The organism is Paenibacillus taihuensis, assembly GCF_003386535.1.
Lineage (GTDB): Bacteria > Bacillota > Bacilli > Paenibacillales > Paenibacillaceae > Paenibacillus_Z > Paenibacillus_Z taihuensis.
In genome coordinates, this window is the sequence record NZ_QTTN01000008.1 from 57672 (window position 1) to 115342 (window position 57671).

Annotated in this window: 53 protein-coding genes and 1 pseudogene (2 of these 54 cut by a window edge); 17 read left to right on the plus strand and 37 right to left on the minus strand. The window is 51.8% G+C overall.

Annotated elements, in window-relative coordinates; genetic code table 11:
• The 12 genes and pseudogenes from A8990_RS08885 to A8990_RS08925 form a co-directional block, all read right to left on the minus strand.
• Positions 1–1072 carry the 5' portion of an MFS transporter gene (locus A8990_RS08885; RefSeq protein ID WP_116188665.1) on the minus strand. 170 nt of this gene lie to the left of the window's left edge, so the window shows 1072 of its 1242 coding nt (coding positions 1–1072); its start codon is at positions 1070–1072; the stop codon falls past the left edge of the window.
• A gap of 17 nt (positions 1073–1089) precedes the next feature.
• On the minus strand, positions 1090–1539 hold the full coding sequence (locus tag A8990_RS08890; RefSeq protein ID WP_116188666.1) for a hypothetical protein: 450 nt from the start codon (positions 1537–1539) through the stop codon (positions 1090–1092).
• Positions 1540–1579: 40 nt separating this feature from the next.
• On the minus strand, positions 1580–2233 hold the full coding sequence (locus A8990_RS08895) for a peroxiredoxin-like family protein (protein ID WP_245995913.1): 654 nt from the start codon (positions 2231–2233) through the stop codon (positions 1580–1582).
• A gap of 140 nt (positions 2234–2373) precedes the next feature.
• Entirely contained in the window at positions 2374–2649 is a 276-nt protein-coding gene (locus tag A8990_RS32045; protein ID WP_245995914.1) for a Crp/Fnr family transcriptional regulator, read from the minus strand.
• 132 nt (positions 2650–2781) lie between these two features.
• A pseudogene (locus tag A8990_RS32050) lies at positions 2782–2970 on the minus strand (cyclic nucleotide-binding domain-containing protein); the annotation flags it as partial.
• On the minus strand, positions 2952–3074 hold the full coding sequence (locus tag A8990_RS32465; protein WP_281272492.1) for a hypothetical protein: 123 nt from the start codon (positions 3072–3074) through the stop codon (positions 2952–2954). The gene A8990_RS32465 and the pseudogene A8990_RS32050, both read right to left, overlap by 19 nt.
• A 58-nt stretch (positions 3075–3132) precedes the next feature.
• Entirely contained in the window at positions 3133–3336 is a 204-nt protein-coding gene (locus A8990_RS08905) for a hypothetical protein (protein WP_116188668.1), read from the minus strand.
• On the minus strand, positions 3323–3445 hold the full coding sequence (locus A8990_RS32710; protein WP_425463892.1) for an ATP-binding protein: 123 nt from the start codon (positions 3443–3445) through the stop codon (positions 3323–3325). Before A8990_RS32710 ends, A8990_RS08905 begins: the two co-directional genes overlap by 14 nt.
• Positions 3399–3776: a hypothetical protein gene (locus tag A8990_RS32055; RefSeq protein WP_245995927.1), complete on the minus strand. Its 378-nt coding sequence runs from the start codon at positions 3774–3776 to the stop codon at positions 3399–3401. Before A8990_RS32055 ends, A8990_RS32710 begins: the two co-directional genes overlap by 47 nt.
• Positions 3773–4480: a response regulator transcription factor gene (locus tag A8990_RS08915; RefSeq protein ID WP_116188670.1), complete on the minus strand. Its 708-nt coding sequence runs from the start codon at positions 4478–4480 to the stop codon at positions 3773–3775. The genes A8990_RS32055 and A8990_RS08915 overlap by 4 nt, the downstream gene beginning before the upstream one ends.
• A gap of 217 nt (positions 4481–4697) precedes the next feature.
• A complete protein-coding gene (locus A8990_RS08920; RefSeq protein ID WP_116188671.1) occupies positions 4698–5369 on the minus strand; it encodes an NAD(P)H-dependent oxidoreductase in 672 nt (223 codons plus the stop codon).
• Positions 5370–5403: 34 nt separating this feature from the next.
• The gene (locus A8990_RS08925) at positions 5404–6054 is read right to left on the minus strand and encodes a peroxiredoxin-like family protein (protein ID WP_116188672.1); all 651 of its coding nucleotides are present in this window, start codon (positions 6052–6054) and stop codon (positions 5404–5406) included.
• Between the two features lie 265 nt (positions 6055–6319).
• On the opposite strand from A8990_RS08925, the gene A8990_RS08930 reads away from it, so the two are divergent.
• The 4 genes from A8990_RS08930 (at position 6320) to A8990_RS08945 (ending at position 8312) form a co-directional block, all read left to right on the plus strand.
• On the plus strand, positions 6320–6646 hold the full coding sequence (locus A8990_RS08930) for a PadR family transcriptional regulator (RefSeq protein WP_116188673.1): 327 nt from the start codon (positions 6320–6322) through the stop codon (positions 6644–6646).
• A 1-nt stretch (position 6647) separates the two neighbouring features.
• Positions 6648–7064, plus strand: coding sequence for a permease prefix domain 1-containing protein (locus A8990_RS08935; RefSeq protein ID WP_116188674.1), 417 nt, complete (start codon positions 6648–6650; stop codon positions 7062–7064).
• A 12-nt stretch (positions 7065–7076) separates the two neighbouring features.
• Complete coding sequence (locus A8990_RS08940; protein ID WP_116188675.1) at positions 7077–7709, plus strand: hypothetical protein; 633 nt, start codon at positions 7077–7079, stop codon at positions 7707–7709.
• Positions 7710–7778: 69 nt separating this feature from the next.
• Positions 7779–8312 (plus strand): GNAT family N-acetyltransferase, encoded by a 534-nt coding sequence (locus A8990_RS08945; RefSeq protein WP_116188676.1) that lies wholly within the window; start codon positions 7779–7781, stop codon positions 8310–8312.
• Between the two features lie 41 nt (positions 8313–8353).
• On the opposite strand, the gene A8990_RS08950 is transcribed toward A8990_RS08945, so the two are convergent.
• The 4 genes from A8990_RS08950 to A8990_RS08965 all read right to left on the minus strand — a co-directional run bounded on the left by A8990_RS08950 (position 8354) and on the right by A8990_RS08965 (position 13618).
• A complete protein-coding gene (locus A8990_RS08950) occupies positions 8354–9595 on the minus strand; it encodes an aminopeptidase (RefSeq protein WP_116188677.1) in 1242 nt (413 codons plus the stop codon).
• Positions 9596–9764: 169 nt separating this feature from the next.
• Positions 9765–11483 (minus strand): ABC transporter ATP-binding protein, encoded by a 1719-nt coding sequence (locus A8990_RS08955; RefSeq protein WP_116188678.1) that lies wholly within the window; start codon positions 11481–11483, stop codon positions 9765–9767.
• Between the two features lie 23 nt (positions 11484–11506).
• Complete coding sequence (locus tag A8990_RS08960) at positions 11507–12529, minus strand: FecCD family ABC transporter permease (protein ID WP_116188679.1); 1023 nt, start codon at positions 12527–12529, stop codon at positions 11507–11509.
• A 3-nt stretch (positions 12530–12532) separates the two neighbouring features.
• Positions 12533–13618 carry a FecCD family ABC transporter permease gene (locus tag A8990_RS08965; RefSeq protein ID WP_116188801.1) on the minus strand — a complete coding sequence of 362 codons (1086 nt, stop codon included), beginning with the start codon at positions 13616–13618 and terminating at the stop codon, positions 12533–12535.
• A gap of 241 nt (positions 13619–13859) precedes the next feature.
• On the opposite strand from A8990_RS08965, the gene A8990_RS08970 reads away from it, so the two are divergent.
• A complete protein-coding gene (locus A8990_RS08970; RefSeq protein WP_181909480.1) occupies positions 13860–15752 on the plus strand; it encodes a terpene cyclase/mutase family protein in 1893 nt (630 codons plus the stop codon).
• 142 nt (positions 15753–15894) lie between these two features.
• Here A8990_RS08970 and A8990_RS08975 read toward each other — a convergent pair whose 3' ends face one another.
• The gene (locus A8990_RS08975) at positions 15895–17070 is read right to left on the minus strand and encodes a hypothetical protein (protein WP_116188680.1); all 1176 of its coding nucleotides are present in this window, start codon (positions 17068–17070) and stop codon (positions 15895–15897) included.
• Between the two features lie 123 nt (positions 17071–17193).
• Between A8990_RS08975 and A8990_RS08980 the strand changes: the two genes are divergently transcribed.
• Positions 17194–17889 (plus strand): protein-glutamine gamma-glutamyltransferase, encoded by a 696-nt coding sequence (locus A8990_RS08980; protein WP_116188681.1) that lies wholly within the window; start codon positions 17194–17196, stop codon positions 17887–17889.
• A 46-nt stretch (positions 17890–17935) separates the two neighbouring features.
• On the opposite strand, the gene A8990_RS08985 is transcribed toward A8990_RS08980, so the two are convergent.
• Complete coding sequence (locus A8990_RS08985; RefSeq protein ID WP_116188682.1) at positions 17936–19198, minus strand: MDR family MFS transporter; 1263 nt, start codon at positions 19196–19198, stop codon at positions 17936–17938.
• Between the two features lie 203 nt (positions 19199–19401).
• Here A8990_RS08985 and A8990_RS08990 point away from each other — a divergent pair, with 203 nt between their 5' ends.
• The gene (locus A8990_RS08990) at positions 19402–19734 is read left to right on the plus strand and encodes a helix-turn-helix domain-containing protein (RefSeq protein ID WP_342772810.1); all 333 of its coding nucleotides are present in this window, start codon (positions 19402–19404) and stop codon (positions 19732–19734) included.
• On the opposite strand, the gene A8990_RS08995 is transcribed toward A8990_RS08990, so the two are convergent.
• Positions 19731–21866 (minus strand): sensor histidine kinase, encoded by a 2136-nt coding sequence (locus tag A8990_RS08995; RefSeq protein WP_116188684.1) that lies wholly within the window; start codon positions 21864–21866, stop codon positions 19731–19733. The genes A8990_RS08990 and A8990_RS08995 overlap by 4 nt on opposite strands.
• A 50-nt stretch (positions 21867–21916) precedes the next feature.
• Between A8990_RS08995 and A8990_RS09000 the strand changes: the two genes are divergently transcribed.
• The 4 genes from A8990_RS09000 to A8990_RS09015 are packed head-to-tail and all read left to right on the plus strand — an operon-like array spanning position 21917 to position 25634.
• Positions 21917–22645, plus strand: coding sequence for a response regulator transcription factor (locus tag A8990_RS09000; protein ID WP_116188685.1), 729 nt, complete (start codon positions 21917–21919; stop codon positions 22643–22645).
• Positions 22632–23498, plus strand: a complete 867-nt coding sequence (locus A8990_RS09005; RefSeq protein WP_116188686.1) for a class I SAM-dependent methyltransferase — start codon at positions 22632–22634, stop codon at positions 23496–23498. The genes A8990_RS09000 and A8990_RS09005 overlap by 14 nt, the downstream gene beginning before the upstream one ends.
• Before the next feature lie 7 nt (positions 23499–23505).
• Entirely contained in the window at positions 23506–24282 is a 777-nt protein-coding gene (locus A8990_RS09010; RefSeq protein WP_116188803.1) for an RluA family pseudouridine synthase, read from the plus strand.
• Positions 24279–25634, plus strand: coding sequence for a CapA family protein (locus A8990_RS09015; RefSeq protein WP_116188687.1), 1356 nt, complete (start codon positions 24279–24281; stop codon positions 25632–25634). The genes A8990_RS09010 and A8990_RS09015 overlap by 4 nt, the downstream gene beginning before the upstream one ends.
• 570 nt (positions 25635–26204) lie before the next feature.
• Here A8990_RS09015 and A8990_RS09020 read toward each other — a convergent pair.
• Positions 26205–26612: a MarR family winged helix-turn-helix transcriptional regulator gene (locus tag A8990_RS09020; protein ID WP_116188804.1), complete on the minus strand. Its 408-nt coding sequence runs from the start codon at positions 26610–26612 to the stop codon at positions 26205–26207.
• Between the two features lie 218 nt (positions 26613–26830).
• On the opposite strand from A8990_RS09020, the gene A8990_RS31480 reads away from it, so the two are divergent.
• Positions 26831–26998 carry a hypothetical protein gene (locus tag A8990_RS31480; protein WP_177182478.1) on the plus strand — a complete coding sequence of 56 codons (168 nt, stop codon included), beginning with the start codon at positions 26831–26833 and terminating at the stop codon, positions 26996–26998.
• A 19-nt stretch (positions 26999–27017) separates the two neighbouring features.
• On the opposite strand, the gene gyrA is transcribed toward A8990_RS31480, so the two are convergent.
• The 16 genes from gyrA to leuC form a co-directional block, all read right to left on the minus strand.
• A complete protein-coding gene (gyrA, locus tag A8990_RS09025) occupies positions 27018–29474 on the minus strand; it encodes a DNA gyrase subunit A (protein ID WP_116188688.1) in 2457 nt (818 codons plus the stop codon).
• A gap of 12 nt (positions 29475–29486) precedes the next feature.
• The gene (gene parE, locus A8990_RS09030) at positions 29487–31460 is read right to left on the minus strand and encodes a DNA topoisomerase IV subunit B (RefSeq protein ID WP_116188689.1); all 1974 of its coding nucleotides are present in this window, start codon (positions 31458–31460) and stop codon (positions 29487–29489) included.
• 71 nt (positions 31461–31531) lie between these two features.
• A complete protein-coding gene (locus A8990_RS09035) occupies positions 31532–32518 on the minus strand; it encodes an ABC transporter permease (RefSeq protein ID WP_116188690.1) in 987 nt (328 codons plus the stop codon).
• The gene (locus A8990_RS09040) at positions 32511–33476 is read right to left on the minus strand and encodes an ABC transporter ATP-binding protein (protein WP_116188805.1); all 966 of its coding nucleotides are present in this window, start codon (positions 33474–33476) and stop codon (positions 32511–32513) included. The genes A8990_RS09035 and A8990_RS09040 overlap by 8 nt, the downstream gene beginning before the upstream one ends.
• 18 nt (positions 33477–33494) lie before the next feature.
• Entirely contained in the window at positions 33495–34328 is an 834-nt protein-coding gene (locus A8990_RS09045) for a GDSL-type esterase/lipase family protein (RefSeq protein ID WP_116188691.1), read from the minus strand.
• Between the two features lie 184 nt (positions 34329–34512).
• Positions 34513–35691: a formate-dependent phosphoribosylglycinamide formyltransferase gene (gene purT / locus A8990_RS09050; RefSeq protein ID WP_116188692.1), complete on the minus strand. Its 1179-nt coding sequence runs from the start codon at positions 35689–35691 to the stop codon at positions 34513–34515.
• Positions 35692–35758: 67 nt separating this feature from the next.
• Positions 35759–37594: an ABC transporter ATP-binding protein gene (locus A8990_RS09055; protein ID WP_116188693.1), complete on the minus strand. Its 1836-nt coding sequence runs from the start codon at positions 37592–37594 to the stop codon at positions 35759–35761.
• Entirely contained in the window at positions 37591–39369 is a 1779-nt protein-coding gene (locus A8990_RS09060) for an ABC transporter ATP-binding protein (RefSeq protein WP_116188694.1), read from the minus strand. The genes A8990_RS09055 and A8990_RS09060 overlap by 4 nt, the downstream gene beginning before the upstream one ends.
• A 432-nt stretch (positions 39370–39801) precedes the next feature.
• Positions 39802–43497 (minus strand): dynamin family protein, encoded by a 3696-nt coding sequence (locus A8990_RS09065; protein WP_116188695.1) that lies wholly within the window; start codon positions 43495–43497, stop codon positions 39802–39804.
• Between the two features lie 157 nt (positions 43498–43654).
• Positions 43655–43921, minus strand: a complete 267-nt coding sequence (locus A8990_RS09070; RefSeq protein ID WP_116188696.1) for an NAD/NADP transhydrogenase alpha subunit — start codon at positions 43919–43921, stop codon at positions 43655–43657.
• A 47-nt stretch (positions 43922–43968) separates the two neighbouring features.
• Positions 43969–44616, minus strand: coding sequence for an endonuclease III (gene nth / locus A8990_RS09075; protein WP_116188806.1), 648 nt, complete (start codon positions 44614–44616; stop codon positions 43969–43971).
• A 186-nt stretch (positions 44617–44802) separates the two neighbouring features.
• On the minus strand, positions 44803–47514 hold the full coding sequence (locus A8990_RS09080) for an S-layer homology domain-containing protein (protein WP_116188697.1): 2712 nt from the start codon (positions 47512–47514) through the stop codon (positions 44803–44805).
• 15 nt (positions 47515–47529) lie between these two features.
• A complete protein-coding gene (locus tag A8990_RS09085; RefSeq protein ID WP_181909481.1) occupies positions 47530–48174 on the minus strand; it encodes a GerMN domain-containing protein in 645 nt (214 codons plus the stop codon).
• Positions 48175–48188: 14 nt separating this feature from the next.
• Positions 48189–49712: an N-acetylmuramoyl-L-alanine amidase gene (locus tag A8990_RS09090; protein WP_116188699.1), complete on the minus strand. Its 1524-nt coding sequence runs from the start codon at positions 49710–49712 to the stop codon at positions 48189–48191.
• 157 nt (positions 49713–49869) lie between these two features.
• Positions 49870–50463, minus strand: a complete 594-nt coding sequence (gene leuD, locus A8990_RS09095; protein ID WP_116188700.1) for a 3-isopropylmalate dehydratase small subunit — start codon at positions 50461–50463, stop codon at positions 49870–49872.
• 33 nt (positions 50464–50496) lie between these two features.
• Positions 50497–51918 carry a 3-isopropylmalate dehydratase large subunit gene (leuC, locus tag A8990_RS09100; RefSeq protein ID WP_116188701.1) on the minus strand — a complete coding sequence of 474 codons (1422 nt, stop codon included), beginning with the start codon at positions 51916–51918 and terminating at the stop codon, positions 50497–50499.
• Positions 51919–52092: 174 nt separating this feature from the next.
• Between leuC and A8990_RS09105 the strand changes: the two genes are divergently transcribed.
• Positions 52093–52995, plus strand: coding sequence for a LysR family transcriptional regulator (locus A8990_RS09105; protein WP_116188702.1), 903 nt, complete (start codon positions 52093–52095; stop codon positions 52993–52995).
• Positions 52996–53024: 29 nt separating this feature from the next.
• Here the strand turns inward: A8990_RS09105 and A8990_RS09110 are convergent, their stop codons facing one another.
• Complete coding sequence (locus tag A8990_RS09110) at positions 53025–53822, minus strand: carbon-nitrogen family hydrolase (RefSeq protein WP_116188703.1); 798 nt, start codon at positions 53820–53822, stop codon at positions 53025–53027.
• A gap of 137 nt (positions 53823–53959) precedes the next feature.
• On the opposite strand from A8990_RS09110, the gene A8990_RS09115 reads away from it, so the two are divergent.
• The 4 genes from A8990_RS09115 to A8990_RS09135 form a co-directional block, all read left to right on the plus strand.
• The gene (locus A8990_RS09115) at positions 53960–54418 is read left to right on the plus strand and encodes a hypothetical protein (RefSeq protein WP_116188704.1); all 459 of its coding nucleotides are present in this window, start codon (positions 53960–53962) and stop codon (positions 54416–54418) included.
• A 253-nt stretch (positions 54419–54671) separates the two neighbouring features.
• A complete protein-coding gene (locus tag A8990_RS09125; protein ID WP_116188706.1) occupies positions 54672–55859 on the plus strand; it encodes a pyridoxal phosphate-dependent aminotransferase in 1188 nt (395 codons plus the stop codon).
• 413 nt (positions 55860–56272) lie between these two features.
• Positions 56273–57388: a glutamate 5-kinase gene (proB, locus tag A8990_RS09130; protein ID WP_116188707.1), complete on the plus strand. Its 1116-nt coding sequence runs from the start codon at positions 56273–56275 to the stop codon at positions 57386–57388.
• 28 nt (positions 57389–57416) lie between these two features.
• On the plus strand, positions 57417–57671 hold the beginning of the coding sequence (locus tag A8990_RS09135) for a glutamate-5-semialdehyde dehydrogenase (RefSeq protein ID WP_116188708.1). The gene runs 993 nt beyond the window's last position; 255 of the gene's 1248 nt are visible here — the first part of the coding sequence; the start codon lies at positions 57417–57419; the stop codon falls past the right edge of the window.

A 57671-nucleotide genomic window follows, 5' to 3' on the forward strand; every position in this document is an offset into this window, starting at 1 on the left:
ACAAGCGGCTTAGGAGACCGACTCCCACGATGGGAACAATGAATCCGATGTAACCGGCAAAGTAATAAGTCGAAATCACCTTCGGCCGCTGCGATACATTCGGAAGTTCGCCGGCCAGTCGCAAGCTCATCTGGAACGTCCAACCGCTTCCTAGCGCTTGAACGAGCACCCCGATCCACATCAGGCTTATGCTTTCGGACTTCCCGGAGAGAACGACAAGCCATGCTCCGCAAGCCAGTAAGGCGATGCCGATCCGCAGGCGTACGACTGGATGTTTGAACCATGGCAGCATTTGCATCATCGTGCCGCCCCCCATAAGCAGTAGAATCAGGAGACCGGACACGGCAAGGTTTGAAGTATGAATCACGTTTTTCACGAAGGAAGGAATCAAGGAGAGAACGGTTCCGTTCAAGGTAAACAACGTGAAAACGGGCAGTGCACTGAACGACCAGAAATGAGGCTTAATGTCGTTAGACACCCCGAGCGAAATCGATGCCGGCGCTGATCGACGTCGTTCCTTCCGAGCTTGAAGTTCCTCATCCTGCAATGTTTCCAGACTGATTCCAGCGCTAAGCAACATAACGGTCAACAACCAGAAAGGCGCGCGCAGCGGCATTAGTTGCAGATACTGGATGATTAAACCGGCCAATGCGGGTCCTAGACCGAAACCAAAAGAAACGGCCATACCTGACAACAGAATCGCGTTGGCTGATTTCTCCTTGGAAGTTTGCTTCAGCAAGAATGCGACTGCGGTGCCTGTAAAGCATCCATAAGCGATTCCTTCCAGCAGTCTCGCCCCGTAAACGAGCCAGGCCTGCTGGCTTGCCATAAAGAGCAAGGTGGCGATAATCGACAACAGGATGCTGGCGCGAAGAACCCGCTTCAGCCCCCAAGCGCTCCCTCTTGAGCTTACGATGAGCAAAGAGGGAAGCAGGAAGATCGCATACATAGCGAATAAAATGGTGATTTGAAGGCTGCTTAATTGATACTGCTCCTGATACAACGGAAATATAGGCGAGGTGAAGGAAGTGCCGGTGGACATCATGAAGATGACCCATAACATTTTTTTCATAGCGTACGGGCCTCCTTTTAAATCATTGCTTGCGAATAATTGATGTGCGAAACCGGAGTTCCTGCTAATCTGCGAAGCATCGTCAATTGGCCGAGATGGCTAGTTACGTCCGTTAACGGTCCCTGAACAAGAGTTTCGATAACGCTTTGATCCGGTAAACATTGCAAGATGACTTGATCCAATTGCTCGATTTTATCAAATAAGCGCGCCGCTTCTTCATACCAGCCTTTAGATTCAAGTCGTACGTGCGGCGAGCCTGAAATTGTTGAATAGCAATTCTGTAACAATTGCGATATGTGGCATACAATCTCGATCGGTGTCCTGACGCCGTAACCTGCATCAAATGCAGCAAAATTTCGCTCTGTTTCGGAAATGGCAGTCATGAATCGGTACTTTATAGCACCTAGCCAATGACGAAGCAATATTTCGGAGTTTATGGCCTGAGGTTGAAAATTCTTTTTTTCCATGCCTCTATCCCCTCCTTCACAAATGAATGATGTAACGTCTTTACAGCTTTTTTAGTTCTCGCAAAATTTCTTCCGGGCTTTGACGCTGCATGAAATTCGGATTGACATAAGAGGAGCGAATAATGGCGCTCTCATCAATCATGAACGTAGCAGGAACCGGCAAAATCCATTTCGATGTATTGTTGTACTCCGCAAGATCAAGGGGGATGCCTTCCATAAGTTCCCTTACACCCGGTGGAACATCGAAAAGCAGATTGTACTTGGCAGTTACCAAACCATTCGAATCGCTAACGACTTGAAATTCCAATTTTTCCTTTTCCTGAAGCGACAACGAATGATCCGGCTTTTGCGGGCTAATCGCTATTAGCTTTGCTCCGATCGCCTGGATCTCCGGCAATATCCGCTGGTAAGCCCTTAATTGCATATTGCAAAAAGGACACCATCCGCCTCGATAGAAGACCAACACGACTGGCCCTTTCGAGAGCTCTTCATATAGAATCACATCCCGGCCTAGTGCGTTTGTTAATTTAAAGTCCACTGCCTTCTCACCTGTTTGCTTCCCAGAAGCTAACCCCGATTTCTGAAGTCCCTCAATCATTTGACCGAGTTTGACCTGCGCATCAATCGGTGAATTAGCCTTGAACTGCTGCGTGGCCAATTCCAGTTGTTCGGTTAAATTTTGATTGTTCATCATCCATAAACCTCCAATGTCTAAAGTGTAGCTTGATTATAAATTCAAATTATGTGGACTTCTGTAAAGTAAATTACAGTTCTCACGGTATTTGACCTTAAAGTAGAAGCAAAGACCACCGGGGATCCGGTGGTCTTTGCCTTTCAATGTGTAGCGTTCCGAATCCTATTTTCTTCAAGGATTGGAACAGCAAGTTGAACAGACAGGCGTGAAGTCTTAACAATGCCCTCCTTGGCAAGCTCGCTCATCAAGTTACTGACCGCTTCGCGGCTAGCACCGAGCATATTCGCAATCTCTTGATGCGAAAGCGGCAGATCGATCAATGCATATCCGTCTTGAATAATGCCGAATTGGGCACTCAGTGTTGAAAGGAGATGGAGCACGCGCCTTCTAAGACTATGAAGTACAAACTGTTCCAATTGATCCTCTCGCTCCTTTAAGCGATCGCTGAGTGCTTTAAGAAATTTGAGCCCAAGTCGAGGCCGATTGATCATCAGACGTTCAAACTGAGGCTCCGACATGCTGCAAAGAAGTGATGATTCCATTGTCTCAATAAAAACCCGCTTGGTCCCGAACGAGAATGAATTTAACTCTCCAAATATATTTCCTCTTGTGAGAATGCCGAGCGTGAACTGTTTTCCGCTGTCATTCAGTTTATAGAGTCTAAGCTTGCCCTCCTTGACGAAATAAAGTCCCTCGCGCGTGAAATCAGGGGTTTGGACTAATGTGTTTTTTGAGATCCAATTGTATGACGGATGGTATCTGGCTGATCAATCTCATCTATTTCTTCTCGTGACATTTCTTCAAAAATGCTGATTTCTGATAAACACCAGAGCTTGTTCATTTAATATCGATCCTCCAAATGCTTTAGCCAATGAGGTACTTTGAAACATGATTCCTCTTCACTTTCCTCGTTCTCCTTGTTTGAATTGCAGTACGAAATAAACGATAGCCGCAATAACGAGCGGAACTATCGTCCACATTAAGATACTGAAAAAGTTATGAATTGCAGAGCTTGAGCCCATCATCCACGTCGCCGCCATCGTTAAGCAGGCGATACCGATAACTACTAACGAAACAGCGACTAACCAGTCAAGAAGTCTCATTCTCCGCCCTCCGTACGTTCGCAGGGAAATCCACCTCAAACCGCGAACCTTGTCCCGTTTGACTATATACCCGTATTTCCCCGCCGAGCAGCTCCACTAGCTTTTTCACAATAGCCAGTCCCAACCCCGTACCGGGGCACAACGAAGCCAGCAGGCAAGCTTTCAGAACCCGTAGACGCGATTATTTTCCCTTCACGGTTGATCGCAAAAGAATTGATCTGTGAAAATTCAGCCATCATCATAATCATTTGGACATTCACTGTGCCGCCTGATAACGCTTCGGCATACCGATCCGATAACTGGGTCATCTTCTCTTGCGTGCTTTTGTAATAGAAGCCCTTAAAGACCTGATTGATGACAAAACCCATCGGAAGCATAACAACGAGAAAAAGCAAAATAATCATCCCGCCTAGTTTGGCTACAATTCGGTTCCATTTCATTGGCGTTCATCAATTCCTTCTAATTTGTATCCGATGCCCCATACGGTCTGAATAGGGATATGAGCGAGCCCCGCTTTGCGCAGCTTATCTCGAATGTTCTTAACATGAGTATCAACCGTGCGTATATCACCAAAATAATCTGAACCCCATATTTGGTCCAGCAGTGTTTCCCTGCTAAATACTCTTCGGGGGCGAGTGATGAGAAAATACAATAGATCGTATTCCTTCGGCGTCAGTTCGACCATTTCATGACAAACCCATACTTCTCTGCTGTCATGATGGATACTCATATTCTGATAGGAATGAATGGCTGATCTCTCATTTGAATGATTGAATAAATTAACCCTTCGCAATAGAGCGACGACACGGGCAGCCAGCTCATCCATTTCAAACGGTTTCACCAGATAATCATCGGCTCCCATTTTCAGTCCTTGCACCTTATCCTTCGTATCCGAGCGAGCCGTAAGCATTAATATGGGGATTTTCTTCGTATCTCGAATATTCCGGCATACTTCCCATCCATCCAAATCAGGCATAACGATATCCAATATGATTAAATCGAACGGTATTTTCTTCAGCAGATCTAAAGCTTCGAATCCATCCTTGGCTTCAGTAACTTCATACCCTTCTTGAGTCAAACAGAGACGAAGGAGATTCCGCATATTGGTTTCATCGTCAACAATTAAGATATGACCCTGGATCATGCAACCCCCCTATAATTTACAGAACAATTTTCCTTTCCTACTGCGCGTTTGCAGAAACCCGCTATGCTTCTATTAGGAATCGCTAACCTAGACACCTGAGCATGATATAGCATACAAGATAAATTTGTTGAAATTGTGATGGTAGTAATCCCAAGTCAAAAAGAGGAGGAGAGATGTGTTATCTCTCCTCCTTGTTTCAGCACAGATTCTAATGCAATTATCTCCACTCAACAATCTCATCGAGGGGTTGTCTAGTTTGTGGACGTTTGGGATCCTTTTGACGATATCCGAAAGCGACCATACAAGCTACTCCGAAATCGTCGCCGTTAATGATACCTTCATTTTGTAAAATAGCGGTCACCTGCTTCTTATCAAACCCTTCGATCGGGCAAGAATCAATACCGATTTGAGCCGCAGCTGTCATCATGTTTCCCAATGCGATGTAGGTTTGTCTGATTGACCACTCAAAAATGAGGCGGTCATTATCTTCGAGTTCCGTTTCGACGAAGGAATTGTAGAAATCGGACCAATCTTGCACAATTTCTTCAGGCATATGATGAATGTGTTTAAACATTTTGTTCACGTGATCTGAGCCAATCCGTAAACCTTCTTCTCTTCTGGCCAATATAACTACAAAATGGCTGGCAGTCGGCAGTTGTCCCTTGGCACCTCCAGATACAGGTATTAATTTTTCGCGAAGAGTTTCATTCTGAATCACGACGAACTTCCACGGCTCAAAGCCAAATGAACTTGGAGATAATCTTCCTGCCTCCAAAATAAAATGAAAATCTTCATCCGAAATTTTTTCGTTGGTATCAAATGCCTTGCAAGCATGTCTGAGCTGGTAAGCTTTTAGAATTTCTTGTTTTTTACTTTCCGTTCCTGTCATTTGAAATCATTCTTCCTTTCTATTTTTAAAATCGTTACAGCTTTTTTAGATCTCGCAAAATCTTCTCAGGGCTTTGACGCTGCATAAAATTCGGATTTACATAGGAAGAGCGAATAATGGCGCTCTCATCAATTATGAAAGTAACCGGAACTGGTAAAACCCATTGCGAGGTATTGTTGTACTCTGAAAGATCAACTCCGATGCCTTCCATTAGTTCCCTTACATCCTCCGGAACATCGAAGAGCAGATTGTACTGAGCTGTTACCAATCCATCCGGATCGCTAAGAACTTGAAATTCCAATCCTTCCTTTTCCTGAAGCGATAACGAATGATCCGGCTTTTGCGGACTGATCGCTATAAGCTGCGCTCCCATTGCTCGGATTTCCGGCAATATCTGCTGATAAGCATTTAATTGCATATTGCAAAATGGACACCAACCACCTCGATAAAAAGTCAGCACAATCGGCCCTTTCTGGAGCTCTTCAAATAAAATCACATCCCCGCCTAGTGCATTTGTTAATTTAAAGTTCACTGCCTTTTCGCCTGTTTGTTTCCCAGAAGCGATCCCTGATTTCTGAAGATCATCAAACATTTGACCGATTTTCATTTGTGCTTCAATTGGTGCGTTGGCTTTAAATTGTTGTGTGGCTGCTACCAGCTGTTCGGTTAATTTTTGGTTACTCATCGTCCTGATTCCTCCAATATCGAATTTGTAACCTGATTATAAATTCAAATTTAAGAGGAGTTCTGTGAAGTAGATTACAGTTCCCCCCTTCCTTCCTCCTTCCTTTAGACTTTTAAGTGAAATCTCATGATTGCTTTGACACGTAGAGTAATCTGTGTTAAATTTACTCCATCAGATAGAGCTATGTCAGATAGAGCACTATGTAACAGAGTACTCATGGTCGCACACAAGAGACATAGGATTATGATTTTCAGGAGGACCTTGCATGATTCGAAGTGACATCATTCGCGGACATCTCGATGCGATCATCCTGCGGCTCATTTACGAACAAGACCGCTATGGCTACGAGATCTCCAAGGAAATCAGCGAGCGGACGGATGATCGATTCCAAATTAAGGAAGCTACGCTGTATGCCGTCTTTCAGCGGCTGGAGCGCAAAGAGCTGATCGAGTCGTATATGGGCGATGTATCGCATGGCAGTAAGCGACGCTACTACAAGATCACGAAGCTTGGACGCGCGTATTTGAAAGAAACGGTTGAGGAATGGAACGAAATTAAAGAGATCGTCAATATTTTCATGGAGGGATTATAGGATGAAGAAGATTAGAACACATGTTGAGGAATGGTTCCGCGATATTCCGGACAGCGAGCAGAAGCAAGCGATTCAAGAGGAAATTACGCAAAATCTCGAAGAGAAAGTGTTCGACCTCATGCGTACTGGAAAAAGCGAAGAAGACGCGACGAACAAAGCGATCGTCGAATTCGGGGATATCTCCGATATTAAGCTGGAGCTTGGCGTCAATAACGGCAGCGGCATCTCAGCGAAGGATGTACGCAAGCGCTTCGGCTTGCATTTAGGCTTCTCGATCTGGGGCAGCTGCCTTATTATCGCCTTCTTCATCTTCATCAACTTTTACTACTCGCCTGACACGATTTGGTTCGTGTACCCTACCTTCGCCGTCTTATGGTGGCCGCTTGTGATGTTCTACAAGTGGCTCGGCTGGAAATGAGGAGGCGGCGATATGAATAGATACCGCGCAGGCTTCGCAGTGTCTGGCAGCCTTATGACGATCGTATTCTTTATCATCGTGAACCTGATCACATCTCCGGATTACTTATGGTTCGTTCACCCTGCCTTCGCGCTCATCCAGTGGCCGCTGGCGATGTATTTTGCTAGTACGGGACGAATTAAGCTGTACTCCGTCGTAACGACGCTGCTCCTTATTCTATATCTCATCTGGGAAAATATCGCTCACGGCTCAAGCCATCCTTGGTTCTTATACCCTTCGATCGCAATTATCTGGTGGCCGATCATTATGTACGCCGGCCGTTACGCAGCAACGCTTGGCATGGCGATTATCGGAAGCATCCTCATCATCGGATCCTATGGCTTACTCAACGTGCTCTTCTCGCCGGAGTATCCTTGGATTATTTTCGTCGCGTACGCTGTACTGTGGTGGCCAATGTCGCTCTATTTCACACGCTCACGCAGATGGTTCGATTTCTCGCTTTGCGCCTCCCTGCTCACCAGCGCACTGTTCATCACGGTGAACGCGCTTTCGACTCCGGATGAGATCTGGGCGATCTATCCGATCTTCGCCGTCATTTGGTGGCCGCTTAGCATGCATTTCTACGTCAAACGCCCGCCGGTTTGAGAGAATCCTGCCCTGAATGCTACAATAGAGCTGTCTTAACTATAATTCAACTAAACGGAGAGCTCATCTATGTTAGCATTCACTATGAAACAAGAGTACCTAAACGACCGCATTCGCGTCGTACAAGCTCAACCATCCGATTCAGATGATATCATGAACCTGCTCGTCTCCATAGCTCGTTGGCTGCAAAGCAAAGGATCTACGCAATGGAGCGGCCTGCTGCATGGCAATGACCATCATAATGTGACTGGCCATATCGAGAAAGGCGAGCTCTTCATGTTCAAGGACGGCGACACGCTCGCAGGCATCGTGCTGCTCATGCAAGTGCCTGGCGAGTGGGATCACGGTCTGTGGGGCCCAGACGGACATGAATCAATCGTTTACCTGCACCGACTCGCGATTAGCCGCGAATATGCCGGAACGGGACTCGGCGCTGACATCATTCGATGGACGGAGCAAGGCATCTCCTTCCCAGGCAAAGACCGTATCCGCCTCGACTGCATTGCGGACAACGAGTCGCTGAACAAGTTCTACAGCGGGATGGGCTACGAGTTTAAAGGCACCTCGCCAAGCGGCTTCTGCTTGTACGAGAAATATGTATAAGAAAACAAGGACCGAGAGCTAAGCTCTCGGTCCTTGTGATTTTAGAACGCCCAGTTGCCGCCGCGGAACACCGGTTCAACGGAACCGTCCTGGCGTACGCCGTCAATATCGAGATCTGCGTTGCCAATCATGAAATCGACATGCGTCAAGCTGTTGTTGAGTCCGCGCCCAGCCAGCTCTTCCTTGCTCTGGCCATTGCCGCCCTCGATGCAGAACGGGAAGGCAAAGCCAATTGCCAAGTGGCAAGCCGCATTCTCGTCGAACAACGTGTTGTAGAATGTCAAGTTCGTATCGGAGATTGGCGAGTGGAATGGAACAAGCGCGATTTCGCCAAGGAAGTGCGAGCCTTCATCGGTCTCGACCAGCCCTTTGAGGGCATCGTAGCCTTGCTCTGCTTGGTACGCTGTGATGCGGCCATTCGTGAACGTGATCGAGAATTTATCGATCAGATTGCCGTTGTAGCTGAGCGGCTTGCTGCTGTACACCGTGCCGTTAATGGTGTCTTTGTGCGGCGAAGTGAATACTTCCTCCGTCGGCATGTTCGGAATAAACACGCTGCCTTGCTTATTCTTCGCGCCTGCGCTGACCCAGATATGACCGTCCGGCAAGCCGATCGTCACGTCTGTGCCCGAAGCAGCGGAGCGGTAACGAAGCTCCTTGTATCTGCGCTCATTCAGACGTTCAGCCTTACTGTGGAGACCTTCCGCATGTTCTCGCCAAGATGCGATTGGATGGTCTGCATCCACACGAGTTGCTGCGAAGATCGCTTCCCACAGTGCTCCAACTTGCTCGCCTGATGACGCCAGGTCTGGGAATACTTTCGCCGCCCACTCCGGTGTCGGTACCGCTACGATCGACCAAGCACAATCATTGCTGAGCGTATATTTGCGGAATGGCTGAAGCGCAGTCTGCGCCGGTTTCGTCACGGCAGAGATACGCGATGCGTCGATCCCGTTCAGCAGATCAGGATTGTCGGCTGTAATCCACAGGAACGCCGCTCCTTCTTCCGCCAGCTTCACGCGACCGTCAACGATCCACTCCGGATAGAAAGTAAGACCTTCATCCGGCGATTTCTCCAGGCGTGTGCGAACGATCTGTTCGTCCGTCCACTCCACATGAACGTAGCTTGCTCCAACCTCATACGCATGTTTGACGACGAGACGCACGAATGGCGCCGCCTCTACTTGGGTCATGATGCACAGCTTCTGACCTGGCTGGATGTTAACGCCTACTTCTACGGCCAGCGCCGCATATTGTTCTAATCGATGCCCGAATGAGTTCATTATGTATCGCTCCTTTTAATTGCGGTTACTTGAAACGGCTTCCAGCAAAATATTATACCAGCGAGTTCCATCCAGATGCAAAAAAAGCGAGAAAGGTCGCTTGCCTCCGCCCGTCAGCTATTAGCATCTGGCAGTAGACAAGCCTCCTACTCGCTTCAATTAAAATCATTTATGCATGCTGGAACTGTGCGTAGTGCAGCCTGCTGTAGTGTCCGCCTGCGGCAAGCAGCTCTTCGTGCCGTCCTTGCTCCGACACTCCGTCTTCGGTTACCACAACGATGCGGTCCGCGTTCTTGATTGTCGCGAGCCGATGCGCGATAACGAGCGTCGTACGCCCCTGCGACAGCTCTGCAAGCGACTGCTGAATCGCCGACTCTGTCTCTGTGTCTAGCGCCGAAGTCGCCTCGTCTAGAATGAGGATCGGCGGGTTCTTGAGGAACATGCGCGCGATGGCAACCCGCTGCTTCTGACCGCCGGACAGCTTCACGCCCCGCTCGCCGACGATCGTATCAAGACCCTCCGGCAGTGACGAGATGAATGCCTCCAGCTGCGCTCTTCGCGCCGCTTCCATGAGTTCCTCGTCCGTTGCGTCCATTTTGCCATACTTGATATTCTCGCGGATCGTCCCCGAGAACAAGAACACATCCTGCTGCACGATACCGATGTTCTTGCGAAGCGAAGCCAATGTCATGTCTCGAACGTCGGCGCCATCTACCGTAATGCTGCCGCCGACAACATCATAGAAGCGAGGGAGCAAGCTGCACAGCGTTGTTTTGCCTGCGCCGGATGGACCGACGAACGCCACTGTCTCCCCTGCGCGGATCGACAGATTGATATGCTCCAGCACGCTTGCTTCGTTCTCATAACCGAAGGAAACATCGCGGAATTGGATATTTCCTTGCAGCTTGCTCACCTCGCGCGCATTCGGACGGTCCGCCACTTCAGGATCTGTATCAAGCAGCTCGATGTACCGTTTGAACCCGGCAATGCCTTTCGGATAGCTCTCGATAACGGCGTTGATCTTCTCGATCGGACCGATGAACACGTTCGCGAGGAGCAGGAAGCCGATGAACTCCCCGTATGTCAGCTCGCCGCGAATGACGAACCAAGTACCGCACACCATCGCGAACAAAGTAACGAGACGTTTCAACATATAGTTGATGGAAGAGTTGAACGCCATGATTTTGTAGGAGAGCAGCTTCGTTAACCGGAACTTGCCGTTGCTCACTTGGAATTGCGCCTGCTCGAACGGCTCGTTAGCGAACGCTTGAACGACGCGCATTCCGCCCACGTTGTCTTCGACGCGGGCATTGAAATCAGCAATATCGGAGAACAGCTGGTGGAACGCTTTGGTCATCTGGCGACTGAAGAAAATCGCGATATAGATCATAAACGGAACGACGACGAACGTAAGCACAGCAAGCTTCCAATTGATATAGAGCATAAGTCCAAAAGAGCCGATGAGCGTCATCACAGCAATGAACAAGTCCTCTGGTCCGTGATGCGCCATTTCGCCGATTTCCATCAAGTCGTTCGTCAGCCGCGACATGAGATGGCCGGTCTTGTTGTTGTCGAAGAAGCGGAATGAGAGCTTCTGAATATGTTCGAACAGCTTGCGCCGCATATCGGTCTCGATGTTGATGCCGAGCATGTGACCCCAGTATGTAACGATATAGTTAAGCAGCGCGATGAGTACGTACACAAGCAATAGGCCTGCGCACGCCCATGCGATAAGCGACCAATCTTTGCCCGGCAGCAGCTTATCGACAAATTGGTTGACCGCCAGCGGATAGCCGAGCTCTAGAAAGCCTGCGAAGATCGCGCAGAAGAAATCCAGGTAGAACAGCTTCTTGTACGGCTGGTAGTAGGAAAAGAATCTTGCGAGCATGATCGTAAATCCTCCCTCGAAGATTAATTTTGGCCTTTCGTCCGCATAAGCAGATAGAGAAAATATGGTGCGCCCAGCACCGCGACGACGATCCCCGTCGGGATGTTGTACAATCGCGCGAACGTGTCGGAGATGATCAGCAGCAGCGCGCCGGCAAGTGCTGAAGCCGGCAGCAAGTATGGATGCTGCGGGCCGACGAGCCTTCTCGCGACATGCGGGCCAATCAAGCCGACGAAGCCGATCGCGCCGCCAACGGCAACTGCCGCTCCTGCGAGTCCCACGGCAGAGGCGTACATGATGAGTCGCTCGCGGCTTAACGCGGCGCCAAGCCCTCGTGCAGTCAAATCGCCGAGGTTCATGACGTCGAGCACGCGCGCTTTGACGAATACGAGCGGCAGCAGCACGACGAGCCACGGCACAAGCGCGAGCACGAAGCGCCAATCGGTGCCCCAAATGCTGCCGGCGAGCCAGACCTGCACGAACTTGAACTGCTCCGGATTGAGGCGGAGCGTCAGCACGAGCATCGTGGCCGAGATCCCTGCCGCCACTGCAATGCCGACGAGCAGCATGCGGATCGTGGAGATGCCGTGATTGCGCCGGTACGAGAGCGAGAAGATAAGCGCGGCTGTACCGCCCGCGCCAAGCAATGCCAGCAGCGGCAGGAGGAAGATCGTGCCGCTGACAGGCACGACGCTGATGAACAGCACAACGACTAGCCCTGCGCCTGCGTTAATGCCGAGAATACCCGGCTCTGCGAGCACGTTGCGAGTAACCCCTTGCAGGATGCAGCCCGACACTGCAAAAGCTGCGCCAACCAGCAGCGACATGACCATGCGAGGCAGCCTGAACTGAAACAGGATAAGCTCTTGCTTGGCATCGCCTTTACCCAATAAGGTGTTCAGCACCTCATGCGGCGTCAGCTTCAACTCGCCGGTATCCATGCTAATGATAAAGACGATTACAATAAGAGCGAACAATATTGTCATTACGGAGAATGCCCGTTTACGGCGGGCAGATTCCACTGATTCAGCAATAGATGATGACATGATTTACAGCTCCCTCCTCTCGTTCATAGCGAGGTAGAGGAAGAAAGGAACACCGATCACGGCGATGAGTGCGCCAAGCGGCGTCTCTGCGAACGGATTGAACATCCTTGCGCCGATATCAGCGAGCACGACAAGGAGCGAGCCGAGTACTGCAGAACATGGAATAATCCAGCGATAGTCAACGCCAACAAGGTAGCGTGATACATGCGGGATGATCAAGCCGACGAAGCCTACCGCTCCGACAATCGATACCGATGCGCCGGCTAGAATAAGAATGAGCAATGCCCCTACTGCCTTGACCAGCCCCGTCCGTTGACCAAGTCCTGTTGCGATATCTTCGCCGAGGCTAAGCAGTGTAATTGAGCGAGAGATCAGGATCGCAATCGCGATACTGCCAAGGATCCACGGCGCAATTATTTTCACCTGGGCCCACTGGACGCCCTGCATGCCGCCTGCATACCAGAACGCGAGTTCTTGGCCTACATTGTAGTGAATCGCAATCGCTTCGCTGATCGCTAGCATGAGCGCAGATACCGCTGCACCTGCGAGCACAAGGCGAACCGGCGTCAATCCGCCCTTCACCATCGAACCGGCGCCGAACACGATACCCGCGGCTAGAGCAGCTCCGATGAACGAGAAGAATAGTAAATGAACGAACGACATGCCTGGGAAGAATGCGAAGCAAATCGCCAACAACAAGCCTGAGCCTGCATTAATGCCAAGCAAACCCGAATCTGCAATCGGATTGCGCGTCATCCCTTGCATGAGCGCGCCTGCTGTAGCGAAAGCAGCGCCTGTAAGCGCTCCAGCAATTACGCGCGGGATGCGCAGCTGATGAATGACCTGATGAGAGGTCAGATCCGGATTAAAATGGACGATCGATTCCCACACCGTGGCGAGTGAAATGTCTGCCGCACCGACGGCGATGGACAGCGCAGCGCTCAGCACGAGCAGCACGCTCCCGCCGATTAGGAGGATAACGGCGGCAATCGGACGAGATTGAATCGATTCGGCCGACTGCCCCGATTGGGAGAATGGATGAGACTGCACAATGATAAACCACCTTTGCTTATGTACCTCTGGACACATGTCAGACTTCAATTGAGAATTATTTTCATAATAAAGAGTTCCAGTGAAGTTGTCCATCCATTACGCGCATCTTTTCCTCTTTTCCTTGCAAGATGGAGCGAATTGTACTTTTTTGTCCCCATCTCTCCCCTATAAACGAATGAACGAAACCGTTAGCGTCATAGACTTATACCCGAAGGATTCTGGGCCGTAGATCCCGTTCCAACGAGCGGCTTATGCAGCCTGGGAAGGAGGTGCCGCTGTGCAGCTAGAGCTCAATCAGGTCCAAGCGGGCATCAATCTGCTCGTCAATCGTTTACTCCCAAGGCAACAACTCGATGGCAGCTGGCGGCTTGGCTTCGTCGATGCCGGAACGTCCACAGATACAGCGGCCATTATGCTGCTGCAGAGCATGCAAGTACCGAAGCCTAAGCTGATCGCGGCACTACGGGAGCGTATTGAATCGATGCAAGGCGCGGACGGCGCATGGCGCATCTACCCGAACGAAGCATCGGGGAATGCAGCGGCTACGGCCGAGGGCTATTTTGCCCTTCAGTTCGCAGGCAAATCGCCGAACGAACCGCTTATGAAGCGAGCACGCGCCGCGCTGCTTGAGCTTGGCGGCTTATCCCGCATCGACAGCTTGTTAACGAAGTTTCTGCTCGCCACTGTCGGACAATACCGCTGGCCGCGCTGGTTTCCCGTTCCGCTGACACTGATGCTGCTGCCGAAGTCGGCTCCGATTCACTTTTTCAGATTTTCCGGTTACGCACGCGTCCACATGGCACCGATGCTTATACTCGGCGACCGTAAGCCTTCGTTCACATTGCCTTCGATCGTTCCGCTCCAGACCGAGCGGAGTGCGGATGAGGAAGTCAGGGTGCAGCAAGGCAGTTGGCAGCGTCATTTCCACTACAGCCTTCGGCGGCTTGATGGAGATCGCCTTCAGCTGAATCAACAGGCGACCGATCGCGCTGTCTCCTTCATGCAAGAGCGGATTGAAGCAGACGGTACGCTGTACAGCTATGCGACAGCAACTATTCTGATGGTTCATGCGCTCCGAGCACTAGGGTTTAAAGCAGATCACCCTCTCATCGCCAGAGCGATTCAAGGGCTGGAATCCTACCTCACTTCAGACTGGTCGCAGCATAATAGAGTGACCACGCTTCAAAATGTCACATCCGCCGTCTGGGACACCGCGCTCATCAGCCATGCACTGCAAGCAGCCGGACTATCCGCGGCTCATCCGGCTATCTCCCGGGCTGGACAGTACCTGCTCTCGCGGCAGCATCAGAAGCTCGGCGACTGGCAGCTCGGTGTCGCGGAGCCGGAGCATGGCGGCTGGGGCTTCTCGGAATTCAATACGATAAATCCCGATAATGACGACACCACCGCTGCTCTGCGGGCGATTCATGCCTTGCCTGAGGACGCTGCCGCTGCGCGTGAGAGAGGGCTTCAATGGCTGCTCGCGATGCAGAACAGTGACGGCGGCTGGGCGGCGTTCGAACGGAACACGAACAGCAAGCTGATCAGCTGGGTGCCGCTCGAAGGTGCCGATGACGCGGCAACCGATCCGTCCACGCCGGACTTGACCGGCAGGACGCTGGAATATCTCGGCCGTTACGCCAGACTGACGACCGAGCACCGGTTCATCCGCCGTGCCGCAAATTGGCTGTACAGCTATCAAGAACCTGATGGCTCCTGGTATGGTCGTTGGGGCGTCTGCTACATCTATGGCACATGGGCCGCGCTAACCGGCCTCGCAGCGGTGAGTGAATCGCCGCAGCATCCGCAAATCCGCCGGGCGGTCAATTGGCTGCACAGCATCCAGCACGAAGATGGCGGCTTCGGCGAATCCTGTGACAGCGACACCAAGAAGCGGTACGTTCCCCTGCCCGCTTCCACGCTGGTGCAAACCGCATGGGCGCTAGATGCCCTCATCGCGGTGCATGACGCGCCGACCGATGCGATAGATCGCGCATGCGCTTATTTGCTGCGAGAGCTGCCTACCGAGCATCAGCAGCAGCTATCACTAGCGGTGCGCTACCCGAATGGCGGTGCGCTGCCGGGCTATATGTATACGGCTTATGAGAGTTATCCGCTCGTCTGGCCGCTGCTCGCGCTGGCACACTATCGCAGCAAATACGGCGGATAATCCAACTAGCTTTGACCAGCTTTGACTAGCTTTGACTAGCTTTGACTAGCTTTGACTAGCTTTGACTAGCTTTGACTAGCTTTGACCTGACCTGCTCTGCTCTGCTCTGCTCTGATATATTTTCGCCTGTCTCTGCACCAACCTACTTGCCTTCTCTCGCATCATTTGCATCATCGATCTCCTCAAGCACATCTCTGCCCTTACCGTCTATCGCTGCTATCGATTCAATCTTCCACGGCTCTGCCGGTGACTCTCTGACGAACAGCAGCTTAAGCTTCAGCTTCAGCACCTTCTTGTTCACAGCAAGCATGTTCACATTCTGCGAGAGATCGAGGGCGAGCTCGTCTTCTACAGCGCTCGCTGCGATCTCCCTTCGCTGCTCCGTTGCAGCAATGCGTTCCACATTAGCAAGCAGCCGATCGAGCTTATCATTAAAAGGGTCATCGAACAGCATTCTCGCCGCTTGGGTTTCCCTCAAATTGAATGTTTTGAAGAAGGTGGCGACAATCTTGTCGGGGTTCATTGCACCAACATACTCCGGCAGCTTTCCGGCAGCTTTGAACACCATCAGCTGATGCTCCGGATCGACACTTTGGGTTTTATGCGTTGTACTGCCGAGAAAATGAACACAGAAGTGGCCGGGAAAATCATTATCCGGAATCCCGTCTCCGCCATGCGGCTTGCCGTGCATCGATGCTGCAAGTACCATGCCGTCTGCCCGCACGAGAACCGCTTTGCGCTTCCAGCTCCATCTGCCATTGTAGATACGCTTCATAATTTCCGTATCCTCGCGCGTCAGCGGCTGGACATCCGCGTGGCTGCTTCCGGCGCGGCGCTGCACGTTGAAGGTCATGCCGGTATCAAGATCGGTAAGCGCGAAGCTCGCCATTCTCGGGACATAAACTTCTGCCTCGTCCCATGTCAGCAGCTTGCCATAGTAGGACTGCCGGAGCTCGCGGACCCGCTGGAGCAGCAGCCAACGATCTTGCTCGCGCAGAATCACCTTCTCATCCGTGCTCGCGTCGTACACCATTCCGTAACGATCAACCGGAAACGACAGCAACTCGCTCCCTTTTCGCAATGTGATGAATGTATCTGTAACAGGTATCGAATAGACTCTGACTCGAACGCCGCTATTCAACATTTTGACGATGGCTTCATCGCTCCCGATGGCCAGCTCTGATGCTCGAACGGATTCAGGGGTAGCCGCCACGCGCAGCTTTGCCCCTACATCCTCCGACGCAACCTGTTGGCCACCGAGCACGGAGCCGAGCAAGAGAACACAGACAACCTGCAAGATGTACCCTACTTTATGCATGTTATTCCTCCACCATTTCTACGCATGTATCAACCTTTACAGCGTTTGCTAAATGCACAAGCATTATCCTTTGCCCATACAATGGCATAGGCATATGAACTGCTTAAGGAAGGTGGGAATGAGATGAACTTCGAACCGGTATTACGGTCGAATATTTTGGTTGCGGCCAGAAACATGCATGACAGCGATGTGGGCTTCGCATCGTTTCGGAACTCGTATTGCAATAAGAATTATTGGAATTTAACAAGCGAGGGCGGCTTCGAGTTGAAGCGCGACGTCACAGCGGCGGATGCCATCCGCGATATCTTCTCGAACGGGAAGAAATATGGTTTTGAGTGCGCGACAGCGGTCATGATTATTGAATATAAAGCCGTACTGGAAACACTCGGCGATGACAAATTCAATCCGTTGTTCCCGAAGCTATATCTGCACTCGTGGCAGTTTGACAACAACCTGGGCTTAACAAGAGAAGATGCCCCAAGCTCTTATTCGAAGCCTGGCGATGTCCTCTATTTCAAGAACCCTGAGGTCGATCCGGATGAACGGATCTGGCAAGGCGAGAACGTGATCAAGATGGGCGACGATCGATATTTCGGGCATGGGATCGGGATGGACGACAGCGAAGGCATCATAGCCGCGCTCAACAAGCACCGCGCGCAGGGAGCGACGGAATCGGCCTATCTGGAGGACCAGTTCATCTATCCGAATTTCTACTCGTTATCCAAATACGCGCCCTCTGACATCAGGTTAGTGCCGATGAAGGTTACGCCTGGTTCCGTAAGTGCGAGCATTGGCGTACGGCGATATATTATGCGGTGACAGAAGAAGGCCAGGCAGAGCTCATGCTCCGCCTGGCCTTCACACTTTAACTAATGGCTTTATCTTTTCGAATCGCTTGGAGCACCGCTGATTTGGCAGCTGCCGATAATCTGGCGTGTTCACCAGCTCGATAGAACAAGATCGCACTCATCGCCACGAATGCCATGGTCGTGAACAGTACCGATCCACTAAACCGGCTAAGCAGAATCCCGCCTATCCAAGGACCTATGAAATGTCCCAGATTACTGAAGGATTGGGCGCCGTAATAAGAACCTCGCATTCCTTCAGGAGCGATCCCGTCAACAAGCATGCTTCCTGCTGGATACGTAATGATTTCTCCCAGTGTAAAAACGATCATCGATACGATAAACGAAATCCAGCCTACTGAAAAAGCAAAGCCGACATTGCCGAGTGCATATAAGGAGACGCCCAATGTTAGCGCACCGATCACTGAGAACTTCTCCATCCACCTGCTGACCGGAATTTGCAAGGCGACGACCGTAATTGCATTCACGCTCATCATGACCGCGAAGAGAGTAACGCCTTCAGCGAATTTATTTTCCACGAATTGCGACAACGTGACCGTCATTTGAGAATAGCCGATGGCAGTCACTATGCCGCCGATCAGATAATAGCGGAGCACGTAATCACGTTTGACCGCTTCCCATGCCATCGAGAAACTGCTGCCTGCTTTCTGCTCCCCTTCGATTTGCTTAATGCCGAACCGATTAAGCAGGCTATACAGGCTGCATAAGTAGATGAAATAGATTGCACTCGTGATGATAAAAGGCAGCGTACTGCCCATTGCAGCAAACAGCGCGCCGAGCAAAGGCCCCACCGATACCCCAATGTTGATGGCTAAGTATCGCAATGAAAATACGCTCATTCGACGTTCTTTCGGAGTCAGGTCGGCCATAAGTGCCTGCGAAACCGGTTCATAGAACGACCGGCACAGGCCATTCAACAAGCTGAACACGAAGAACAGCGCAGCACTCTTCGAGAGAGCGAAGCCGAGAAACACAACGGTCCAGCCGAATAGTGCCGCGAGCATTATTTTACGGCGTCCGAACTGATCTGACAGTGCGCCGCCAACGAACCCGCCTACGGTCGCCGCGAGTGAGCCTGCCCCAATAATGAGGCCGATCATGCCCGCGCCGAGCTCGGTATGCTTGGTTAGATAGATGGCAAGAAACGGTAAGCTCATCGAGGAAGCTGCGCGTGCCAATATCGTACCGACTAACAAGGAATGTACGATAGGATGGTAATCTTGCGCGAACTGTTTGCTGCGGTTCAATAAATTGGCGATCATGATAATCCAGCTCCCCTCTCGTTGTAGTTTCATAAGATGAAACCAAGTTTCAAATTATTTATGTTATCCCTATTTTAGCGAGGATTGCATAAAAAATCCACCCTCATTTCAAATTCCGCTTGACTTGATACAATTTGTATCATAAAATACACAATAGGACATTTTGTATCAAAAATACGAACGAAACACGTGGTAAGGAGATTATGATGATGACGATGGGAGATCGATTACGAGAGCTGCGGCTGCGCGGCCATTACTCGCAAGAAGAGGTGGCAAGGCAGATCGGCATTACCCGCTCCGCCTATAGCCATTATGAGATTAACAATAGACAGCCTGTTTATGAGACATTGATGAAGCTTGCCACTCTGTTCGGCGTTTCGCTCGACTATATTATTGGCGGAGAGCAATCGAAGCGGGAATCAGCTACGCTGACGCCTGAGACGATAGAGATTATCCGGCTCTTGAGCAGTATGGATCAGGACAAACGCAGAGCATCCATTGATCGGATGATGGCCGCCATCAAACAAGTCGACTAAACCGCCTTCCGAACTTCTGCCGGGAGCATGAACCAAATCATCGTCCCCTTATCCACCGTACTGACCGCACCTATCGCACCTTCGTGCGCCTCCACTATTTCTTTGGCAATCGCGAGTCCTAGCCCGCTTCCGCCATCTGCGGAATTCCGCGACACGTCTTTCTTGTAGAATCGGTCGAATATATAAGGCAGATGCTCTTCCTCGATGCCGCTGCCTGTATCGCTTACCGTTACGATGACCCGGCTGGTGTGCTCTTCGAAGAAGAACGAGAGCGTAATTTCGCCGCCCCTCGGCGTATGCTTAATCGCATTGTACACGACGTTCGCCATCACTTGGTCGATTCTCGCCAGGTCCAGACTTAGCAGAATGCGGTTCTGCTGTTCTTTCTCATGCGCGTGGCCTTCCTCCGTGGAGTTGACGCTGTGGAAGTCGCAGCTGAACCGCAACCCGCTGCTAATTACATCGATCTCATACATGTCATGCAGCTGTTGAATCCATTGCCCAAGCGGCACCTTCGCAAAATCAAACCGCGTCTGCCCCGCCTCCAGCTTCGTCAGCTCGAATAGATCGCGAATGAGCCGATTGAGCCCGCCAACCTTGCCGAGCATCATCCGTATGTATCGCTGCTGCTGCTCCTCCGTCTGAACGACGCCATCCTGAAAAGCTTCCAGATACCCTTGCAGCAGCGTAATAGGCGTTCGTAAATCATGCGAAATGTTCGTCATGAGATGGCGCCGCGACGTCTCCGACCGCTGCAGCTCCCGATTCGTATGCGCCAGCGTTTCATTCGCCTCGCTCAGCGCGACCGTACGCTCTATGATCCGCTCCTCCAAGTGCGCGTTCAGCTCTCGCAGCTCAACCGATACATGCTCCACCTGGAACATCGCGTTCGAGAAACGCCTTGAAATGATGAACGATTGCATCAGCATGAAGAAGAAGAGGCCGAGCGGCACCAGCTGTGCGTAGACAAGCCACTCGTTGAAGAACAGCATGTCGTTCAAGACGGTAACGACGAAGACGGCAAGCCCGGTGAGGACGAAAGCGGATCCGATTCTTCGGTGCAAGCGCGCCGTAATGAGTACGGCCAGCGAATAGACAGCCACTCCGACGACGAAGAGCTGGAACAAGGCCAGCTGCTTCGAGAATATGATTGCAGGAGTTGCGAGCACGAATACGCATAGCGACAAGCCGATTCCCGTCACAAAATGAATGACTCGTCTGGAAGCGTCCAGCGGGAACAACCGATACACGTAGAGGAAGCCCGTAACCGCGCTAAGCGCGAATGATATGTATTCAATCTTGAGGCCCGCTTCCCATGAGAGCGGAAATAACCGCAGCAGGAAGTTCTCTCCTGTTACGCTTGCCCTAGCGGCAACGAACAAACAGAGCAGGCCAAAATGCATCGTAAACTGCTCCTGTCTCCGAAACGCATACAGGCCGATATGATAGACGCCGATAATGATGAGGCTGCCGAGGATAATCATTTCCTTGGCGGTCGTTTTCATCTGCGCATCCACGATCGAATCGCTGTCTCCGAGCTGAATCGGTACCCAGATCCCGCCTTTGCGATGCTGGAAGTTCGACACTTGTATGACAATCTCGAGCTTGTCCGAATCCGTGCTGAACGAAACGATTTTCGGAAACTGCTCCGCTCTCGAGCTGTCCCGGCTTGTGCCGACATGCCCAAGCTCCAGCAGCTCCTTCCCATTCACCCATAGCTTATAGCTGCTGAATATATTCGGCAGACGCATCGCAAGCACATGATCCGTCGGCTTGATGAGCGCAGTCAGCTTGTACGTTGCATAGCCCTGACCCTCATCGATGCCCGGCACATTCCGATAGCTGTTCCATGACCGCGGCACTAGCGCCGTTGCCGCTTGCTGCTCCAGCGCTGGATCGCCGGGCTGCAGCAGCTTGCTTGCATAGAAGGACCATTTTCCGGAGAGTTCGATCTGTCCGTTCTTCTCAAATTGCCAATTTCGCAGGTCCATGACCCCCTGCTTCGCTGTCGGCTGCAGCTCCTCGCTCTTAACCGAGCAGCCCGTTAGCAGCATAACTGTAATCATTAGTAGCAGAAAATAAGATAAATAACGCCGAATTGTGCTAACCTCCTGGAAACGCGGATTGCCCACCCCTGTCTCCTTTCGTTATAATAGCCTAGGAAGAGGGGGAAGAAACGAAGATGAGTGGGAGCAAAATATTAGTTGTAGACGATGAAGCAGACATTACCGAGCTAATTACGCTTTATATGGAACGCGAAGGATACGCAGTACATACAACAGACAACGGTGAGGATGCCGTCAACATGGCGGAATCGATATCTCCAGACATGATCCTGCTCGATATTTCGCTCAAAAATTGGGACGGCTACGAGGTTTGCAAGCAAATTCGTACCGTTTCCAACGTTCCCATATTGTTTATCAGCTGTAAGAGCGACGATACTGACATTATACATGGTCTTACGGTAGGCGGCGACGATTATATGACGAAGCCGTTCAGCCCAAGCCAGCTCGTCGCGCGCGTTAAGGCACATCTGCGTCGCCAGTCCGTTAATGAGCAGCGTTCCGTTGAACGTCTTACTGGCGAGATACTTAGGTTCGACGGATTAGTGATCGATATGCCAGCAAGAACGGTCCATGTGCGGGATAAGGAAGTGTTTCTGTCCGCGAAGGAGTTCGAGCTGCTCGTTCGTCTCGCTAGAACGCCAAACCGCGCTTTTGCACTGGACGACCTCTATACGATCGTTTGGGGTCATGACAGTATGGGCGATACGCGCACGCTGATGGTACATATCAGCAATCTTCGCAAAAAAATCGAGCCCGATCCAGCTAACCCGACTTACATCGTTACTGTACGAGGTGTAGGCTACAAATTTAACGTCAAGGAAGGAAATCTTCATGTACAACGCTGATTTATGGAAAGACTATGAGCTTCTCGATACCGGGGGCGGCGAGAAATTAGAACGTTGGGGCCGTTTCGTGCTTCGCAGACCGGACCCGCAGACCATTTGGCCGATTGAGAATGAGACCGGCCAATGGAAGACGGCTGACGGCCACTATCACCGCAGCTCCTCAGGCGGCGGCGAATGGGAGTTCCGCACGAAAATGCCGGAGCGGTGGACCATCACTTATGGCGAGCTGAAGTTCCACATTAAGCCGACGAGCTTCAAGCATACCGGCTTATTCCCTGAACAGGCGGTCAACTGGACGTGGATGATGGACAAGATCCGGAATGCGGGACGTCCGATACGTGTTCTGAACCTGTTCGCTTACACGGGCGGCGCAACGGTTGCTGCTGCAGCTGCTGGCGCAGAAGTCTGTCATGTCGATGCGGCGAAAGGTATGGTTCAGTGGGCAAAAGAAAACGCTGAGCTGTCCGGCCTTGCATCCGCTCCAATCCGCTATATCACGGATGATGTGTTCAAATTCGTTCAACGTGAAGAGCGCCGCGGCAACAAGTATGATGCAATCATTATGGACCCGCCGTCTTATGGACGCGGACCGAACGGCGAGATGTGGAAGCTGGAGCAGAACTTGTTCCCGTTCCTTGATTTCTGTACGAACATTTTGTCGGAGAACCCGCTGTTCGTACTGATCAACTCTTATACAACCGGCATCTCTCCGACTGTGCTGCACAACATGCTGCACATGACGGTCGGCCGTAAGTATAATGGATCGATTCATTGCGGAGAGATCGGGCTTCCGATTACGGCATCCGGACTTACACTGCCATGCGGTATTCTTGGTCGCTGGGAGGGCAAGTAAGATGGCGATGGACAAGGAAGCGGAGTTAGGGCTCGGGTTAGAGCATGGGCCTGAGCCGCTCCTGCCCGTTCTTTACGAAGATAACCATCTGCTCGCTGTTGTGAAGCCACCTGGCGTGTTGTCCCAAGCTGATGATACAGGCGAGCCGGACATGGTAACGCTGCTCAAGGAAGACTTGAAAGTGCGTTATCGGAAGCCTGGCAACGTCTATGTCGGGCTTGTACATCGCTTGGATCGTCCGGTTGGCGGGGCCATGCTGTTCGCTAAGACGTCGAAGGCCGCTAGTCGGTTGTCGGAGTCGGTGCGGAGCCGTAACTTTGACAAGCTGTACTTGGCTGTCGTACACGGAGCTCCAGAAGCGAGTTCTGGACGGTTAAGACATTTCTTGCGCAAAGATGCGGGACGAAATATCGTCACTGTGCACACGAAGCAGGTGCAGGACGCCAAGGAAGCGATTCTCGACTATGCAGTCGTCGCCGCGCGAGGCGGTTACTCTCTCGTCGCAGTGAAGCTGCTCACCGGGCGCTCGCACCAGATACGGGCACAAATGTCCTATATCGCCTGTCCGCTCGTTTACGACCGCAAGTACGGCGCTCCTGCCGTGCAAGGCGAGCAGGACATCGCGCTATGGTCTGCCATGGTCGGCGTGGCGCATCCTGTCACGAAGGAATGGCTGACGTTCGATGCCGCTCCACCGAAGGCGGAGCCTTGGAGCCGATTCAGCGAACAGGATTACGCACGGGCAAGAACGATACTGCCGCAGAAAGGAACTGACGGCTCATGACCAAACAAATTCGATGGTTGTGGCTGCCGCTGCTGATCTTTCTGCTCTGCAGCTGCGGCAACGAACCGTCGCTTAATGGGCAGGCTCCGAACAAGCCTGATACGAGCGTGACGGAACCGGGAAACAACGCAGACAATAGTACTGGCGATAGTGCAGGGAATAACAATGGAGCTAACACGGAGACGCCTTCGGGGAATGCAGGCTCTGTCGCGGATGGTAATTCTGAAACGGATACTGGTGCGGATGGTGGCGCTGATGCCACTCCTCCCCCTCCTGAGCCTGAGAAATCGGCCGATGCGACTTGGGTAGCTGTTGGCGATATAATGATGCACATGCCGCAGCTTCCAGGCGCGTACAACGAGAAGACGAATACGTATAACTTCAATTCGTTCTTCACTTCGGTTAAGCCGATTTTGGAGCAAGGGGATTGGACTTTGGCGAATCTGGAGACGCCGCTTGGCGGCAAGTCGCTTGGATACTCCGGCTATCCACGGTTTAATGCCCCGTCGGAGCTCGGCGATGCTCTGAAGGATGCGGGATTCACGACGGTTACGAATGCGAACAACCATGCGCTCGACCGTGGCGCCAAAGGCATTTCGAATACGCTGGCGTATCTGGAGAAGCTCGGTTTTGACATTAAAGGCACGGCCCGTTCGAAGTATGAGTCCGAGAAAATTACCATCGTGGAACGTAAGGGCATCAAGATGGGGCTGCTCGCGTACACGTACGGCACGAATGGCATTCCGCTGCCGAAGGGGCAGCCTTACGCCGTTTCGCTGATTGATGAAGCGAAGATGCTGCAGGATATCAAGAAGGTACGCGCAGCTGGGGCGGATTTCATCACGGTCGTTCTTCACTTCGGCATCGAGTACCAAACTGCACCGAATGATATGCAGAAACAGCTCGCACGCAAGCTGATTGCAGCCGGAGCCGACATTATAGCAGGTTCACATCCGCACGTCGTCCAGCCTTATGAGATGGTCGAAGCCGCTCAGCCTGATGGCACCGTGCACAAGGGACTTATCATTTATTCCATGGGCAACTTCATTTCCAGTCAGCAAGGCAATTCGAAGGATTTCGGAGTCATCTATAAGGTGCAGATTCACAAAGACGGTCCTACCAAGCAAACGACGATTACTGATGTTGAAGCCATTCCGACATGGGTCCACCGTGTCACCACGAAAGGCATCAGCAAATTCTCGGTCGTCCCGCTCAAGCAGACGATCGATACGAAGCCTTTGAAAGACCTGTCTGCTGCCGATTACCGCAGCCTGACCAGCATGTACAGCCAGCTGACCAAGCGACTCCACGCAATGTCAGCTAAGCCGCTGCAGCTGCCTGCAGCAAGGTAATTGTGCTTTTAACGAACCCCCTCCAACTTTAGCGAGTTGGAGGGGGTTCTTGTTATCTGGCCGGCTCTTCACGTGCTTTGGTGGTAGCAGTATGCCGAGAGAGGCTTTTTCCTCTCTCAGCCACTTCTTCGCCTACTCTCGCTCATCGAGAGCGGGTTTTCCCTCTCTCAAAGAATAGTTAGTTGGTTCCAGAGCTGAGAGAGCATATCTGCTCTCTCAGCCAACTTTTCGTGCGTTTCCGCTCCTGAGAGACCCGATTCAGCTATCTCAGCTCGAATTCGAATGGATGTACTTGAATTCCAGCGACGAGAGATCCCATACGGCACTCTCAACCAACTTTTCGTGTGTTTCTACTGCTGAGAGACCCTACTCGGCTCTCTCAGCACTATAGGTGTGCAAAGTGACGGGGTTCGGGGTTCGGGGTTCGGGGTTCGGGGTTCGGTTACTGCGAGGTGCTGAGTGCAAAGTGCGGGGATGCGGTAAACCTCGTGTCAGCATGAAACTCAACGCTTTAAACAAAAAAAACAGCAGCGCAGGATCCCCTCCTGCACTGCCGCTTACTACGTACATCTATGAATTCGCTACTTTACCGAGCAAATAAACGAGCAGCTGCTGATTATGCGACGAGATCCGGTCTAGCGCCTCCGTGATGTAGGCGTCGCGGATCGCTACGCCGCGTTCGGTCTCGATCACGCCTTTCTCGGTCATCGTCACCCACACGATGCGGCGGTCGCTCTCGTCGCGATTGCGCACGACCAGTCCGCCCCGCTCCATACGGTCCAGCAGCGTCGTGATCGCTGCAGGGGTTGTCTCCAAATACCCCAGCAAATCAGACGGTTTCATCGGCTGATGCTGCTTCAGCAGTTCCAACACGCTTAGCTGGCCTTCCGTTAAATTCGGCGCCAGCGCTTCCTCCAGATGCGATTTCCATTCCTTCGTCATCTTCATCCACAACCGGGCAAATTCCGCAGAAACGATTGTCTCCACCATCTTTCTGTCCGAGTTTTCTTAGCTTTATTATAGCATTCTATTTTGTCGAATATAAGGTTAACGCGGTTAATATTTTGTCTCATTAATCGCCTCAAAAGAGAACCATTTGACAGTTTTAGACATAGATTGTTGCTATAGGCTGTTGTACCGACTCGAAGAAGTGCATGAAGCCCCTTACGCAAAACGGAATAGGAGCGTGATCGATTATGGATGAGCGCAAAGCTGAACTCGTACGTAAATTAGCGGATCTCGGCATAAAAAAAGACCCAAGATGGCTGGATCGTCTGGACGAACCTGCGCCATTATGGGTCGTGCTTGATCTCATTATGCAAATGGTAGAGCGGAAAGAACCGCCCCATCTGCCTTTTGACTAACAACCTAACTGAGCTTATCTTACCCTTCCCGCGTCAATTCAGCGCGAACGAACAAGGAAGTAAGCACATCTTTCTTATCTACGGTTGCGAGCGCACGGCCTGTTGATTTTCGATCATCAATCGGCGCTTTCTCCGTAGATACTATGAGATTCGTGCCCGAAGAAGTAAATAGGACAAGCTCTCGCTCTTCCTTGCAATGTACGCCCCCGACCAGCTCATTGCCGTTCGTTCGAACGCCTTTGCCCACCTTGAACTCGAACGTCGCAACACCTTTGCCGGCGCGTGATTGAATCGGATAATCCAGCAGCAGCGAACGTTTCGCGAAACCAAGCTCGCTTATGACTAGCACTTCGCCCTCATCGCCAGAGACACGCTCAGCAGCAACGAGCTCATCGCCGTCCTTCAGCGTAATACCGCGAACGCCGGCAGCAACGCGTCCCATCGGATTCACTTCATTTTCCGGGAATCGGATACTCATCCCTTGCTTCGTGATAAGCAGCAGTTCCATGCTGTTATCGCTCGTCATGACACGCAATACGTCATCACCGTCTGCAACCTTCACAGCAGCAATCGCCGTTGAACGCGTCGACTTATATTCCTTCAGCTCCGTACGCTTCACTTGGCCGCGCTTCGTTACGAATACGAGCGACTGATCCGCCACAGCTTCAAAATCCTTCACCGGTATGACGCTGACAATGCTGTCATCCTTCGGCAACGGAACGACGTTGACGACGGCTGTACCGGTATCCTTCCACTTGAACTCCGGAATTTGATGGACAGGCAGCTGATAGTATTGGCCTTTGCGCGTGAAGAGCAGCAACTGGTCAATGGTATTGACGTCCAGCAGCGTACGAATGACGTCGCCTTCCTTAACGCCCGCGTTATTCAGCTCACCGCCGGAACGCGTGAAGGAAAGCTTGGACGTCCGCTTGATATAGCCCTCTTGGCTCAACGTCACGAACACATCTTCAGCCGGAACCATAACTTCCAGGTTCACCTTCAGCTCTTCAACCTCGCCTTGAATATCCGATCGGCGGTCGATGCCGAACTTCTCGCGGATTTCGAGCAGCTCTTCGCGAATCACGCCAACCAATTTCTTATCGCTGGCAAGAATGGAGCGCAGATAAGCGATTTTCTTCTGGATATCCTTCAATTCTTTCTCGATCGAAGTGATCTCCAGATTCGTCAGACGGTACAATTGGAGCGTCAAGATCGCATCGGCTTGGCGTTCCGTGAACGTGAACTTCGCAACCAAGTTGTTTTGCGCGTCTTGGCGGTTCTTGGAAGCCTTAATCGTAGCAATGACTTCGTCAAGCAGATTAAGCGCCTTTGCTAGACCTTCCAAAACATGCGCGCGATCTTCCGCCTTTTCAAGCTCATACTGGGAACGGTGCGTCACCACTTCCCGCTGATGCGCGATGTACGCGGTCAGCATTTCCTTCAAGCCAAGCTGCTTCGGCGTCTTATTGACGATCGCAACCATGTTGAAGCTATATGCGACTTGAAGATCGGTCTTCTTGAACAGAAACGCAAGAATGCCTTGCGCGTCCGCATCCTTCTTCAGCTCAACGACGATGCGCAGACCGTTACGACCGCTCTCGTCGCGCACTTCCGCGATACCTTCAACCTTCTTCTCGATACGGATGTTCTCCATCGCGGTAACGAGGCGCGACTTGACGACCTGATACGGAATTTCCGTAACGACGATTTGCTGGCGTCCGCCCTTCATATCCTCAATGGCCGCTTTGGATCGCAGGTATATACGGCCTTTGCCGCTCTGATATGCTTCCCGAATGCCGTCTTCGCCCATAATGAGGCCGCCTGTCGGGAAGTCAGGACCCTTCACAATCGACATCAGCTGAGCAAGCTCGATGTCCGGGTTCTCCATAATCGCATTACACGCATCAATAACTTCTCTCAAGTTATGAGGCGGAATTTCCGTTGCGAAACCGGACGAAATCCCGCTTACCCCGTTTACGAGCAGGTTCGGATAACGGGAGGGCAATACGACCGGTTCCTTCGTTGTATTATCGAAATTGTCTTTGAATAAGACCGTTCTTTTCTCAATATCACGCAGAAGCTCCATCGCAATCGGCGATAGACGCGCTTCTGTATAACGCATCGCTGCAGCCGGGTCATCGTCGATCGAGCCCCAGTTGCCGTGGCCGTCAATGAGCATATGCGCCATTTTCCAAGGCTGTGCCATACGCACCATGCCTTCGTAGATCGACGAGTCGCCGTGCGGGTGGTAGTTACCCATGACGTCGCCGACCGTCTTCGCAGACTTGCGGTAACCTTTGTCAGGCGTGTTGCCTGCGTCATACATCGCGTACAGGATACGCCGCTGCACCGGCTTCAGCCCATCACGAACGTCAGGGATGGCGCGGTCTTGAATGATGTACTTGGAATAGCGTCCGAAGCGGTCGCCAACGACCTCCTCCAGAAACGCCGGCAAAAACTGTTCCAGCATACTCATGCCGTTACTCTCCTATTCTTCATACTCCGTAAAATCAACGTTCTCAACGATCCAACGTTTACGCGGGTCAACCTTGTCGCCCATGAGCGTCGATACGCGTCGTTCCGCTTTCGCAGCGTCCTCGATCTGAACTTGAAGAAGCGTACGCGTCTCCGAATTCATCGTCGTCTCCCACAGCTGATCCGGATTCATCTCGCCAAGTCCTTTATAACGCTGCAGCTCGAAGTTCTTGCCGAACTCCTTCAAGTAGTTCTGCAGCTGCTCATCAGACCAAGCATAGCGCACCGTCTCCAGCTTGCCGGATTTGCGCGTAATCTTGTAAAGCGGCGGTTGTGCGATGAAGACGCGCCCGAGATCGATCAGCGGCTTCATGTAGCGGTAGAAGAACGTCAGGAGCAGCACTTGAATATGCGCGCCGTCCGTATCCGCATCGGTCATGATGATGATTTTGCTATAGTTGCACGATTCCGCATCGAATTCAGGACCGATTCCGGCGCCGATCGCTGCGATAACCGCTTTATATTCGTCGTTCTTCAAGATATCCAGCAGCTTCGCCTTCTCTGGGTTCATCGGCTTACCCTTCAGCGGCAGGATCGCTTGATACTTCGAGTCGCGTCCTTGCTTCGCCGAACCGCCCGCCGAATCGCCTTCAACAATGAACAGCTCGGTGCGCGTAACGTCCTTCGACTGCGCTGGCGACAGCTTGCCGCCGAGATTGGAGCTCTCGCTCTTCTTCTTGCCGCTGCGAATTTCATCGCGGGCTTTACGAGCCGCTTCACGCGCCTTCGACGCTTGCACCGCTTTCTTCAACAGCATCTGCGCCACTTGCGGGTTCTCTTCGAGGAACACCTGCATTTTGTCCGACACAATAGCATCGACCACACTTCTAGCAGAAGAACTGCCGAGCTGATCCTTCGTCTGTCCGACGAACTCAACCTCGCCCATCTTAATATTAATGACGGCCATCATGCCTTCACGCAGATCATTGCCATCGAGGTTTTTGTCTTTCTCCTTGAGCAGACCATTCTTGCGTGCATAATCGTTCATGACACGCGTATAGGCTGTCTTGAAACCGGTCTCGTGCGTACCGCCGCCTCGTGTTGGAATCGAGTTAACGAACGAAGCCATCGTCTCCGTATAGCCATCGTTATACTGGAGCGCAACTTCAGCCTCGATATCCTCCTTCTCACCGACAAAATGAACGACTTCGTGCAGCACCGTTTTGTCCTCGTTCAAGTACTGAACAAACTGGCTCGCGCCGCCTTCGTAGTGGAATTGATCCTCTTTGCCGCTGCGTTTATCCGTAACCGTTACTTTCAAGCCCGAGTTCAGAAAAGCAATCTCTTGCAGCCGCTCGGACAGTGTATCGTAATTGATCGACGTATTGCCATGGAATACGCGCGCGTCTGGCTTGAACGTCACCTTCGTGCCTGTGCGGTTCGTATTGCCGATCACTTCAAGACCGGTCACCGGCTCGCCGACATGCTCCTTGCCGTTCTCATCCACCCAATATTCGAAGCGCTGCTTATGGATTTTGCCTTCGCGGAAAATCTCCACTTCCAGCCATTCGGACAATGCGTTCGTTACCGATGCGCCAACGCCGTGAAGGCCGCCGGACTTCTTGTATCCCCCGCCGCCGAACTTGCCGCCTGCATGCAGCATCGTGAAAACAACCTGTGGCGTCGGAATGCCGGCTTTATGCATACCGGTCGGTATGCCGCGTCCATTGTCGCGAACGGTAATCGAACCGTCGTTATGTATCGTCACGTCAATCGCGTTGCAGAACTTCGCGAGGTGCTCGTCCACCGCGTTATCGACAATCTCCCAGACGAGATGATGCAGGCCGGATGTGCTCGTGCTCCCGATATACATACCAGGGCGCTTACGGACTGCCGTCAGTCCCTCCAGCACTTGAATGTCGTCTGCATCATAATTGCCGGCAGCCGAATTCGTCTCGCCCGCAAACAGATTCAACTGCTCAGTCATAGGCTCCTCCTCATTATTATCATTCTATCTTCTAACGCATTAACGCGCATCACTCTTCACTTCAAGCTATTCTAATTCATGATGTCCTGTTTCGTAAAGACACGGAATGAGACGAACAAGCCGGCAGCCGCCCAAATCGCAAGGATGATCAGTGAAAAAGAAAGCGTCATTCCTTGTATCGGCGGCGGAGAGCCAGCCAAATAGTCGGTAAGCTGCAAATTGACCGCGAAAATATATTTTGCGCTCTCCCAGGAGGACGACATGCTCGAGAGGATCGTCCCTGCGATAATCGCAGCCATCATCGTTACAATGCTTGCGGCCGTGCTTCGAACGAGCACAGACACCATCAGTGCCAGAATAGCGACCGTCATCGATGATACCCAGATCAGTCCGCCTTCCATCAGCACGAAGAGCCATTGCGGCACGGCATGCACATAGGTGCTTTCTACGGTTGAGCCGTTAATCTCAAACCCGGTGAAGACTGGCATCTTCCAGCCACCGTAGCCGAATACTGCGCCTGATATAAGATAACAGAGAATGGCGCTCGCGACAACGGTTAATGAAACATAAAAGATGAGCGCGACCAGTTTGCTAAACAATATTTTCCATCTACGGACTGGTCTGGTGAGAAGCATTTTGATTGTACCCGTCGATCGTTCGCCTGAAACAAGGTCCGATGCAACGGCCAGAACAAGCAGCGGATAGAACAGCGTCACCGCGTTGGACATGAAGCTGCGGGTGAACGTAACGCCATTCGGAGAGTTCGGGTTCACGTTGTGATCCAGATAGTATTGAAGCTGCTGAACGGCAATTCTGCGCTGGCGCTTCCACTCCTCCGGAATCCGATCGCTTGAGAGCATATTCTGATATTCATTAATCTGCTGCACGAGCTGATTGCGCCAATCCTTGAAGTTCTTGTTATTGGTCTGCGCAATCTTCATCTGGGCATACGTAAAAATCGGAATAAGAACGAGCAGGACGAGCAGAACGACGAAGAAACGCTTCTTCTTCCATATCTTCAGCGTCTCGTTCTGAATGAGCGGGAGCAGTCTATCCAATGCTTTCACCTTCCGTCATTTGCAAAAATAGCTCTTCCAGCGTTGGCGCGACTTGCTGTACCGAGAGGACGCCAATACCAGCATGAACAGCCTTCTCGACCATTGCAGCAATGCGTTCTGTATTCATCGTCGTGATGATAGGATCCGTCATCCCTGCGAGGATGCTCTCATCGATATGATGCTCATCGTGCCCGATGAGCTTGATGTCATTCTCGGCGGCGAGTAACCGCTTGCCCGCTTCCGGTTGATTGAACTGCCACAGCACATAATTGCCGGCTTGATTGACGAGCTCGTCAACAGTGCCAACAGCCAGCACCTCGCCGTGGCTGATGATCGCAACGCGGTCGCACATCAGCTGAATTTCGCTGAGCAAGTGGCTCGAGATGAACAAGCTCATCCCTTGATCGGCCAGCATCCGCACGAATTCGCGCAGCTCCTTGATTCCCTTCGGATCAAGCCCGTTCGTCGGTTCATCGAGAATGAGCAGCCTCGGCCTTCCGAGCAGCGCCTGCGCAATGCCAAGCCGCTGGCGCATCCCGAGCGAGTACGTCTTCACTTTATCGTGAATCCGCTGCTGCATGCCGACGATTTCGACGACTTCAGCGATTCGCTTCTCATCGATTCCCCGCTGCATGCGAGCAAAATGCTCCAGGTTCTCCCAGCCGGTCATATACGAGTAAACCTCAGGATTTTCAACGATACAACCGATATAGCTGAGCGCTTGCTCCGGATCGCGCTGCACGTCGTGGCCGCATATTCGAATGACGCCTGACGTCGGCTTGATGAGATCGACGAGCATCCGAATCGTCGTCGTTTTGCCAGAGCCGTTCGGTCCGAGAAAGCCGAAGATTTCACCTTGTCTGACGTCGAAGGTGACGTTCTTAATGATCATTTTGCCGCCAATCCGCTTCTTCACATCCTGCACGGAGAGGACAACATCATCAGCTGCTGTATTCATGCGCATAGACTCGCCCTCCTATTCGAGCGACTGTACGATTCGCTTCGCAATTTGCCCGTAACCGTCATGGTTCGGGTGAAAATGGTCATTCGATAAGTAGGTGCCGATCGTCCGTTCGAACAGATCAAACGTCGGAACCATCGTCATATTCGGATATTGATGCATGATGGTGTACGCCTCTTCATTCCACTTCTGCACTTGAAGGCTGCCATCGCGCATATCGGCGAGATCGAAGAACGGATTATAAAGACCAGCGTACACGACTTGTGCTTTCGGATTGATGTCATGAATGAGCGTGACGACCTTCTTGAACCGCTCGATTCCTTTGGGCAGTTCAGCCTTAACCTGTTCGAGGCTGATATCGCCCTTCGATTGATTCGTAGATCCTCCGGAAGCAATTTGGAACAAGTCATTGCCGCCAATCGTGAAAATGATCAAATTCGCCTGTTGCAGTGCGTACCGATAGCCTTTGTCCGTGCTGAGCAGGTGCGCGAGCTGATCGGCGCGCAATCCGTTAAGCGCCAAGTTATTGCCCAACCTCACCGGAATGTCAGAGTATTTCGACTTTAATAGAGCGACCACCTGCTTGACGTAGCCTTCACCTGTTGAGTCGCCTGTCCCCTTCGTTAAGGAGTCGCCAATTGCCGCTACGGTGATGGATTTGCTATTGCTCAAACTGGTCTCTTCCGCAGGAGGAGCTGGCTCGGCAGCTGGCTCACCTTTGTATGTAGACGCTTGCGGCGCGATCATATCTTTGACGGCGTAGCCGAAGCCTGCAAGCAGCACGATCGTGGATGCGAGTGCACTTATGCCAATCGCCCGCCATAGTCCGTTCGATGACTTCCTGCTCATCACGGCAGCATCTCCCTTCTAACCGCAATCTTAATCATTCGTTAAAAACTCGTTTTCTTTTTAAAGTAATGCTTTCGGGATCAATTTGCAAATTTCACCATCGGAATCATGCGCTACAAGCACCATGCAGCGGCTGCCAGCATAAAAAGAGCCAGCGCCTTAGCGCCAGCCCTCCTAACTCTGATTATTCGTATGAAATGCTCAGCAGCTCAGCCGCTTGCTTCGCTACCTTACGCGCCTCGTCGCATGAATTTGCCGAGCTCATCGCTACGGCCATCCGGCGGCCAGGCTTCGTCACAGGCTTGCCGAATACGCGCACTTGCGTATTTGGCAGCGCAAGCGCCTCATTCACGCCGCCGATACGGAAGTTGTCCGAATCGCGGTCAGCCTTAAGCGTGTATGTCGCACCCGGAGTCAGCAGGCGGATGGTTGGCACAGGGAAGCCAAGAATGGCGCGCGCATGCAGCGCGAACTCAGACAGATCCTGCGTCACCATCGTAACCATGCCAGTATCATGCGGACGCGGCGATACTTCGCTGAATAGAACGCCATCCCGCGTCAGGAACAGCTCCACGCCATAGATACCATAGCCGCCCAGCTCGTCCGTTACAGCGCGAGCGATAGACTGCGCCTCCTCGATCTGCTGCTGCGTCATCTCATGCGGCTGCCACGACTCGATGTAGTCGCCGTCCTTCTGAACATGTCCAATCGGCGCGCAGAACGTCGTACCGGACGACGAACGAACGGTCAGAAGCGTAATTTCCGATTCAAACGTAATAAAGCCCTCCACGATGACGCGCTGCTTCTTCGCACGTCCGCCTTCCATCGCGTACTGCCAGCAGCTCTCCACATCAGCCTCGGTCTTGCAGACGCTCTGACCTTTGCCGGACGAGCTCATAATCGGCTTAATAACGCAAGGCGTGCCTAGCTCCGCTACAGCCGTTCTCATCTCCTCCAGCGTATCTGCGAAACGGTACGGCGCAGTCGGCAGGTTCAGTGTCTCGGCAGCGAGACGGCGAATGCCTTCACGGTCCATCGTAAGCAGCGCAGCACGTGCGGTCGGGATGACGCGGAAGCCTTCCTGCTCCAGCTCAACAAGCGCACTCGTCGCAATAGCTTCGATCTCCGGCACGATGAAATCCGGCTTTTCCTTCTCGATAAGCGCACGAAGTGCAGCTGGATCCAGCATATCAATGACATACGAACGGTGCGCAACCTGCATCGCTGGCGCGTTCTCATAACGATCTACGGCGATAGTCTCGACACCGAGGCGCTGCGCTTCGATGACGACTTCTTTGCCGAGCTCTCCGGAGCCAAGCAGCATGATTTTACGAGCGTTAGTAGAAAGCGGTGATCCGTACATATAAGAAAAGAACCTCCTGGAAGATGTTTTCTTCCATTGTGGAGGTTCTTTGGCGAAAAAGCAAGAATTATGCCGACAAAAAGCGATACTGCGCTTCAATGAGTCCGTTGTACGTACCTTGCTCCCGAATCAGCTCATCATGGCTGCCTTGCTCAACAATTTGACCATGATCCAGCACGACGATACGGTCTGCATTACGAATTGTGGAGAGACGATGCGCGACGATGAAGGACGTGCGGCCCTTCAACAGCTTCTTCAGCGCCTCCTGAATCTTCAGCTCGGTCTCCGTATCGATGCTCGCAGTCGCCTCATCGAGGATGAGTACTCGCGGATCTGCGAGGAGTGCCCGCGCGAAGGAAAGCAATTGACGCTGACCCATCGAGAGGCTGTTACCGCGCTCCTGCACCTCAGTGTCGTAGCCATCAGGCAGGCTCATAATGAAATCATGCGCATCAACTGCTGTCGCTGCCTTCACAATTTCATCGTCCGTTGCATTAAGCCGGCCGAACCGAATATTTTCACGAATCGTACCTGAGAAAATAAACGTATCCTGCAGCACGACGCCGACCTGCGAACGCAAGCTCTCAATCGAAACATTGCGGATATCAATGCCGTCGATGCGTACTGCGCCATGAACCGGATCATAGAACCGGCAGAGCAGGTTCATAATCGTACTTTTACCAGAGCCGGTGTGGCCGACAAGGGCGATCGTTTGGCCTGCCTGCACATCAAGGCTGATGCCCCGAAGCGCCGGTCTGCCCTTCTCATATTCGAACACAATAGAATCAAAGTTGACATCCCCGCGAATTCGTGGCAGCTCGATCGCATCCACCTGCTCGCCAACCGTCGGCTTCTCATCGATGAATTCGAAGATCCGCTCGGACGACGCCATCGCGATAAGCAGCTGCGCGTACATTTGGCCCAGACGGTTGATCGGGTCCCAGAAGTTGCCGATATAGTTCGCGAAGCCGACGAGGACGCCGACCGTAATCTCATCGGCTTGGATGAGATGCGCGCCGTACCAGAACAGAATGAGCGTGCCTACTGCAGAGGTAACCTCTATTATTGGGCCGAACATTTGGTTCATTGCCGAAGCTTTGTTCCACGCCTTAATGTTCGTGCTGTTGATGTTAGTGAAGAAGCTGAAGTTCGCTTTCTCTTGCGTATACGCTTGTGTAACGCGCATTCCTTGAATGCTTTCGTTCAAGTGCGCGTTAATCCGCGACTGCTTCATCCGAACGTCCTGCCAAGCGAAACGAATCCGTCTGCGCAATGCAGTCGAGACGACGAACATGAGCGGAACCGTGATCATAATCGCAAGACCGAGCTTCCAATTCCACAGAAGCAGGATGATGACGATACCGACGAGCTGAATGCAGTCCATCAGCAAGTTGACGACACCGTTCGTGAATAGATCCTGCAGCGCGTTAACGTCGTTCGTTACGCGGACGAGTACGGAACCTGCCGGGCGCTTATCGAAGAAACGGAACGATAGCTTCTGGATATGCTTGAACAAATCCGCCCGCAAATCATAAATGACCTGCTGGCCAATCATATTCGTGTACTTAATCCGGTACGTGTTGGCTGCCCACTGAATAATATAGAGGGTAAGCATGAGCCCAGCATACAGATACAGCTTCGTATAGCTTGGATCTGCGCCCTTTGGCTGAATCGCATGGTCGATTGCCATAATGATAAGTGCCGGGATTGCCAGCCTCGTAAGCGTGCCGAGCACCATCGTGATGATGATGACCGGCAGCAATTGCTTACGGTAAGGCTTCATATAAGAGAACAGCCTCGTTACTTGCGCCCAGTTAAACGGTTTCTCGATCGCATCGTCATCCTTGTAGATGAACCGTTCGTGGCTTGCGCGCGGCTGCCCTTTCTGCTGCTGCTCGCTCAATGTGCAAACCTTCTTTCTACTTGCAAATTCGTACTTGCATCCTTCGGACGGTCTGCATATTGAATGTTGTACGTATCGAGATATGGACCTTCCTGCGCAATGAGCTGCTCGTGCTGACCGCGCTGCACGACATTCCCTTTATCGAGGACGAGAATCTCGTCCGCATGACGGAGCGAAGAAATTCTGTGCGCAATAATGAACGTTGTGCGCCCTGCCATCAGCTCGCTGAAGCCTGCTTGAATCTCGTGCTCTGTCTCCATATCGACGGCGCTTGTTGCATCGTCAAGGATAAGAATGCGCGGATTCTTGATCAGCGCGCGAGCAATGGCTATCCGCTGCTTCTGACCGCCCGAGAGACCCATCCCCCGTTCGCCGACGATCGTGTCGTAGCCTTCCGGCAGCTCCATGATGAAGTCATGCGCTTTGGCAAGCTTCGCCGCTTTAATAATTTCGTCCATCGAGACATTCTTCATTGCATATGCAATGTTGTCTCTGATCGAGCAGGAGAACAGGAAAGTCTCCTGGAACACGGTCGCGATCTGTGACCGAAGACTTTCGATCGAAATGTTGCGGATATCTGTGCCATCAAGCGTAATTGAACCAGTCTTGACGTTATAAGCACGCATCAGCAGCTGAATGATCGTCGATTTTCCTGAGCCTGTAGCCCCAAGCAGACCGATGACCATCCCCGGCTTCGCATCCAGGTTAACGTCTGTGATAGCCGGAGCTTTATCTGCAAAGTTGAACGTGACATTGTTGAACTCAACATGGCCTTTAACGTTCTTCTCGTCAAGGACGATAGGCGATTCAACGTCTTTCACGTGTACATATTCATTCAACAGCTCAACGAGGCGTTCGCCGGATGCTTTCGACTGCGTAAAGTTGTTGATGAGGAAGCCCATGGACCACATTGGACCGATGATGTACCACAACATACTGAAAAATGCGACCATTTGCCCAAGCGTAATCGAGCCCCGAATGACGAGCGTACCGCCTGCAATGAGCAGAATAACGGCACAAAGCGATGAGAGAAGCTCCATGACTGGAAAATATTTGCCCCAAAGTCCAGACGCTGCGATCTGATTCTTTTTGTACGAGTCGCTGCGTGTCGAAAATTTATCCATCTCGAACGATTCGCGGGCGAAGGACTTTACAGTTCTAACGCCGGTAATGTTCTCTTGCACGGCCGTTGTCAGATGGCTCATCGCTTGGCGCATTTCGCGGAATGCCGGGTGGATGAGCCTCTCGAACTTCAGCGCGACGAACACGAGAACAGGCATCGTAATGAGTGTAATGAGTGTCAGCTGCCAGTGAATGGATAACATCATGCTGGCGCCAAAGACAACCATGAGCACCATGTTGAAAATTTGCGCAAAGCCGAAGCCGATGAAGTTGCGGACTGCTTCCAAATCTGCCGTGAGACGGGACATCAGGTCACCGGTCTTCGCCGTGTCATAGTACTGGAAGGATAGCGATTGCAATTTCGTGTAGCATGCGTTGCGCAGCCGGAATGCGACCCGGTTTCCAAGCCGTCCGCCGAAGAAACCGCTTAAGAATTGAAGACAGCCTTTAAGTGTTACGACCCCTACTACAGCTAGCGAAAGTTTTGGTACGAGTGCAAAATCTCTTGGCTTGATGACATCGTCGATCAGAATCCGCAATAAATTCGGATACACGAGCCCCAGCGCAGTTGCGCAGATCAAACAGAAGATCGATGCAAACAAGTTCTTCCGTTCAACCCAATAAAACTCTTTTAGTTGCCTAAAGACGTCCAATGGGTAACCCACTCCCTACAGTGTTTTGCTTTTTTTTGTGAATATGAGTGAATATTAACAGCATGAGTCCGGTACGGCAAACAGGGTGCTGGGGCATATAGTTGACAATTTTCGCTTTCTCTTCCATCTCGATCAAAAGTAAGGGGGTATTCTCCTAAATCGTCACAAATCACCTGAAATGGTCCATAATGCTCCGTTTTTGCACATTTGCCCCCGTTTTTGCATGATTTCATTATGTAAAAATAAAGAAGCTTATACACATGAAAAGAAGCTTAGACAAAAGGAAAAGAAGCTTACACGCGAATAATTCGATTCGCTTGTGTAAGCTTCTTTTCTGTTTATTTATGCAAATGTGAGAATCCGCTCGTGAAAAAGCTAAGTGTAACAGCCAATTTAAATAGCTAACCTGCTAAGCCAACCAGCTCAAAAGTGTTAGATCGCTTGCAGTTCCGCATAGATGCTGCGAAGCTCTTCAAGGTTCGCATTATCCGACAGCGAGCTCAGCTTGCCTTCGCAGAAGGAGGAAATGTCTTGCTGCAGCGCAGAAGCGCAATTGTTCATGGCTTGCTGCCACAGCTGAGCATAACGCTCGCTCCAATCCGCCTCTGCTTCGCTGATCCAGCTTTGCAGCGGCGCTGCCAGCTCGTTCTCGAGCAAGGCGCGAAGCGCCGGCTTGCCTTCCCCTTCGAAGAAGTGGCGCGGCGACTTGAATTTGCTCCACAAGAGCTTCGTGTCGATCGACTTCGCAGTCCAGGCAGCACGCTCATCCGGAGTCGCAATCTCAAGCGGCTTGAAGCCGGATGGTGTGAACCCCGGAAGCAGCTGCGCCGCTTCTTCTGCCGTATCTGCAGCTTTCTTGGCCGCAAGCTTATTGAGTGCATTATCGAGACGCAGCGACGTCGCTTCAAGCTCCTGTGCGAGCTCGATTTGCAGCAGGCGCTGCAGTTCAAGCCAGCAAGTCAGCATCGCCTTCTTCAAATCCCGGCCATCGTCTTGCAGCACGGACGGGTTGAACGCGAAGTTATAATGATCGCCGAAACGTAGCTGCACGCGCTGCAGGACGTAGAAGAGCAATTCCTTCAGCTCCTGCTGCAGCTGCGGATTGTTCGGCGATTCGCCAAGCGCTGCGGCAAGTAGCCGAGCTTCATTAGCGTTTGCTTGCAGAGCGGCGCGCGCCTGCTCGCGGGATGCAGCGTCGCCCGAAGCGGCCTCTAGCCAGTTCGCAATCGTGCGGCGGGCACGCTCGAGCTCTTGCTCAGCGGAGCTTACTGCGAGAGCGCCGAGATCATTTTGAGTGAAGCTGAGGAACGACGCTTCAAACGCGCTAATGCCGGATGATGCGATGAGTGCCGCATTGCCGCTTTGTTTGCCGTCCAGCGCCTGCAGGCTGGAAATCGGGAACATCCGCGGGAAGCGAATGCCGTGCTGCTGCAGATTGCGCTCTACGTGAGCAAGAACATCGTCGCGTTCCTGATCGCTTGCGGCAAGATCGGCCGCATTGACGATAAAGAACATTTTATCAAGCTCGAATTGGTCCTTCACGCGGCCCAGCTGCATCAGGAACTGGCGGTCCGCTTGCGAGAACGCATGGTTATAGTAAGTAACGAACAGAATCGCGTCCGCATTCTTAATGTAGTTGAAGGCAACGCCTGTATGCCTTGCGTTCACCGAATCCGCCCCTGGCGTATCAACAAGGACGATGCCTTGCGCCGTCAGTGGGTTTCGGTGGTGCAGCTCGATCTCGCTGACGAAGCAGGAGCGCGACTCATCCGCAACATAGCTGCAGTACTCTTCGCCGTTCACTGCAAGCTTCTGACCGAGGAACGCTTCATGAGCAGCCCAGCCTCTGGCAGCTGCCTTCAAGAAGCTGTAATGCGGTCTGCCTCCAGCATGCACTTGCTCCGGCGTCAGCTTCACAATTGCGGCAAGCAATGCTGCATCGCTAAGCTCATGGCCATCCTCGCCAAGCAGCTTGAGCGAATAACGAAGGTCATCCAGCATCGCTTCGCGCGATTTCATGAGCACCGTTGCGGTGCCGTGCGGATTGGCCTCCGTCGGCGGCACGATCCGGTTGACCGCGGCCGTCGTCGGGTTCGGCGACACCGGCAGAACGGATTCGCCGAGCAGCGCGTTCGCGAGCGATGATTTGCCCGCGCTGAATGCCCCGAACAGCGCGATCGTGAAGCGGCTGCTGCGCAGCCGCTCGGCTTTGTCGCGCATACCCGCGACTGTCGCGGCAAGCGCGGGTTGTGCCGCCAGCAGCGCGGCGGCACTGGCAAGCCGCTCCGCGGCTTGCCGCTGCGGCGCGAGCGCGTGCGGCGCCGCAGCGGCTGCGGTGTCGGCGAGGTCCTCCGCCGCCACCGCAGTAGCCGCTTCGCGGGCGTGCGCATCGCCGCCCGCGAGAGCGGCAGCCGAAGCGTCGGCGGCTTCGCCGCCCGCCGGCGCTTCGGCTGTGCCAGGGGCGCTTCGCGCCCCGCTGCCGAGAGCCGCTGGTTGCGGCTTCGGCAGCTCCGGCATTGGCGGCGCCGGCGGCAGCAGCGCCGCCAGCCGCGCGAGATGCGCAGCCGCGCGCTGCTCTAGCGCGGCCAGCTGCGCGAGCGCGCCGGCTTGCTGGGCAAGCTCGGCAAGCCGCGCGCGCAGCGGCGCAGCGGCAGCTTCGCCAGCAGCTGCGGCACGTTCACCAAGCGCATCGATCCATTCGAGCGCGCGCTTGCGGAACAGCCCTTTGACTTCCGCGGCTAGATCGCGGCTATAGGTCATCGTATATTCATTACCGAATACTGCGCCGGTATTAACGAGCTTTACAAGCAGGTCTGTCGTCAGCAAGCCTTCGAATTGACTTTTCAACTGCTGCTCAAGCGTCTCGTCGCGCCAGCCGATCTTATCGGCCGCTTTGCGCAGCACGTCAAGGACATGCCATTCGATTCCGGCGCGAACGCGATCGTCGAAATCCTCAAAGAACGCACGCTGGCGGCGCTCCTGTTCCGCTGCCGTTTTTGCACCAGCGAACAGCAGACCAGTCTTGAAGCCTGGCTTGCGGCTCTCGAGAAACGAATGTGCCAAATCCCGCGTAGCAGCAGGCGTTATATTCGCATTGTCCAAAACACCTTGAATATCAAGACGCAGCTTCGTCTTCAGACCTTCACTCTCCGCTTTGTAGACGCGAAGCTGCTCTTCCAAGCTCGCGATCTCTTCACGCAGTCGGTCTGCTTCGCCTTCGCCGCCCGCTTCTGCAAGTAGTCGCTCCCGTTCAGCCTCCGAAGCTTCTTCCAAGAACTTGCCGTGCATCCGGACGACATAACGAGCAGACGCATCTACACTGTTTACCGACAACGGTCCGCGAATGGATGCAAGCGACTCGAATAAGCCTTCAAGCGCGGACAGCTCGGAGTCCGGATGATCCGGCTCCCGAAGCGACAAGTAGATAATGCCGCTCGGCTCCAAGTGCCAGTTGCTGAACGCTTCGTCTACGCTTTGCTTATAGGCTTCGAAGGACAGCTCGCGCTCCCGGTGCTTATCAATCTGGTTCACGATCAGATAGAGCGGTTTTCCCCACTCCTTCAGTTGCTTCGCGAACGTAAAATTGATCTCCGATTGGACATGGTTATAATCCATGACATAAAAAACGACGTCAGCCAAATGGAGCGCCGATTCGGTCGCCATCCGGTGCGCGTCGTCCGTCGAGTCAATCCCCGGCGTGTCCAGCAGCACCGTATGGTTGCCAAGTCGCGGGATCGGATAGGACAAGGAGACGGATAGCACCGTTTCGCCGTCCTTGCAATACGCATTGACTTGATCAAGCGGTACTTCAATCGTTTGTTCAACGCCCGCGATCAGCTTCTTAATCGTTGCTTTCGCCTCGCCGTTCACGATGCTGACGACGTTCGCACTCGTTGGAATCGGACTCGATGGCAGCAGCTGAGTGCCGCAAAGCCGATTGACGAGCGTTGATTTCCCTGCTGAGAAGTGTCCGCAGAAAGCGACGGTCAGCTGACCGTTCCCCAGCTTTTCTTGCAGCTCCAGCAGTCTTGCCGCATCCGCTGTATCCCCTTGCTCCGCCATAATCGGCGCAATCTCTGCAAGCGAGCTGGTAAGCGTTTGAGCGGCTTTCTCAATCGTTTGGCTCATTTCTCTCTCTCCCCGTCTTCTTCCCATTCATCATGTCGTTATACGGAACGAAAGGACCACTGGAAGAACAAGCCTTTGCTAAGAGCAGCGTACTATCTTGACTGCTCCTAGCTAAGCTAGATCCCCTGTGACCCTTTAAGTTCTGCTTCTATATTTCTTAAACCAATTGAACAGCCGGTACGCAAATTTCAAATACTTCGCCGTGCTGGAGAATCGTAATGTTACGCTCTTTCTCCTTCATAACGACGCATTCCGGTTTCAATCTCATACGTTCAATATATTGCTCAGGCACGTCGCCTGCGCCACTTACGGTTACGCCTTCAACGATAATTTCTTCGTTCTCTTCAGGAGGATTCTCCATGATTTGCTCATAGATATCGGAAAATAGAGAAAAATCTTTCGTGTATACGGAGATGCATTTCATCGTTCAATCATCCTTCTCATTTTAAGTAGTTGTTGTGGTCCGCAATATTACTTAGCCTTTCGGTTTGAGGCAGGTTTCATACGTACTTTGCCTTCTTTGCAAAACTCTACCACCGGACAAACTTCGCACTGCGGGTTTTGCGCTTTGCAATGATACCTTCCGAAGAAAATAAGCCGATGATGGGTTTCGGTCCACAGCTCCCTGGGAACAAGCCGCATCAATTTCTTCTCAACTTCAAGCACGCTATCGTCAGCCTTGGCGAATCCAAGTCGTTTGGAAACACGCTCAACGTGAGTGTCAACTGCTATCGCTGGTACGCCAAAAGCGTTGGAGACGACGACGTTCGCTGTTTTACGGCCGACGCCAGGCAGCTTCGTTAGCTGCTCATGCTTCTCCGGCACTTCGCCGCCATGCTCATCGATCAGAATCTGGCATAATTTCTGGATAAACAGTGCTTTATTGCGGAATAGACCTATTCGCCTTATGTCGTGCTGCAGCTCTTCAAGCGGCACAGCTAGATAATCCGCTGGCGTCTTGTACTTCTCAAACAGATCTTTGGTTACTTTGTTGACCGTTTCATCCGTACACTGAGCGGACAACAGGACAGCGATTGTGAGCTCGAACGGATTGCGGTGATTGAGTTCACAATGGGCATCCGGAAACATTTCCCCCATGACGCGCAGAACATGATCCATTTTCTCTTTCGCCTTCAACCGATTACTCACTCCTATTCAACCATTGCCCTAAAGTGTAGCGAATATTGTCGTATTAATCAACCGCCAAGACCCATCAATATGACTCAGAAATTATATTTTGTACCTGTTTTCACAGAATTGCAAAAAAGAAGTCCCGGCCTTTCAGCCAGGACACGGATGAATGAATTATAGCTTCTCAATCTCGATAATCGAATTTTGATAGAGATAAATCACGATGGAATCGCCGTCGACTAACGAGCTGATCGGAATTACCGATCCAGCCTGCGTCACTTTCGTAGAAGCTGTCGCCATATACGTGTAGGCATCAGTCAAATTCACACGCTTCACAGCTAACTCACCTGTAACGGCGTTGTATTTCCAGAAGTTCTTGCTCACACCGCTATAAACGGTAACGATAACGCTATCCTGGATGTTCTTCTTCACGTCAACGCGGTCACCGACTGCAAGTACGGTAGAACTGCTGCTTGTCGTACCGTTCTTCAAAACCGAGAAGCCCGTTCCAAGCTGTACGTCTGAAGTAATGCCGTTATAGTCAATCACAGAGATATGGTCGGACGAAACTGCTGTAACACGTCCAGTTGTCACATTTACAAGTTTCACGTAAGCCACTGTTGTACCTACATAATTGAGGTTCACGGTCTGTCCCGATTTGAAACTTGCCAATGTCAGCTTATCTCCGTTTTCATTCACGAAATCCAGCGATGCAGCAGAGATGTCATACCCCAAGCCATCGCTTGTTCTCACACTAAGCTTTTTCGCCGTTGTATCAACAGCTGTAATTGTTGCTTGCTTAACGGTATGCAGCTGCAGCAATACAATTTTGTCTTGGTTTGCATTCAATACCGCTGTTACCGTATCGCCTGCTTTGATATCCGCAAGGGTAGCCGGGCTCTTGCCGTTCATTTCGACAGAACTAATAGTGTCCATCGGAAGTGTTACGGTCAGGCCATTCGACTGGGCAATCGTAATTTGCTTTGAATTTGTATTCACAGCCGCTGCAATACCGCTGTATTTGTATACGAACTGAATGAATACCGCTTGATCATTGGTATAACCGATCGTCAGCTTCTTGTTCTTGACAAGCAGCGAGGCCACTGCGCTTAGCGTAATCGGATTGCCGTTTGTTTCAAATCTTGTATCAGCTGTCAAATAAACAGAAACCAATGCTCCCTCGGATGATTTTAACAACAATGCTTTCAGATCAGCATCATAGCTTACAACCGTCGCTCCGCCAAGCACTTCAACCTTACGGTTAATGGCTTTGATCGCCACAACTTGATCTTGATCATTGAGCGTAATGTCGATTACATCTCCTTTGACCAGATCCTTGAGCGTTGTGCCCGTCAGTCCATCGATCGTAACATCGACTACAGGGGATACGAATTTCGATTCCGGTTTACCTGCGCCGGAAGTACTCAGGTAAGAGATGAGTTTGCCGTCGCTGCTTACTGTGTAGAATTCACCGCGAACTAGCTTAGCGGAAGTTTTCTGAATCGTCACTTTCGTAATAAGCGAGTTCTTCACTTCATAGGACACGACATCGCCAACTCGCAATGCGGATAAGCCGCCATCCAAAATTTGACCCTGCCACACGACATCGACTTGCGGGGACGCCTGATACATGGATGTCGTACCAGCAACGCTATCTTTCACCGTAATTGCCGGTTGTGTCGTATCAATGGCACTGATCGTTCCTTGACCGGTTTTGTTGATTGGCGCTGATTTCACTTTAATGGAAACCGCAATCGGCTTCGCACGATACGTATCCTGCGTAATTTCTACCTGACTGTCAGCGCCTAGGCTTGTTACGGATACGACATTGCCTGATCCGTCCGTCACTTGCGTTGCATTGCTGTATGTAATTGGTATCATGTCTTCGTTAGCCCAAATCCAAATCTTGTTTTCACTTGAAGAGACACGCTGAACCGAACCTGTTAAGGTGCTTACCTGAGCTTTATCATCCAATTGCTCCACGTAGAGCGGCTTCGTGCCATCTGCGATGACGAGCAGCTTCGTATTCGGCGTCAATTGGCTCACGGTTGCCGGCTTCTCTGAATCGAAGCGGTACACGTATGTATCAGGCGATAGAGCAACCGATGTATCTTTGTCGTTCGCGAACAGATTCAGAGTGCTTTCATTTGCTCCAGTCAGGATCGCTGTGTACTGGCCAGTGTAGTTCACCGGGAACTGCGCTTCCGCTCTGCTGAAGATCGTAGCGATCGATGCGCGTGTAATCAAGCCACGCGGATCGAACGTGTCTGCCGTAATGCCTTTAATGAGGCCAAGCGATACTGCAGCATTGATATAACCCGTATAACCGTCGTCAATTTTGCTCGCATCCTTGAATGTTACAGGGGAAGAGGACAGCTCGTCCGCAACCTTCTGTTTCTCGATCGCTTTCACAATCAGCTTCGTAATCCATTCGCGGGATGCTTTCTTGAGGCCCCACTCTGTACCCGGGTTTGCCTCCGCTTGCTTGAACTCTTCTGCTTGGTCTAGCAAGCCGAGCTGAAATGCAAGAACAACATAAGGTTTAAAATAAGTGCTGACATCAAAGCTTTCCGGGAAGACGATCGCATCATCTGCTTTTACGTTCTGCTCCTTGCCAATGAAACGAATCGCAAGCGCTATTGCTTCCTGCTGCGAGATGTTATCTGCCGGATTGAACTTACCGTTCGTACCTTTAATAATCCCTTGCATCGAGAGCTTCGCAATATGCTTCTCTGCCCAATGGCCAGCAGGGACATCACTGAATTTGGTAATGATCGGAGAAGCATCCGCATGCGCAAATGTGCTTCCGACTGCTGAGAATCCCGTAAGCAGCGAGAACACCATAATTGACGATACTGCTTTTACCCATTTCTTCTGTTGCGGCATCTCTGTAAGCTCCCTCTATTGTTTTGTAATTGGGTGATCCAAGTCCATATGCCCCATAAGACTGTCTACGGATTCGCCATCGACAAGCAGGTCAATGGAAGTTACGTCCTGGAACTGGAAATACGTCTTCTCGATCGCATCTAATGCGAGCATTTCGCCTGGCGCTCCAAGTCTGGCATCGTCCGGCAAATGAAGATCAAGCGTGATTGCTGTGCCGTCTTGCTTGACACTGAGCAGCTCAGCATGCTTCCAGAGCGAAGGCTCACCCTTGTCGCTGTCTTTCTTCATCGCAGCAAAAGCCGCTTCCAGCTTCTGTTTGCTGTCGCTGTACTCGATCTCAGTCTTCTGTTCATGCAAGTCCAGCATTTCGTCATCGGTATAGTAGAGCGAGATCTGCTCCTTCTTCACCTCAGGCTTAGGAGGCTCAGCTTCTTGGTTCACCGAGCTTGAATCTGTATTCGTTTCATTACTTGTGACTGCCGACTCGTTCGACGTTTGCTGATTCGCGGATCCCGCTTGTGTCGTCTGCTCCTGAGAGCTTGTATTCTGCACCTGCTGCTGGTCTTCCTGCTTGACACGGCTGCCGCAGGCACTGAGAGGGACGATCATCGTTGCAGCAATGAGAACGGATATTAAAGAAGTTGTGTAATGACGTTTCATCGGCATCCTCCTAGCTAGCTAAGCTTCAAATATTCTTTTATTCCTTTGACGATTTCAGCGGCGATACGATCCTGTTTCTCAGCATTAAACAGAACTGAACTATCATTCGAATTGGACAAGTATCCTGCCTCAAGAAGCACAGCCGGCATCGTTGTCGCTTTTACGACGCGGAATGGCTCTGTTCTTACACCGCGGTCCTTAAGCCCGGCACCTGCTATCAGGTGTTTATGAATGATGTTCGCGAACGCTTTGCTATAGTCATGATAGTAGTACGTCTCAGAACCGGTAGCGGATGCAGTTTCTGCTTTATTCGCGTGGAAAGAAATAAATAAGTCCGCTTTCATGTTGTTTGCATAAGCTGCTCGATCATCAAGTTCAATGAACGTATCATTGGATCTTGTCAAATATGGCTTAATTCTCGTTTCTTTGTCAAGGAGTGCCTTCACTTTCAATGTAATGGCCAAATTGTACTCTTTCTCATTGCGGCCGTTGACGCTGGAAGCACCAGGGTCCTTACCTCCGTGACCGGCATCGAGCACAACTTTATAAACGCGCGGACCAGATGGCGTATCTGGCGTAGTACCATCTCCTGTCGGCGGTGTAACTACAGGCGGAGGCCCCGTCTGTTCGAGCACATCAATTCGGATTGATCCCTCTTCCTTCACCACGTTGTAATTCGTCGGCGCCAGCAAATCGAGCACAATACGAACGGTGGAAGGCTTGTCCGAATAATAAGAGAAACGGACCTTCTGCAAAGTTGGATGCGAATCAACGAGAATTTCCCCGAGCTTCGAAGCGCTGTTCGTGAAGCCAGGTGCAAAATCAGGCGCAAAGTTCATATTCGGCAAATCAATGACGATACGTTCTGGACTGTGCAGCACTTCAGTATGTACATCGCCAAAATCACCGTCATACGGGAGAGAAATACTGCCAAGTCCATCATACTCAATGGATTTCAAGAGCGAAGTGGAACCTGCATTTGGATCCGTCGTTGATGGATCACTGCCAGACCCACCATTACCCGTATTACCGGAATCGCCGGTATTGCCAGAGCCATTCGAACCGCCATTGCCGCTACCACTTCCATTATCAGATGGCGCGCCAGGTGTGGATACATCCGCGTACAGATGTACAGAACGTGACAGCTTGTCCCAATAAACTTGTAACCCGAACTGTTCGCCAACGAATCTAAGGGGAACAAGTGTCGAGCCTGTGGAAATCATGGCAGGCTTCTCTAGCGGCGCTTCCTGACCATTCACGATCGCCGTTTTGTCGCCGATCGTAAGCAGCATGTTCGTATCGCCATTTGAGATCGTGACGATAGGCTTCTCCCAGGAAACATCAAATCCAAGACCTTCAGTTACCGTGCGAATAGGCACAAAAGTGGTATCGCCGACAATTTGCGGATTTGAGCCGCTTAGCAGCTGCTTGCCATTAAGATACAGCTTCGGCGACGCAGCTTCCGCAGCTCCGACTATAGCCGGAAACATAGAGATGAGGAACGACAACAACAGTACAGCGGTTACAAATTTCTTCATCTTTCACCTCGGTGTCTTTATTCGCTTATTTAGACGCAATATGGCAGAAAAAGTTGCGTTTTGAGGAAATTTGTAGTACTTCGGCATAAAAAAACAACTCCGGTATATCGATACCGGAGTTGTTCTTATAAATCCGCTTGTTTTACGCGAAACTGGCTTAGAATGCTACGCGGTTTGCTTCGTAAGCTGAAATCTTGTCTTCATGCTGTAGCGTAAGACCGATATCGTCAAGGCCGAGCAGCAAGAATTGGCGACGGTGCTCATCGAGATCGAAGGCGATGTTAATGTCAGCGCCATCCGTAATGGTTTTGCTCTCAAGATCAACAGTCAGCTTATAGCCTTCTGTCTTATTCGTGCGTTGGAACAAGTCTTCTACTTGCTCTTCGCTCAGACGAATTGGCAAAATGCCGTTCTTGAAGCAGTTGTTGTAGAAAATATCTGCGAACGATGGCGCGATTACGACTTTGAAGCCGTAGTCCATAATCGCCCATGGCGCATGCTCACGGGAAGAGCCGCAGCCGAAGTTTGCGCGGGAGATCAGCACTTCTGCACCTTGGTAACGCGGTTGATTCAGGCTGAAGCTGTCGATGACATTGCCTTTCTCGTCCCAGCGCCATTCGAAGAACAGGAATTGGCCAAAGCCGCTGCGCTCGATGCGCTTCAGAAATTGTTTAGGGATGATTGCGTCTGTATCTACGTTCACACGGTCTACCGGGGCTACAAGACCGGTCAGTTGTTTGAAAGCTTCCATGTTGATGAACTCCTCTCGAATCTATGAATTAGACTAGTTCAGAACTTCGGATTTGATTTTCCAATCGCGAACGTCTGTGAATTTACCCATAATTGCAGCAGCTGCAGCCATTGCCGGAGATACGAGGTGCGTACGTCCGCCGCGGCCTTGACGACCTTCGAAGTTACGGTTGGAAGTCGATGCGCAGCGTTGGCCTGGCTCAAGTACGTCAGGGTTCATCGCAAGGCACATGGAGCAACCAGCGTCACGCCATTCGAAGCCTGCTTCTGTGAAGATCTTATCAAGACCTTCCTTCTCTGCTTGCAGCTTAACGCGGCCAGAGCCCGGAACGACGATTGCTGTTACGCGGTCGCTGACTTGGTATCCGCGAGCAACTTCAGCAGCAGCGCGAAGGTCTTCGATACGGCCGTTTGTGCAAGAACCGATAAAGACATAGTCGATGTCGATTTCGCTCATAGGCGTACCTGGTGTAAGACCCATGTATTCAAGTGCTTTTTCAGCAGCTTTACGTTCATTTTCAGTTGGAAGCTCAGCTGGTACAGGTACATTTGCTGTGATGTCAGTACCCATGCCTGGGCTTGTGCCCCAAGTTACTTGCGGGATCAAAGAATCTACGTCGAAATCAACGACAGTATCGAATGCTGCGCCTTCGTCAGTATTCAGCTCTTTCCATGCTGCAACTGCACGATCGAACGCTTCGCCTTGCGGTGCGTATTCGCGGCCGCGGAGGTATTCGAATGTTGTTTCGTCCGGAGCGATAAGGCCTGCACGAGCACCTGCCTCGATGGACATGTTACATACTGTCATACGCTCTTCCATCGACAGGCTGCGGATTGCTTCGCCAGTGTATTCCATTACGTAGCCAGTACCGAAGTCTGTGCCGTACTTGGCGATAACGCCAAGGATCATGTCCTTTGCAGTTACGCCTGGTTTACGCTTACCGATGAAACGAACTTCCATCGTCTTCGCTTTCGATTGCTGCAAGCATTGCGTAGCAAGTACGTGCTCAACCTCGGAAGTACCGATGCCGAAAGCAAGTGCGCCGAACGCGCCGTGCGTGGACGTGTGGCTGTCGCCGCAAACGATTGTTTTGCCTGGGTGCGTAAGACCAAGCTCGGGACCCATAACGTGAACCACGCCTTGATCGATGCTGTCCAGGTCGAACAATGTTACGCCGAAGTCTTTACAGTTTTGCGTGAGCGTATCGATCTGTTGCTTGGAGATCGGATCGCTAATGTTGAAACGGTCTTTCGTCGGAACGTTGTGGTCCATCGTAGCAAAAGTCAGCTCAGGACGACGAACCGGGCGGCCTGTCATGCGAAGGCCTTCGAACGCTTGCGGCGAAGTTACTTCGTGTACAAGATGCAAATCAATATAGATAACACTTGGCTTGCCAGCTTCTGAATGGATGACGTGATTATCCCAAATTTTCTCAAACATCGTTCTTTTCGTCATATGAATTCACCTCATAAGTTCGTTTGGTTCATTTCGTAGTTTAATTCATCGTGTTTCGTTGAAGCAATCATAACATTTCATTCTTCATTGTTCTAAGATATAATATCTATAACAGCAATAGGTTAAACCTATTAGCGTAGTTACCATCCTAACTCAGTCATGGAGAGAAAATATATGGAATTTCGCCAGCTCCAATATGTCATTCAAATTGCCAAAGAGAAAAATTTCTCCAGAGCAGCCGAGAAGCTTCACATCGCGCAGCCTTCACTCAGCCAGCAGCTGTCGAAGCTGGAGAAAGAAATCGGCGTCCTATTGTTCCGCCGCACGACGAATTCCGTTGAACTTACGCACGCAGGCTCTGTCTTCGTGGAGAAAGCACAGAACATCCTGGATAATATCGAGCAGCTGAAACAAGAGCTCGATGACCTCGCCCATATGCGCAGAGGCAAACTCGTTGTCGGCAGCCTGTCCATTACCGGCTCCCACGTACTGCCGATCGTACTGCCGATTTTCGGTGAGCAATATCCCGAGATTGAGATTGTCCTTGTTGAGGACACCCCATCCAAGCTGGAGCAGCTTACTGCGAGCGGTCAAACCGACTTAAGCTTGCTCGCCCTCCCATTGTTCGAGCCATCGCTCGAGTGGGTGCCTATTATAGAAGAAGAAATTGTACTTGCCGTTCCTCCAGACCATCATTTGGCGAAGCTATCGGAGCCGATTCGAATCGAATCATTAAGGAACGAACCGTTCATCGTCCTTAAGAAAGGACAAGGCTTCCGGCAAAATGTGCTGGAAATCTGCGAAAATGCAGGCTTCGAGCCGCGAATCGTATTCGAGAGCACGAATATTGAAACGGTACAGTCCCTCGTTGCTGCCGGGATGGGCATCACTTTTATCCCGAAGATGATCACGCGTACGAGCGCGAATTCGCTCACGCCTGTATATCTGCCGCTCGCTCCGCCTACGCCTATTCGAACGCTTGTTATCGCAAGCCGTAAAGGCCGCTATCTGTCGAGAGCGGCCGAAGCTTTTATTGATACGATGAAGCTGACGACGGAGCAGCATTTTGGCAGCTAACAGCCTGTGCTGTTCGTTAGTATGAGCTGTTAGTACAGCGCTGGGCGGCGATCTTCGAACACTGGAATTTTCGCACGAACCGCGTCTACCATGGAGAGGTCGATTTCTGCACGCAGAATCGTCTCTTCCTCGCCCGCTTCCGCAATAATTTCGCCCCAAGGATCAATAATAAGCGAGTGGCCGAAGAACGTGCTGGAGCCGCTCGTTCCGCAGCGATTACATGCGATCACGAACATTTGGTTCTCGATCGCTCTTGCGAGCAGCAAGGTCCGCCAATGATGCAATCTCGGATTCGGCCATTGTGCCGGCACGAACATCGCCTTCGCCCCGCCGAGCGCCAGCTTGCGCGCAAGCTCTGGGAACCTGATGTCGTAGCAGATCATCATGCCTGCATCAGCGCCAGCAACTTTAAGCTGTCCGAGCTTCTCGCCCGCGAGCAGATGCTTCTCCTCGTCCATGAGACGGAACAGGTGGATTTTCGAATAATCAGCAATAACTTCACCATTCTCATCGAATGCGTAAATCGTATTATAGACGCCATTCTCCCGCTTCTCAGCGATCGAACCGCCGATAAGTTGAACGCGATGCTCGCTCGCGAATGAAGACAGCATCACTTTGGTGCGTTCTCCGTTCACATCAGCGATTTGATCGATTTGTTCCAGCGCATAACCGGTATTCCACATCTCCGGCAGCATGATGAGGTCCGGCTTTTCTGTACCTTGAACCGCTTCTTCCAGCTTCATCTTCAGCCGCTCATAATTGGCATCCGGATTCCCCGCATCCACATGCATTTGCACAAGCGCTATGCGCAACTTCTTATCTGACATTGTTTTGCCTCCTTGATCACTAGCTGAACCGACCTTATTTGCTCAGTTTTACCTTATCATAACGTCTCATGCTTCGCTGTCAAGATGGGTACCGTAACTAGGAAACCACCATGACCGACTTCAAAGGAGACTTCGTGATGAACATGTTAAAAATGTACCGTAAGCACTTTATAGCCGTTATCGCCTTATTCCTCTGCTTGATGATTCCTGCTGCAGCAGGCGCTGCTATGCATGATGAAGGCGGAGGCGCAGATCAGCGGCCTGTCCAAGCATTTGACGTTGTTCAAGGCAAAGTCGTCAAGTCCGTTCCGAACAGCCCCGAGTTTCAAGGCTACGCTAAGTCTTGGCTGAATGGCGTGACAGGTTTGTCGCCGAAACTGTCCGCCGATGACAAATGCGGCTATGTGTTCCGTATTCCGCTTGACCAGCCAACAGCTGTGAAAGCTGGTAATGCGCAAGTGATGACACAGGACGTCTTCCTCTTCTACTGCCCGAAGAAGCCGCAGCTGCTACTCGTCTTCGATGAGAATCGCAAGCCGTACTTGCTCACCTTCAAAGGCAACATTAAGCCGTTCCTGAAGGCGATGGATTTGTAAAATTTGCTATCCCCCCACCAAGAGCAAATCAATCTTGACTATTGGAGGCATTTGGTGCGCGGTAGGCGCAGTTCTCGAAATTGCGATTGGGAACGACTTTGGTGCGAAGCACCACGGGAGTGACCATCGCAATTTCGAGGCGGAGCCGGCTCTGCACCTTACAGCTCTCCAAAGTCATGCATTGATGTCGCTCCCCACCTATGCTACATTTAGGCGTAGAATTAGGCTTAGATCAATGGTGGAGTGATGACATATGGATGGCACAAAAACATTTCAAATCAACCCGGCAAACCGGATGACCGGTTTGCCTACACAATTTTTTGCAGGACTTGTGCGTAAAGCGAATGCGCAGACGGCGAAAGGCCGCGATGTCATCAATCTCGGACAAGGCAATCCCGATCGTCCGACGCCTGAGCATATTGTGAAGGCATTGCAAGATGCAGCGCCGAACCCGCTCTACCATCGCTATCCGCCTTTCAGCGGCTACCCGTTCCTGAAGCAAGCGGTGGCACAGCGTTATAAGGAAGACTACGGCGTCGATCTCGACCCGGAGAAGGAAGTTGCGATTCTGTTCGGCGGCAAAACCGGCCTTATCGAAATTTCGCAATGTCTGCTCAATCCCGGCGACATCTGCCTCGTACCCGATCCTGGCTATCCGGACTATTGGTCTGGCGTAGCAATTGCAGGCGGCCGCATGGAATACATGCCGCTCACAGCAGATAACGCCTTCCTGCCGGATTATGACCGCGTCAAGCCGGACATCGCGGACCAAGCGAAGCTGATGTTCATCAACTATCCGAACAATCCGACAGGTGCAACGGCGGATGGTGCCTTTTATGAGCGAACAGTTGAATTTGCTGCGAAGCACGGCATCGTCGTTGCCAGCGATTTTGCCTATGGCGCTATTGGCTTTGATGGCAAGCAGCCAGTAAGCTTCCTGCAAACTCCTGGCGCTAAGGAAGTTGGCGTAGAGTTCTATACGCTGTCCAAAACATATAACATGGCAGGCTGGCGTGTAGGCTTCGCACTCGGTAATTCAGAAATCATCTCGCTTATCAATCTTATCCAAGATCATTACTATTGCAGCCTGTTCGGCGGCATTCAAGCCGCAGCGGCAGAAGCACTCACCGGCTCGCAGCAATGTGTGAACGATCTCACTTCCGCCTATGAAAGCCGTCGAAATGCGCTCTTCGGAGCGATGGATGAAATCGGCTGGCACGCAGAGAAGCCAAGCGGCTCCTTCTTCTGCTGGCTTCCAGTGCCGAAAGGCCACACTTCTGCATCATTTTCCGATTATGTGCTGGAGCATGCGGATGTCGTTTTGGCGCCTGGTATCGGCTTCGGTACTCATGGCGAATCGTACGTCCGTCTTGGCTTGTTAGCGCCAGAAGAACGGCTGCAGGAAGCGATCCACCGCATCGGCAAATTGAATCTTTTCTAATCCGCACGACCCGCCCGTGAAGCTCATGCTTGACGGGCTTTTTATTGCTTTACAGTACTAGCTCGGCCGTGATATGCTTAGCGTTAATTAAATACCAAGAACGTATTGATGGGGCTAAGTATGCGACCTGCAGATGCGATCAGAGAGTAAATTCATTAGCTGAGAGAATTTACTGTGTCTGCTGCAGAAACCTACCCCGGAACGGCCGGCGATAAGCCGGACAGCGGCCTGCTGTTAACAGGTCTTTGAGCGGAACAGTATGCCTCCATCCGATAAGACGGACGCAGCACTGTTAATAAAGGTGGTACCGCGGAAGTTTAAAGTGAGAACTTTCGTCCTTTGTAGATAACAACTACAAGGGATGGAAGTTTTTTTTATTTTATCTACATAGAAAGGTTTGGGGTGAACAAGACATGACAGAGACGATCGTTGTCAAAATCGGCAGCAGCTCCTTAACCTCCGAGGAAGGCGGCATAAACAAAGAGCGCATTGCCTTCTTCGCGAACGAGCTCGCCTCCCTGCACGATGCCGGCTATCAAGTGCTGCTCGTGACTTCCGGCGCGATTGCTGCAGGCTTTAAGAAAATCGGATACGCATCGCGGCCCAAGCTCGTCCATGAGAAGCAAGCTGCCGCAGCTGTTGGTCAAGCGCTGCTCATGCAGGCGTACCAAGAAGCGTTCGCTGCGCATGGAACGAACGGCGGCATCGGCGTCGCACAGATTTTGCTGACGCGCGCCGATTTCTCGAACCGCAAACGAGTCAACAATGCACTCATGACGATCGAAGAGCTTCTTCACCGCCGCATGGTGCCAATTATCAACGAGAATGACACGGTCGCAACCGATGAGCTGAAATTCAGCGAAAATGATACGTTATCCGCGCTAGTCGGCAATCTCGTGAAGGCGAAGAGGCTTATTATTCTCACCGACATGGACGGCTTGTATACAGAAGACCCGCGCAAAAATCCAAATGCCATGAAGATCGACCGCGTCGACCACATCACGGATGATATTCTCCGCATTGCAGGCGGGGCTGGCTCGTCGGTCGGAACCGGCGGCATGCGCTCTAAGATCGAAGCGGCACGCATCGCGATGCGCGGCGGCGTTCCTGTCTTCATCGGACGCGTCATGGAGCCTGGGGATTTGATGCTCGCTGTGAAGGATGACGGCAAAGGTACTTATTTTGATACGAACGAACATAACTTGCCGACCAAGAAGCAGTGGCTTGGCTTCCACTCGATGCCCCAAGGCCGAATTATTGTTGATGACGGCGCCGAGAGGGCACTCGTGCAAGGCGGCAAGAGCTTGCTGCCGGCAGGCATCCAATCGATCGATGGGGATTTCCACCCTGGCGACGTCGTGGAAGTGTTTAACGCACATCAGCAATCGCTCGGCCGCGGAGTCGTTAACTACGCCGCATGGCAAGTTCAAGCAGTCGCTGGGCTGAGCACCGAAGAAGTGCGCAGACGGGTTGAAGTATCACGTATTGAAGTCATCCACCGCGATGAATGGGTCACACTTAGAGCTTAAGAGAACAGATATGGAGAGGGAGAGAGTTATGAGCGAAGTGCGGGAAAAAGCAGCGTCAGCGAAACAAGCTGCGGCAGTCATGAACCGATTGACAACGAATGAGAAGAATAAAGCATTGCTAATGATGGCAGACCATCTGATCCTGCAGCAGGATTCCATCATTGCAGCCAACCACATTGACATTGATCGCGGACGTGCGAACGGCACAAGCGAATCTTTGCTGGATCGTCTCACTTTAACGCAGAACCGTATTGCAGATATTGCCGAAGGCTTGCGCCAGGTA

Excerpts from the sequence above, each read along its gene's own strand:
- A8990_RS09080 (WP_116188697.1), bottom strand. The coding sequence starts at position 47,514 with ATGCCGCAACAGAAGAAATGGGTAAAAGCAGTATCGTCAATTATGGTG.
- A8990_RS09000 (WP_116188685.1), top strand. The coding sequence starts at position 21,917 with ATGAGTGGGAGCAAAATATTAGTTGTAGACGATGAAGCAGACATTACC.
- A8990_RS08920 (WP_116188671.1), bottom strand. The coding sequence starts at position 5,369 with ATGACAGGAACGGAAAGTAAAAAACAAGAAATTCTAAAAGCTTACCAG.
- A8990_RS09110 (WP_116188703.1), bottom strand. The coding sequence starts at position 53,822 with ATGTCAGATAAGAAGTTGCGCATAGCGCTTGTGCAAATGCATGTGGAT.
- A8990_RS08990 (WP_342772810.1), top strand. The coding sequence starts at position 19,402 with ATGATGATGACGATGGGAGATCGATTACGAGAGCTGCGGCTGCGCGGC.
- A8990_RS08975 (WP_116188680.1), bottom strand. The coding sequence starts at position 17,070 with ATGCATAAAGTAGGGTACATCTTGCAGGTTGTCTGTGTTCTCTTGCTC.
- A8990_RS09115 (WP_116188704.1), top strand. The coding sequence starts at position 53,960 with ATGAACATGTTAAAAATGTACCGTAAGCACTTTATAGCCGTTATCGCC.
- A8990_RS08890 (WP_116188666.1), bottom strand. The coding sequence starts at position 1,539 with ATGGAAAAAAAGAATTTTCAACCTCAGGCCATAAACTCCGAAATATTG.
- A8990_RS08985 (WP_116188682.1), bottom strand. The coding sequence starts at position 19,198 with ATGATCGCCAATTTATTGAACCGCAGCAAACAGTTCGCGCAAGATTAC.
- A8990_RS08925 (WP_116188672.1), bottom strand. The coding sequence starts at position 6,054 with ATGAGTAACCAAAAATTAACCGAACAGCTGGTAGCAGCCACACAACAA.
- A8990_RS09090 (WP_116188699.1), bottom strand. The coding sequence starts at position 49,712 with ATGAAGAAATTTGTAACCGCTGTACTGTTGTTGTCGTTCCTCATCTCT.
- gyrA (WP_116188688.1), bottom strand. The coding sequence starts at position 29,474 with ATGAGTATGCTGGAACAGTTTTTGCCGGCGTTTCTGGAGGAGGTCGTT.
- A8990_RS31480 (WP_177182478.1), top strand. The coding sequence starts at position 26,831 with ATGGATGAGCGCAAAGCTGAACTCGTACGTAAATTAGCGGATCTCGGC.
- A8990_RS08935 (WP_116188674.1), top strand. The coding sequence starts at position 6,648 with ATGAAGAAGATTAGAACACATGTTGAGGAATGGTTCCGCGATATTCCG.
- A8990_RS08915 (WP_116188670.1), bottom strand. The coding sequence starts at position 4,480 with ATGATCCAGGGTCATATCTTAATTGTTGACGATGAAACCAATATGCGG.
- nth (WP_116188806.1), bottom strand. The coding sequence starts at position 44,616 with ATGGATCATGTTCTGCGCGTCATGGGGGAAATGTTTCCGGATGCCCAT.
- proB (WP_116188707.1), top strand. The coding sequence starts at position 56,273 with ATGACAGAGACGATCGTTGTCAAAATCGGCAGCAGCTCCTTAACCTCC.
- A8990_RS09125 (WP_116188706.1), top strand. The coding sequence starts at position 54,672 with ATGGATGGCACAAAAACATTTCAAATCAACCCGGCAAACCGGATGACC.
- A8990_RS09010 (WP_116188803.1), top strand. The coding sequence starts at position 23,506 with ATGGACAAGGAAGCGGAGTTAGGGCTCGGGTTAGAGCATGGGCCTGAG.
- A8990_RS09085 (WP_181909481.1), bottom strand. The coding sequence starts at position 48,174 with ATGAAACGTCATTACACAACTTCTTTAATATCCGTTCTCATTGCTGCA.
- A8990_RS09040 (WP_116188805.1), bottom strand. The coding sequence starts at position 33,476 with ATGAATACAGCAGCTGATGATGTTGTCCTCTCCGTGCAGGATGTGAAG.
- A8990_RS32465 (WP_281272492.1), bottom strand. The coding sequence starts at position 3,074 with ATGAACAAGCTCTGGTGTTTATCAGAAATCAGCATTTTTGAAGAAATG.
- A8990_RS08940 (WP_116188675.1), top strand. The coding sequence starts at position 7,077 with ATGAATAGATACCGCGCAGGCTTCGCAGTGTCTGGCAGCCTTATGACG.
- purT (WP_116188692.1), bottom strand. The coding sequence starts at position 35,691 with ATGTACGGATCACCGCTTTCTACTAACGCTCGTAAAATCATGCTGCTT.
- leuD (WP_116188700.1), bottom strand. The coding sequence starts at position 50,463 with ATGGAAGCTTTCAAACAACTGACCGGTCTTGTAGCCCCGGTAGACCGT.
- A8990_RS08965 (WP_116188801.1), bottom strand. The coding sequence starts at position 13,618 with ATGTGTCCAGAGGTACATAAGCAAAGGTGGTTTATCATTGTGCAGTCT.
- leuC (WP_116188701.1), bottom strand. The coding sequence starts at position 51,918 with ATGACGAAAAGAACGATGTTTGAGAAAATTTGGGATAATCACGTCATC.
- A8990_RS09005 (WP_116188686.1), top strand. The coding sequence starts at position 22,632 with ATGTACAACGCTGATTTATGGAAAGACTATGAGCTTCTCGATACCGGG.
- A8990_RS32055 (WP_245995927.1), bottom strand. The coding sequence starts at position 3,776 with ATGAAATGGAACCGAATTGTAGCCAAACTAGGCGGGATGATTATTTTG.
- A8990_RS08955 (WP_116188678.1), bottom strand. The coding sequence starts at position 11,483 with ATGCTCGCAAGATTCTTTTCCTACTACCAGCCGTACAAGAAGCTGTTC.
- A8990_RS08895 (WP_245995913.1), bottom strand. The coding sequence starts at position 2,233 with ATGATGAACAATCAAAATTTAACCGAACAACTGGAATTGGCCACGCAG.
- A8990_RS08905 (WP_116188668.1), bottom strand. The coding sequence starts at position 3,336 with ATGAGACTTCTTGACTGGTTAGTCGCTGTTTCGTTAGTAGTTATCGGT.
- parE (WP_116188689.1), bottom strand. The coding sequence starts at position 31,460 with ATGACTGAGCAGTTGAATCTGTTTGCGGGCGAGACGAATTCGGCTGCC.
- A8990_RS08980 (WP_116188681.1), top strand. The coding sequence starts at position 17,194 with ATGAACTTCGAACCGGTATTACGGTCGAATATTTTGGTTGCGGCCAGA.
- A8990_RS08945 (WP_116188676.1), top strand. The coding sequence starts at position 7,779 with ATGTTAGCATTCACTATGAAACAAGAGTACCTAAACGACCGCATTCGC.
- A8990_RS09065 (WP_116188695.1), bottom strand. The coding sequence starts at position 43,497 with ATGAGCCAAACGATTGAGAAAGCCGCTCAAACGCTTACCAGCTCGCTT.
- A8990_RS09070 (WP_116188696.1), bottom strand. The coding sequence starts at position 43,921 with ATGAAATGCATCTCCGTATACACGAAAGATTTTTCTCTATTTTCCGAT.
- A8990_RS08960 (WP_116188679.1), bottom strand. The coding sequence starts at position 12,529 with ATGTCATCATCTATTGCTGAATCAGTGGAATCTGCCCGCCGTAAACGG.
- A8990_RS09045 (WP_116188691.1), bottom strand. The coding sequence starts at position 34,328 with ATGAGCAGGAAGTCATCGAACGGACTATGGCGGGCGATTGGCATAAGT.
- A8990_RS09015 (WP_116188687.1), top strand. The coding sequence starts at position 24,279 with ATGACCAAACAAATTCGATGGTTGTGGCTGCCGCTGCTGATCTTTCTG.
- A8990_RS08950 (WP_116188677.1), bottom strand. The coding sequence starts at position 9,595 with ATGAACTCATTCGGGCATCGATTAGAACAATATGCGGCGCTGGCCGTA.
- A8990_RS08930 (WP_116188673.1), top strand. The coding sequence starts at position 6,320 with ATGATTCGAAGTGACATCATTCGCGGACATCTCGATGCGATCATCCTG.
- A8990_RS09105 (WP_116188702.1), top strand. The coding sequence starts at position 52,093 with ATGGAATTTCGCCAGCTCCAATATGTCATTCAAATTGCCAAAGAGAAA.